Origin of the sequence: Pseudomonas sp. NFACC08-1 (assembly GCF_900106735.1) — a bacterium.
In the GTDB taxonomy this organism is placed as follows: Bacteria; Pseudomonadota; Gammaproteobacteria; order Pseudomonadales; family Pseudomonadaceae; genus Aquipseudomonas; species Aquipseudomonas fluorescens_Q.
Map to the genome: position 1 here is coordinate 56,033 of NZ_FNNL01000009.1, position 55,462 is coordinate 111,494.

Genomic DNA, 55,462 nt, shown 5'->3' on the forward strand with positions numbered 1-55,462 from the left:
CGAGGACGAGAAGATCAACATCGCCGTGAAATACCTTTCGCCCAAGCAGATCCAGGCCAACGGCCTGAAAAAAGGCGAGCTGGAATTCGACGAGGAAGCGATTCGCGACATCATCCGCTACTACACCCGCGAAGCCGGTGTGCGTGGCCTGGAACGGCAGATTGCCAAGGTTTGCCGCAAGGCGGTCAAGGAACATGCGCTGGAAAAACGCTTCGCGGTCAAGGTCACTGCGGACCTGCTGGAGCACTTCCTGGGCGTACGCAAGTTCCGCTATGGCCTTGCCGAGCAACAGGACCAGATCGGCCAGGTGACTGGCTTGGCCTGGACCCAGGTCGGTGGTGAGTTGCTGACCATCGAAGCCGCCGTGGTGCCGGGCAAGGGGCAACTGATCAAGACCGGTTCCCTGGGCGACGTGATGGTCGAATCGATCACCGCTGCGCTGACGGTGGTTCGCAGTCGCGCCCGGAGCCTGGGTATTCCCCTGGACTTCCATGAGAAGCGCGATACGCATATCCACATGCCTGAAGGGGCTACGCCCAAGGACGGCCCAAGCGCTGGTGTAGGCATGTGCACGGCCCTGGTTTCGGCATTGACCGGTATTCCGGTGCGCGCCGACGTCGCCATGACGGGTGAAATCACGTTGCGTGGCCAGGTCCTGGCGATTGGCGGCCTGAAGGAAAAACTGCTGGCGGCACACCGTGGCGGGATCAAGATCGTGATCATTCCCGAAGAGAATGTCCGCGACCTGAAGGAAATTCCTGACAACATCAAGCAAGATCTTCAGATCAAACCCGTTAAATGGATTGACGAGGTCCTGCAAATTGCGCTGCAATACGCGCCGGAGCCCTTGCCGGATGTGGCTCCGGAGATTGTCGCGAAGGAAGAAAAGCGAGAGTCTGACTCTAAGGAAAGAATTAGCACGCATTAATACGCATTTGCCTGGGGGGCTTCCTTGACAGTTTTTTAGAGCCCTTGTTATAAAGCGGCTCTTAAGTGTCTGCAGGCCATTCAGCACTCGTTTTTGCTTTCACCAAAAAAACTTAGAATCATCTCAAATAGATATAAGGGGACTTAGAGTGAACAAGTCGGAACTGATTGATGCTATCGCTGCATCCGCTGATATCCCGAAAGCTGCTGCTGGCCGTGCGCTGGACGCTGTAATCGAATCCGTCACTGGCGCTCTGAAGGCTGGCGACTCCGTTGTTCTGGTTGGTTTCGGTACCTTCTCCGTGACCGATCGTCCTGCTCGTATCGGTCGCAACCCGCAGACCGGTAAGACGCTGGAAATCGCTGCTGCCAAAAAGCCAGGCTTCAAAGCTGGTAAAGCACTGAAAGAAGCCGTTAACTAAGGTTTCGTTGAGTTTATCCGGGTCGGGGTCATGCCTGGCTTGGCAGCGGAGCGGTAATACGGCCGGTTGCAACCGGTCTGGCACACCAGGGCTTGCAGGTTAGAGCCCGGTCCGCTCCGCCAGTTACGAGAAGGCGCATCCTCGGATGCGCCTTTCTTCTATCCGGATTCTACCCACGCTCCACGGTTGCCTAAATTTGAAGTTCAACCGTTTCTGGGGGACGCATGCTGCAGAATATCAGGGACAATTCACAAGGCTGGATTGCCAAGACCATCATCGGGGTCATCGTCGCATTGATGGCGTTGACCGGTTTCGATGCCATTTTTCAAGCCACCACCAACAGCAATGACGCGGCCAAGGTCAACGGCGAAAAAATCAGCCAGAACGAGCTGAGCCAGGCGGTCGACATGCAACGCCGTCAGCTCATGCAACAGCTGGGCAAGGATTTCGACGCCTCCCTGCTGGACGAAAAAATGCTGCGCGATTCGGCGCTCAAGGGCCTGATCGACCGCAAGTTGCTGCTGCAAGGTGCACACGATGCGAAATTCGCTTTCTCGGAAGCTGCGCTTGATCAAGTCATCCTGCAGACGCCTGAGTTCCAGGTGGATGGTAAATTCAGCGCCGAGCGTTTCGATCAGGTGATCCGCCAGCTGGGTTATAGCCGTATGCAGTTCCGCCAGATGCTGGCTCAGGAAATGCTGATCGGTCAGTTGCGCGCCGGCCTGGCGGGCAGCGGTTTCGTCACAGATGCCCAAGTGCTGGCATTTGCACGCCTGGAAAAACAGACGCGTGATTTCGCCACCTTGAACATCAAGGCCGATCCTGCGTCGGTAAAGCTGACCGACGATGAGGTCAAGGCTTACTACGACCAACACGCCAAGGAATTCATGACGCCTGACCAGGTGGTCATCGATTATCTCGAGCTGAAGAAAGCCTCTTTCTTCGATCAGGTCAGCGTCAAGGACGAAGACCTGCAAGCGGCCTATCAGAAAGAAATCGCCAACCTGTCCGAACAGCGTCGCGCTGCGCACATCCTGATCGAAGTGAACGACAAGGTGACCGAAGCCCAGGCCAAGGCGAAGATCGAAGAGATCCAGGCTCGCTTGGCCAAAGGTGAGTCGTTTGAAGCGTTGGCGAAGGAGTTTTCCCAGGACCCGGGTTCGGCGAACAACGGCGGCGATCTCGGCTATGCCGGCCCAGGTGTCTACGATCCGGAGTTCGAAAAGGCCTTGTACGCCTTGAACAAGGACCAGGTCTCGGCACCGGTCCGTACCGATTTCGGTCTGCACCTGATCAAGCTGCTGGGGGTCGAAGCGCCTGAAGTGCCGACCTTCGCCAGCCTCAAGGACAAACTGACCCGCGAGCTGAAGACTCAGCAGGTGGAGCAGCGTTTCGTGGAGGCGACCAAGCAACTGGAAGATGCCTCGTTCGAAGCGTCCGACCTGGCGCAGCCGGCCCAGGACCTGAAGCTGACCATTCATACATCGGCCCCGTTCGGTCGTGAAGGCGGTGAAGGGATTGCGGCCAATCGCGCCGTGGTCACTGCGGCGTTCAGCCCGGAAGTGCTGGATGAAGGTGCCAACAGCACCGCCATCGAACTGGACCCGGAAACCGTCGTAGTGCTGCGTGCCAAGGAGCACCGCAAGCCTGAGCAACTGCCGCTGGAAAGCGTGGCAGGGCCGATTCGTGCTCAATTGACCAAGGAACATGCCAGCGCAGCGGCCAAGACCCGCGCCGACGAGCTGATCGCCAGCCTGCGCGACGGCAAGACGGCACTGGATAAACCGGTTGACGGCCAAGGCTGGAAAGCCATCGAGGCGGCCACCCGCAACCAGGAAGGCATCGACCCGGCGGTGCTGCAAGCACTGTTCCGCATGCCTAAGCCTGAGTCCAAGGACAAACCGACGTTCACCAGTGTGACCTTGCCTGATGGCAGCCTGATGGTCGTGCGTTTGAATGGCGTGAACGAAGCAGCGGCACCGACTGACGAAGAGAAGGCGGAATATCGCCGCTACCTCGCGTCCCGTGTTGGTCAGCAGGACTTTGCGGCGTATCGCAAGCAGTTGGAGAGCCAGGCGGATATCAAGCGTTTCTAATTGCTTGAGGTTTGGCCAAGCCTGATTGTAATGCTGTTCGCTTTAGAGAAAACGGCGCTTCTCCAGAAATGGGAAGCGCCGTTTTTTTTGGCTTGGGTTTTGGATTTTGGGTGTATGTCCAAATAAACCACGTCTCTGGAAACGGAATAAAAAACTTCATTGACCGCTGAAGTGAACAGCATTAGCCCGAACCGTCAGATTTTTGTATCTGCTTGTTGCCTGGAAAGCGGGTGTTCGTCGATCTATCCGGTTGGCGTCTTTTTCCTGCAAACAACCCCCAGTAAACTTGTAACCCCCTTGAAACAAGATTAGCCACGCTGCCGAGTCGCGTTCTGTTGCACAATACGCCCCGGACCGTTTTTCTCAGGATGTTCAATGTTCAAATCATTTCCCATGCGCACCGTCGGGCTTGCACTGTTGCTGGCCGCCGCAGCCGGTTGCTCGTCGAAGAAAGCAGCCATTTACGAGCACGAGAATTTCGACGACTCCGGCACGTTCTCGCGCACTTATCCAGTGAACGACGCGGCGACCTGCGAGGCCGGGCGTCGGGCGTTGCTCAGCCAGGGCTACATCATCACCAGCAGCGATCCGAAGCTGGTCAGCGGTCACAAGAGCTTCCAGCAGACCGGCGACACCCACATGGAAATCAGCTTCAACCTGGTCTGTGCCGAAGACGGCGGTACTGGCCACCGTGCGACGATGTTCGCCAACGCCTTGCAGGACCGTTATGCCCTCAAGAAGATCAACAACTCCGCCAGCCTGGGCGTGGGCGTGTTGGGTTCGGTATCGATGCCGATCGGCTCCTCGGATGATTCGATGGTCAAGGTCGCCAGCGAAACCGTGTCGGCGTCCAAGTTCTATGAGCGCTTCTTTGCCCTGGTGGAGCTGTTCCTGCCTCCCGAGGCGAAGAAAGCGGCTGATAACGCCGAGAAACCGAAAACTGAACTGGGCATTCCGGAAACCAAGGTCGAACCGGCTGCCCTGGTGCCTGCTCCAGCGCCTGCTCCAGCGCCTGCGCCGGAGCCGGAGCCGATTGCCCCGGCGCCAGCCACCCCGGTGGAAGAGGCCGCGCCGGCCCCCGTCGAAACCACTCCCACGGTCTCGGAGCCCGTCGCACCGCCGAGCGAGCCAGCGCCGATTGCACCCGAGTCGATTGCACCCGAGTCGTTCGAGTCTGCGCCGACGACGCAAACCGTTACACCACCGCCACCACCGTCCAGCTCGTTACCGGCACCGACCGAGCCGATCCAGCCGCTTCCGTCATCCTGAGGTTCAGTGGCAGGGAGTAATGCCCAGTCACTCTTTACACAGTAATTTCCCGACCCTGTGCTACGTTTAATTCATGAAGCCTTTGCTTCATGTTTTATTCATAAAGCAGCTTTATGCTGATGCCAGCGCCATAAGGCATCGGTTTCAATGACAGGGGAAGGACACGTAATGGATGATTATCAGGAAGAGCTGCTGGAATACCAGGCGTATGAACTGGACCCGTTGGAACCCGCCGAAGATGCGACGGAGTTGTAAGGATCGCGACAAGCTACAAATGGTAAGCACCAGCCAGGTTCTTGAAGCTCAAACCCCTCGGTGACTACGACGAAACTCTCCGGGTGTCTGGTTGTTCCAGCGCTTGAAGGCTCGTTGAAATGCCTCGGCTGAGGCGAATCCCAATAGATAAGCGATTTCGCCAAACGCCAGTTCGGTATCGCGTATGTAGGTCATGGCCAGGTCGCGGCGGGTGTCGTTGAGGATGGCGCGAAACTGCGTGCCTTCCTCGGCCAGCTTGCGACGCAGGGTCCAGGTTGGCAGCTTCAGGCGAGCCGCCACTTCTTCCAGGTCGGGTTCCCGGCCGCCGTTGAGCAACGGTCCCAGCAGTTGGATGATGCGCTCGCGCAGGCTGCGGGTGCGGGTCAGTTGTTCCAGTTCCCGTTCACACAATTGAAGCAGATGGTGCCAGGTGCTGGGGCAATGCTGTGGGTTGCGCTGGGCGAGGCTGTCCAGGCCCAGTCGCAGTTGATTCTGTTCGGCGCCAAATTGGATCGGGCAGTCACCGAGCGTGCGGTAGGCCTCCACGTATGCCGGCTCCTCGAATTCGATTTCGATGCGTTCTGGCCGCAGCGCGATGCCGCTGACGCTGGACAGTTGCGCAAGCCAGCCGGCAATGATCGAGTCCACGACAAAGCGGTTGTAGGCGTTATACGGGCTGATGGAATAGAACCGTAGCCAAGCGCCTCGGGCATCTTCATGGAAACTCGATTGGCCGCGATAGTTGGAGCCGTACAGCGGCTCGAAGCGGATCATGCAGCGGGCGGCCTCGCGCACGGTGGGCGCCTGGGCCGCGGTAACGCCCGCCAGCCCGGCCTGGCTCAAGCGGCCGAGTTGGCCCATGCGCAGGCCCAAGGCTGGGTCCTGAGTTTGTTGAATCGCGGCGTGGCCCAGACGCATGTAGCGCGGGATCGACAATCGTGCCCCGGGCTCGGCCAGGCGCGCGGCATCGAGACCGTACTGTTCAAGCAGAGGTTGAGGGTCTTGCCCATGGCTGGCGACGGCGTCAGCCAAGCTATGGACAAAGCCCACAGACAGGTCGCCCAGGCGCATCGGCTGCGGTTTCATGTTCACAACCACAGGTTCAGCAGGCGGGCGCCGCGGGCGTTGCCATCGGGGAAGTGTTGGCCGTTGTGGCTGATGAAACTCTGGCCGGCGCTGCCGTTGTCCCAGAACTGGCCCCGCAGGAACACGCTGACGCCGCCCTGGGCCTGGCTGATGGGCAATTGGCCGGTCAGTGTCAGGCGATGCCAGGCTTGGCCCTCGCTCACTTCACCTGGCTTGAGGCTCACCTCGCTCGGCGTGGACAGGCCTTTATAACCGCTCCAGGGTTTGTCCCATGTGTCGCGACCGAGGATGAAGGCGGGCACCGCAATCAGTTGCGCGCCCTGGTCGTTGAGTTGCCGGTAGTGGAGCGGGTACCAACTGTCGCTGCCGATCAGCACGCCCAGGCGCCCGGCGGGGGTGTCGATGACTTGGACAGCGGTCGGGCGGTCGGCCCCAAGCACGTCGCGCTGTTCAAACACCGGATGTCGTTGGCGTTGTGGCTGGCCGATCGGCCGGCCATCGCTGCCGAACACCAGGCTGCTGTTGTACAGCGCACCGCGACCGATCTTCAGTTCACCGTCACTGACACTGGGCTCGGGAAGCACGATGGAGCCGGCCACCAGGGTGATACCGAACTCCTTGGCCAGCCCACCGAACAGCGCTTGATAGTCATGGGCCATGCGCTCGGCTTTCATGCGCAGGTGGGCATCGTCCAGTCGGCTATCGCCTTGAGCGCTGATCAATGCCTGGATAAACGCCAGCGGATTACTGATCGCCAGCCAGTTCATGGCTTCCTTCAGGCTGCTGGCCTGGTACAACTCGTCTTTTTCGCCGCCGACCATCAACCAGGTGCCGATGTGCTCGGGCAGGACCACCACGGTCTTGGCATTGAGAAAGCCCTGGTCGCGAGCCGTCTGCAGATAGGCTGCCAGTTTGCGATGCAGGCGCTCGGGGCTCTGGTAGTCGGTGGGGAACAGTTCGGGTTGGATGCCCAGCAGGTTACCGCGGTCGGCGGGTGTGCCCTGATCGACCGCCAGGCTGATGCGCAGGTCCGACAGGTAATGACCCGTCGGACGATCCGTCGTCCACAGGGCGTAGGTGATCAGGGCGGCAATCAAGGCCAGGGAAAACAGCAGGTACAGAAATTTGCGCATGGGAGAACAGTCAGCGGCCGTGTGCAGGTTCGTGATTTTTCATCAGGAGCTACGGGGCAGGGTACGGTAAAACAAGGGATTAGCGAAGGGCGGGCGCTGATTTGTACTTGCGCCAGGCCTGCGCCAAGGCGTCCATGGAATCCTTGGACACCCTCCGCGCGAGCAAGGCGCACTAATGACTTTTGGCCTTCCTGATGCGGATCAGAATCAGCAGCATGATCAACAGCACTGGTGGCGTCATGCCCAGCAGTGCCTCGCGGGCCGAGAGGCTTGCGCCCAAGGTGTGCAGCCCGCTATAGACCAGTTTGAACAGATTGATCAGGTAGTAGGTGATGGCAATGATCGACAGGCCTTCCACCGCGCGCTGGATCTTTATCTGTGCATCGGCGCGTGCATTGAGGCTGCGCAGGATCTCGGCGTTCTGATCCTCCATTTCGACCTGTACGCGTGCTTGCAACAAGTCACCCAGGTTGGCGACGCTCATGGCCAGTTGCTCGAGGCGCTGTTCGGTGGCTGCGCAATAACGCACCGTGGGTTTGAAACGCCGTTCGATGAACACGCCCAGCCGCTGGCAATCCCCCAGGTGACTTTCACGCAACTCCCCCAGGCGCTCGAACACCAGTTGGGCATAGGCGCGGGTGGCGCTGAAACGGTGGCGATTCTTGACCGTGCTGCTGACAACCTGGCGAGACAGCAGGGCGATGTCCTCCAGCAGGGCCTTGGCATGCACGCCGCTGGCATTGGCGTTGCGTTCGGACAGGCTCACCAGGGTGCGATCGAATTCGTTCAGTTGCGGGTCCAGTGCCTTGGCGGTATTGAGCGACAAGGACGCCATCATGCGATAGGTCTCGATTTCCAGCAGGCGCCGGATCATGCGGCCCTGACGATAAGCGTTGAGCCGTCGGTTGATGAACAGCAGGCGGTTGGTGCCGTCCTCGGTCAGGCGAAAATCGCTCCAGACCACCGCATCGCCACCGCCCACGCAAGAACCGCAGGGGTCCTTGAAACCGTAGCTGGGCAGGTCGAGACCGGCTTCGGCGCGCACCACCACCTGAACGGCATTGATGAGGTGCTGGGAATGGCCTTCGATACCCTGGGCAAGGCATTCGGGCAGCGTTGTCCAGTGCGGTTCGTTGGTGCTGGCGGGAACGACCAGGGTCAGGGTGAAGAACTCGGCGTGGCGCTCCCACTTGAGTGGATGGCCTTCAAGGCGGGTGATGCCTTGTGCGGCCTCTGCTGCGACGGTTTCCGGGCACAGTCGCTCGAGCAGCGCGTTGCACTGGGCATTGTCGCCAAGAAACGCCAGGTGGAAGACGTGGGCCGGCTCGTCGAAGTACAGCGACGGGCGGGCGTGCAACTCGTTGTGCAGCATTTTTCGTTGGGGATGCATGCGAGGGCGACCGTGTTATTAAGGTTATTTTAGGGTTGAGCACCTGGAACAGCGTTGATAGGACTGGTGCATTCCAGCGAGAGTCACGCGCCGCTGATCGGTGCGCTGCACATTTGGATCATTAACTTGTCAGTTACGGTCATTGAGCGCCCGCATCCGGACTCTTACGCTGTGGGTCATGACAGACGCAAGCCGCAGAGCTTGCGCTTTTCCCCGTGATCGCCCGTTGTGGAGTTACCGATGACCGCCTCTCATTACCCGCACCTGCTGGCCCCGCTGGACCTGGGTTTCACCACGTTGCGCAACCGTACCCTGATGGGCTCGATGCACACCGGCCTGGAAGAGAAACCCGGCGGTTTCGAACGCATGGCGGCGTATTTTGCTGAGCGCGCCCGGGGCGGCGTGGGCCTGATGGTCACCGGTGGGATCGGGCCGAATGACGAGGGCGGCGTGTACTCCGGGGCGGCCAAGCTGACCACCGAGGAAGAAGCGCTCAAGCACCAGATCGTGACCCGGGCCGTACACGAGGCCGGTGGCAAGATCTGCATGCAGATTCTCCATGCCGGGCGCTACGCCTACAGCCCCAAGCAGGTCGCACCGAGCGCGATCCAGGCACCGATCAACCCGTTCAAGCCCAAGGAACTGGACGAGGAGGGTATTGAGAAACAGATCAGCGATTTCGTCACCTGTTCGGTCCTGGCCCAGAAGGCCGAATACGACGGCGTCGAGATCATGGGCTCGGAAGGTTATTTCATTAACCAGTTCCTGGCGGCCCACACCAACCACCGTACCGACCGTTGGGGCGGCAGCTATGAAAACCGCATGCGCCTGCCGGTGGAAATCGTGCGTCGGGTGCGTGAGGCAGTAGGCCCGAACTTCATCATCATCTTTCGCCTGTCGATGCTCGATCTGGTGGAAGGTGGCAGTTCGTGGGACGAAATCGTCCAGTTGGCCAAGGCCATCGAGCAGGCCGGCGCAACGATCATCAACACCGGTATCGGTTGGCACGAAGCGCGGATTCCCACCATTGCCACCAAGGTTCCACGGGCGGCGTTCAGCAAGGTCACGGCCAAGCTGCGTGGTTCGGTAAGCATCCCGCTGATCACGACCAATCGCATCAACACCCCGGAAGTGGCCGAGCAGATCCTCGCTGAGGGCGATGCCGATATGGTCTCCATGGCCCGGCCGTTCCTGGCCGATCCGGAGTTCGTCAACAAGGCCGCTGCCGGTCGCAGTGATGAAATCAACACCTGCATCGGCTGCAACCAGGCGTGCCTGGACCACACCTTTGGCGGCAAGCTCACCAGTTGCCTGGTCAACCCACGGGCTTGCCATGAAACCGAGCTGAACTACCTGCCGGTGACCCAGGTGAAGAAAATCGCCGTGGTCGGTGCCGGCCCGGCCGGGCTGTCCGCAGCCACGGTGGCGGCCGAGCGTGGGCACCAGGTGACGCTGTTCGATTCGGCCAGCGAAATTGGCGGGCAGTTCAACGTCGCCAAGCGCGTGCCAGGCAAGGAGGAGTTCTTCGAAACCCTGCGCTACTTCAAGCGCAAATTGCAGACCAGCCATGTCGAGCTGTGCCTCGATACCCGGGTGGATGTGGCGCAATTGGTGGCCGGCGGCTACGACGAGATCATCCTCGCCACCGGCATCGCGCCGCGCGTGCCGGCGATTCCCGGGGTGGAGCATGCCAAGGTGTTGAGCTACCTGGACGTGATCCTCGAGCGCAAGCCGGTGGGCCGTAGCGTCGCGGTGATCGGTGCCGGCGGTATTGGCTTCGACGTGTCGGAGTTCCTGGTGCATCAGGGCGTCGCCACCAGCCAGGACCGTGAGGCGTTCTGGAGGGAGTGGGGCATCGACACCCACCTCGAGGCTCGCGGCGGTGTGGCCGGGATCAAGGCTGAACCCCATGCACCGGCGCGCCAGGTGTTCCTGCTGCAACGCAAGGCGTCCAAGGTCGGTGACGGCCTGGGCAAGACCACCGGCTGGATTCACCGCACAGGCCTGAAGAACAAGCAGGTGCAGATGCTCAACAGCGTCGAATACCTGAAGATCGACGATGACGGACTGCACATTCGCATCGGCGAAACCGGCGAGCCGCAAGTGCTGGCCGTGGATAACATCGTGATCTGCGCCGGCCAGGATCCGCTGCGCGAGTTGCAGGAAGGCCTGGAAGCGGCGGGGCAGACCGTCCACCTCATTGGCGGCGCCGACGTGGCAGCGGAACTGGATGCCAAGCGGGCGATCAACCAGGGGTCGCGGTTGGCGGCGCAGTTGTAACTCACACGCTCTGTAGAACCCGGATCCCCTGTGGGAGCGAGCTCGCTCCCACAGGAGGCGGTGAACTCCGATCCTGAAGTCTCTCAACACCGAGCTGTTAAGATGCCGGTATCTTCCCCTCCGGCCCGCCGCAATGCTGCTTCCCGCCCTCGACTGGCATCCCCAACCCCGACTCGAACCCCTTCACCTGGACTGGCTCGCCCGTGCCGGTGTCGAAGTGGCGGTGTTGCGCCTGGACCGGATCGATCCGCTGATCAGCGGCAACAAGTGGTTCAAGCTGGTCCCTCATCTGCGCACCGCCCATGAGGCCGGAGCCGAAGGGGTCATGAGCCTGGGCGGTGCCTATTCCAACCATTTGCATGCGCTGGCGGCGGCCGGCAGGCGCTTCGGCTTTTCCACGGCCGGGCTATTGCGCGGTCATCCCCAGGACACGCCGACGGTGCGCGACCTGAAAGCGTTTGGCATGGACCTGCACTGGTTGGGTTATGGCGGATACCGAGAGCGGCACGCAGCGGATTTCTGGGAACCGTGGCAGATTCGCTATCCACATTTGCATCCGGTGCCCGAGGGCGGTTCGGGATTGCCTGGGGCGCAAGGCTGCATGACGTGGGTGGCCAGTGTCCGTGAACAATTGGCGGCGCTGGGATGGGCGGATTATCACGGCTGGTGGTTGGCTTGCGGTACTGGAACATCGCTGGCCGGACTGGTGCTGGCCGAAGCGGGCGAGCGCCCGGTCTACGGCGTGCTGGCCGTGCCTCCGGACCATGGCGTGGCCCGGCAGGTCGAGCGCATCGTGGGAGAAGCCGGGCTTTCCAGCCCGCGTCATGAGTTCTTCGACGGCAGCCGTGGCGGGTTCGCCCGGGTCGATGCCGAACTCACCGAGTTCATCGAAACCACGACGGCCATCGAACTGGAGCCGTTGTACACCGGCAAAGCCTTAATGTTGCTCAAGACGCAAGTCGAGGCCGGACGATTTGCCCCGGATACCCGTCTGGTCTTCGTCCACACCGGCGGTTTGCAAGGCCGCCGGGGGTTCGAGTAACGACGGTCAGCCGCGTTTGGGCATCATCCGCAGCAGCGTGTTGTCCCGTACCACATAGTGGTGGTACAGCCCCGCCAAGGCATGCAGGCCAATCAGCCAATAGCCGATGGTGCCGCCCAGCACGTGCCAGCCTTCCAGTTGCTTGGCGAAATCCTTGTCTTGATTGATGAGCAACGGCAGATCGAAACCGTAGAACATCACCTGGTGCCCTTCGGCGCTGGTGATCAGCCAGCCCAGCAGCGGCATGGCGATCATGAACAGGTACAGCGCCCAATGCATCAGGCGAGCGAGAACGGTTTGCCATGCAGGCGACGCCGGGAAAATCGCCGGAGCCTTACCCATGCTGCGGGCGAACAGGCGTAGCCAGACCAGCAGGAACACCGTCAGGCCGAGCATGAAGTGCGCTTCCTTGATCAGGGTGCGACCGCCACTGCCTTTGGGGAAAATCCCGCGGAACTCGATGCAGGCGTAAACCACGGCCAGCAGAACCAGCATCAGCCAATGCAAGGTGACCGTGACGGTACTGTAGCGGCTTTCTGAGTTTTTCCAGGGCATTGCAGGCCTCTCCAACGATCAGGGTAGAGCGCCGTCTAGAGCGGCGTTATCCGTTTACTGTAAGCCCGTTTCGCTGGGTTTGCTTGAGCCAGATCACTTTTGCCGGCATGAAGCCACAGGGTTGAGTCAGGGAGTCAAATCCGGCGGATTCAGCAGCCAGTCCAACAGCAGCCCCGCATCATGGTCCCCACGGGGCGATTTCGGGGACGTGGCGGTATGGCCTGCGCCGGTATCGACAGCCCCTGGGCACAGCACCGGTCGATCAGGGTCGCCATCGAGAAAACTCACCAGCACTTCGCTGCCGGCCATCAGCCTGGGGCTGCCATCCAGCGTCAGCCGCGACACGGGCAGCGTGATGCCGTCCTGGTCCGGCGCCCATAGGCTGACACTCACCTGGCCACGTTCATCGGCGCTGGCCGGCTGGCCGGTGCTGCCGAGTACATGGGCCAGGTGGTACCCGGGGACGGGGGGCTTGGGGTGCTTGAGGGCTGGCCTGAACGTGGTGGACCAGGGAATGGCGGTGAACCGGTTGCGGTAGTCACGGGCCGACGGTGCGGCGGGCAGGTCTGGCTCCAGGATCGAGAACTGCCGTCCGCGATGCTGGACCTCGGTGATCAACCATTGATCGTTGAAGGTGGAAACCGGGTGTTCGCAGACCTGTACGATGTCGCCGCCGTGCAGGGCCGGTTGGGTACTGTGGCCATGGATCTCCCGTTGCCGGCAGCGCAGCCGTTCAAGGTGGCGGCGACCGGCCTGGTAACGGTGAGCCAAGGCCGGGTTGCCGTGCATGGCTTCGTGATCGAGCCGCTCAAGGGGTTGATTCGCCGCCGAGGCCTCGGCTTCGGGCGGGGCCCGGTCACTGAACCCGACGGGCAGCCCAGGCATCATCGGATGGTGACGCAAATACAAGCGTCTGATGGCCGGCTGCAGGCTGTCGTTCGGGCGCAGGGGCAGCTCGATGGGGCGCGCGGGAAAGCTCTTCGGGTCTTCGGCAAACACCAGGACATGGCCCTGGGGAGCATGTTCGAAGTGGTAATGAATGCCTTCTTCCTCACACAGTCGTTGCAGGAGGGTCAGGTCGCTTTCGTCGTACTGGATGCAAAACGGGCGACACGGATACAGCCCATGGGGCAGTTCGAAACGGTAGCTGTCGACGGGTAGCGCGTGTTCTTCCAGCAGGCGTTGCAGCAGCTGCACCACGCTGAGCCGATGGAAAACCCGGCGCTGTGGGCCTTGCTCCAGTTGCTGGAGGTAGGGAACCAACGTCACACGATAGCCGATACGCCGCGGCGCCAGGGCACTGAGGCTAACGCTGTGGACAATCCCATGGACGCCCGATTCGCCTTCCAGGCGCAGGAAGGCCGGATGCCCCAAGAGCAGTTGGAGATCTATCGGCGGGGCCAGGCCGATCAGTTCGAGGTCAAAGCGGTATGGCTGGTTGAGGGCTTCGCGGCCACTGAACCGCAAGACTTGCAGTTGCAAGCCGCTTTGCGTGAGCGTCAGGCTGAAGGGACTTTCCGTGTCGTTGCGCATCGCAGCTCCTACTGGCAGGGAGAGAGGCGCAGAGGGTACGAAACCGCAGGGGAAAACGGTGCTTGTGAGTCGCTATTTCAGAAACGCCCTACAACACGCTGTGAAAATGTCGATCCGGCAGGGTGAATTTTTTGGTCGATCAGCCGGTTTAGGCCGTATAAACTTGCGCCACAGCGCCGGCCGGCAGATGTCTCGGCGCGTCAGACAAGAGAGTGAGTAATGGGCGCACAGTGGAAGGTTAAACACAAAGAAGCGGCTGCCAACGCCAAGGGCAAGATCTTCGGCAAGCTGGTGAAGGAAATCACCATTGCCGCGCGCAACGGCGCTGATACCGCGACCAACGCGCACTTGCGACTGGTGGTCGAACAGGCGAAGAAGGCCTCGATGCCCCGCGAGACCCTGGAACGTGCGATCAAGAAAGGTTCTGGCCAGCTCGGTGAAACCGTGCAATACCACCGCGTCACCTACGAAGGGTTTGCGCCGCACCAGGTGCCCCTGATCGTTGAGTGCGTGACCGATAACATCAACCGTACTGTTGCCGAAATTCGCGTCGCGTTCCGCAAGGGCCAACTCGGCGCCTCGGGTTCGGTGGCGTGGGACTTCAACCATGTCGGCATGATCGAAGCCGCGCCGGACAGCCCGGACGCCGATCCGGAAATGGCCGCCATCGAGGCCGGTGCCCAGGATTTCGAACCGGGCGAAGAAGGCGCGACGTTGTTTCTCACCGATCCTGCCGACCTCGATGCCGTACAGAAGGCCTTGCCGGAGCAGGGTTTCACCGTATTGTCGGCCAAGCTGGGCTATCAGCCGAAAAACCCGGTCAGTGGCCTGACCGACGAGCAGATGGCTGAAGTAGAAGCCTTCCTCGAAGGCCTCGACAACCACGATGACGTGCAGGACATGTTTGTCGGGTTGGCGGGTTAACCCCACCCTGCTTGGACCAGGGACAGGATGGACATGTGGCGAGGGGATTTATCCCCGCTGGGCCGCGAAGCGGCCCTGAAACCAGACAACTTGGGTATGTCTGGCTGACTCGGCAGAGTTTTGGGGGCTGCTGCGCAGCCCAGCGGGGATAAATCCCCTCGCCACAAAGGTTCGGGCGATCAACCGATGACGTCGATTGAATCAGTGGATTAGAAGCTGGACAACAGCTGCCTGATCTCATCGAACCCCGGCCGCGCCAACACCTCTGGCTGACAGCAACGCACCTGCAGATCCTGTAACGCTGCCAGTTCCTCAGCACTGAGCGTCGGTTCGATCCGCGCCAGCAATTCCCCCAGCAAAATCCCGAAGGCCCGTACCTCGATGCGTTGCAGCGCACGGGTTTGCAGGTTGTCTGTGGTGGCGTGGAACGACGCCGCGCCAAAGTCCCCCAGCAGGCAATCGCCCTGTTCATCGCACAGAATATTGTGCCCGTAGAGATCCCCATGGGTGATGCCATGGCGGTGCAGGTGCGCCGCCACCGAGGCAATGCCGTGGGCGATGCGCAAGGCCACCGGGGCGCTCAGGCGCAGTTCATCGGCATACACGTCGCGGCTGCATGACGCCAGGCTCGGCAGCCCGGCGAGGTTACGGTAGCTGGGCTCGATCAGCGCCATCACCAGCCCGGCCTGTTGCTCGGGGTGCCCGGCAACCTGACCCAGCACCTCAATCAGGTTCGAGTGGCGACCGGCCGTGATGCAGGCATGCATCTCATGCAGGGGCGAGCCGTCGCTGGTCATCTGGCCCTTGTACAACTTCACTGCGACCTTTCGTGCCGCCTGGCCGGGCGTCTGCCAGAGCGCCTGATGAATCACCCCCGACGCGCCTTCGCCCAGTTGTCGTTGCAGTTCCAGATGCGACCATTCGATAGGCGTCGTGGTTTTCAGGGCCGTCGCTTGCGCCTGGGTTTCCAGTGGGTTGCCGGCGTAGGCCAGCCAACTGAGGCTTGGCAACGTGAGCAGCCATTGCGGCAGTTCGGTCAGTTGGTTGGCGGCGATGCGTAACAGTTCGAGGCGATGACACTGGCCCAGGCTGGCTGGCAACTGCTGCAAACGGTTGCCGGCCAGCATCAGTTTTTGCAGATAGGGGCGTTGGCCCAGTTCATCCGGCAAGCGGCTGACGCAGTTGTCGGTCAGGATCAGCCAGCGCAGCAGTGGCGGCAGTGCGGCGCCCGTGACGCGGTTGATGCGGTTGGCCTTGAAACCGACCATGGTCAGCGCGCTGCAACGGCCCAGGCATTCGGGCAGTTCAGTGAAGCGGTTGTCGGAACAGAACAGTACGCGCAGGCGAGTCAGCCGATGCAGGTCGTCGGGCAGCGTGTCCAACTGATTGCCGCTGAGGTTGAGGATCTCGAGGGAATCGGCCAGGTCGAAGATTTCCCGGGGAAACTCCGTCAAGCCGCAGGCCAGGTCCAGCCGGGTAATGCCGCAGAGCTGGCCGGCGCGTAGTTGGGCGAGGGTGTGCATGGATGGGGTCGCTGTTGATCAAGGAGTGGGCACAAGAACCTGTGGCGAGGGAGCTTGCTCCCGCTGGGCTGCATGGCAGCCCCAAAAAGCGGCTATGCAATCAGTCTGACACACCTTGGTGTCAGGTTTGAGGGCTGCTTCGCAGCCCAGCGGGAGCAAGCTCCCTCGCCACAGGTTATCTTCAGGCACTAAGCCCGAGAGGGCCGCATGATAACTGCAAAATTCGCGCTAGCGCTCGATGCTGCGGTTCCAGCGGGCGTTCCAGGCCGGGCATTGCTCGTTGACCTGGTCCCAATCCACGGCAATCGCCGTTTCCAGGTATTGCCGATCCTCGACCGTGACGGCCGAGCCGTGGCCGCCTTGAGCGTGGCAACGGTGAGCGACCGCCTGGGGCCCGATCGCCTGCCGATGGTGGTGGACATGCTCAAGCGCGAGGCGGCCCTGATCGGACCGCGGATCAACCCGTTCGACCCGTTGCTGCGCAGGCCTTCGCAGGTGTTTGGGCAGGGTTGAACACTGCCTCAAACCCACCGCTGATCAGAAGTCCAATGTCTGCTTGAGTCTTTGCACCGTCGGCGCATCACTGGGGATGACCATCGCATAGTTGTAGCCCGGCCCGGACCAGTACTCGGCTTGCAACTCGCCCTCGCGACGACTGCCCCGCGGCAGGAGGAAGTTTTTCGGGCCGGGTGGGCGCACGTAGAAGCTGATTTTCTGACCGCTCGGGTCCTGATAGACCACCATCGCCGCCGCGCCTTGTTCGGTGCTGAGCAAGCGTCCGCTGACCGGCTTGAAGCCCGCCCCCGACAGGTCTGGCAGCCGGTCAGCCTGGGTGAAGTAACGGTCGAGCCAGCCTTGCATGCTCTGCTCGTCGCCGGTCTGGTAATCGGCCGGAAGGATGCCCTGCTGGGCAATCAACCGGTACGCCTGGAGGGCGTCAGCCATGGGGGCTGCGGCGCTGAGTAGGGTCATTTGTCGCGCCTGCCAGCCGCTGACCCCGCCTACGCTGACGGCCAGCAGCAACACCGCGACGCTGGCCAGGTGGCGGCGGGAGCGATGTTTCAGGTGCTGGCGAATCATGGCCGGGTCGAGATCCGGATTGGGCGGCTGTTGCAAGGCGCCGCTCAGGGCCGTGCGCAGGTGCTGCGCGTCTTGTTGCCAGGCGCGGACCCGGGCGGCGACTTCCGGCTGGTTGGCCAGGTAGGCCTGCACCAGGCGCTGGTCGGCCTCGCTCAGTTGGCGATCGACGTAGGCGTGCAGGTCGTTGTCGCTGGGGGGCATGCTGATCATTTGAGTATCCGCAGGGTAGGGCGGGTGACTTCGCCGTCGCTGAGTTGGCGCAGGGCCTGGCGAGCGCGGGACAGGCGGGACATTACCGTGCCGGTCGGCACGCCGAGGATGTCGGCGATTTGCTGGTAACTCAAGCCTTCCACCGACACCCAGAGCAACAACGCGCGCTGTTCCGTCGTGAGCTGATCGAAGGCCTGCAACGACGATTGCGCGATCACGCTGCGCTCGGCCGAAGGGTGGGCATCGTCGCGGCCGGTGAAAAACTCCAGCATGCGCGCATACCGTCGTGAGCGGCGATGGCTGTCGAGAAACTGCCGATACAGAATCGAAAACAGCCAGGCCCGCAGATCGCCGTCCGGACGCTTGTCGTTCCATTTGGACAATGCCCGTTCCAGGCACATCTGCACCAGGTCGTCGGCGTTGCTCGGGTTGCGCGTCAGCGACACGGCAAAACGCCGTAGCCTGGGGATGAGCTCGCGCAACTGTTCGTCGAATGCGTTCATAGGGGTGTGGCTTCTGTGGGCAGTCATTGCGCCGGGACTGGAAAGACGACCCGCGAACGAGATTATTCCAGTGCAGGAAAAATAAATACGAGGCGTGGGAATAAACCTGCCGGGCCTTCGTCTGACGGGTCCTTTCCAACAAATGGCCTCGAGGCCTGGAGATTTCTCATGGTTGATCCTTCATCCTCGTCGAGCCGGCCACCCTTGAGTGCCGCTGGCCTGACATTACGCCTGAGCGGCATCGCCGTGATTGTTGCTGCGTTGGCCGGGGCGTTTGCCTACGTCAATGGCAGCCTCGACCCACAACGCCTGACACCACAGGCATTGGTCAATGTGCTGGAAAAAAACAACGGCGTTCACCCGGGCTTTCGACGCAACCACTCGAAAGGGGTCTGCGTCGCGGGTTACTTCCAAAGCTCGGGCGAGGCCAGCGCCTATTCCAGCGCCCAGGTGTTCTCGCTGCCGCAAACGCCTGTGGTTGGGCGTTTCGCCTTGCCCAGCGGCAATCCCTATGCACCGGACGGCAGCGTGCCGATTCGCAGCCTGGCACTGCGCTTTACCCAGGCCAACGGCCAGCAATGGCGCACCGGCATGAACAGCATGCCGGTGTTTCCGGTGGGTACGCCGCAAGCTTTCTACCAACTCCAGCAAGCCCAGTCGCCGGACCCTGCCACAGGAAAACCGAACCCTGCGGCCGTACCGGCGTTCTTTGCCGCACACCCCGAAGCGGCGCCGTTCCTGCAATGGATCAAGACCGCCAAGCCGTCGGCCAGCTATGCCACTGAAACCTACAACGGCATCAACGCGTTCTATCTGATCAACCCCGCCGGGCAGCGTCAGGCGGTGCGCTGGGGCATGGTGCCGATGAGCCAGGATGTTGCGGATGCGACGCCACCCCAGGGGGGCGACTTCCTCGAGCAAGACCTGGTGAAGCGCCTCGCCGCCGGGCCGTTGCGCTGGCAGTTGAACATCACCCTGGCCAACCCGGGTGACCCGGTGAACGATGCCAGCAAGGCCTGGCCCGCTGACCGCAAGGTACTCAATGCCGGCACGTTGGTGCTGGAGCGCACCCAGGCGCAGGACAACGGCGAATGCCGCGACATCAACTATGACCCGCTGATCCTGCCCCAAGGGATCGAAGGTTCCGAAGACCCGCTATTGGTCGCGCGCTCCGCCGCCTATGCCAGTTCCTACTTGCGACGTACCAGCGAAGTGAGCCAGTTGCCCGCCAAACAGGAGTCCCGTCCATGAGCGCCCCTCGTCACTTTGCACCGCTGGCCCGGCTGCTGCACTGGCTGATGGCCGTGATGGTCATCGCCATGCTGTTCATCGGCGCGGGCATGGTCGCCTCGGTGTCCGAACGCCATGAATGGCTGTTGCAGTTGCACAAACCATTGGGTATCGCGATTTTGCTGTTGGTGATTGTGCGCCTGATGGTGCGTTTTACTACCCGCCAACCGCCGCTGCCGGCGGATCTGCCGGCCTGGCAAGTGCTGGCGGCAAACGCCTCGCATGTGCTGTTGTACGCCCTGATGCTGCTCTTGCCGTTGTTGGGCTGGGGCATGATTTCGGCGGCGGGGGACCCGGTGATGCTCGGCGACTCGTTGCAACTGCCTTCGATTCTGCCAGCCCACGCGCAGACGTTCGCACTGCTGCGCAAGGCCCACGGGTACCTGGCTTACCTGTTGTTCGTGACGGTGCTGGTGCATCTGGCGGCGGCGTTGTTTCACGCTTGGGTGCGCCGGGATGAGGTGTTGGACAGTATGTTGCGCGGCAAGGGTTGATGGATTGTGGCCAGGGAGCAAGCTCCCTGGCCACAGGGGATTGATCAGGTCTTCGGATCAGCGCAATTCGTCGACCATGGCCTCGATGGTGCTCAACACATCCTTGCCCAGCTGCATCGAGCGTTTGCCGGACCAGCCGGTGATCGGGTTCGGGTGATCGTTGTGGTCCTTGAACGGCATCTCCAGGGTCAGGGACAGGCAGTCATATTTCTGGCCGACCGCGTTACAGGCCAGGGTCATGTTGGCCTGGCCCGGTTCGTCGCGGGTGTAGCCGTGAGTGGTCTGGAAGTCTTTGGTCTGATGCTTGAGATGGCTGCGAAAGCGCTCTTCAAGTTCGGCAATGCGTGGCGTGTAGCCCGGGTTGCCTTCGCAACCGGCGGTGAAGACGTGGGGAATTTCCTCATCGCCGTGAGCATCGAGGAACAGATCGACGCCGTACTTTTCCATTTGTTGCTGGACGAAAAAGACCTCGGGGCTGATTTCCGAACTGGCGTTCTGCCAGGCGCGGTTGAGGTCCTGGCCCATGGCGTTGGTCCGCAGATGCCCATGGAATGCGCCGTCCGGGTTCATGTTCGGCACCAGGTACAGATCGGCCTTGGCGAGCAACTGGTTCAGTTGCGCATCGTCATGCTGCTGAAGGCGTTCGATCACGCCCTCCATGAACCACTCGGCCATGTGCTCGCCGGGATGTTGCTGGGCGATGATCCAGACTTTGCGCCGGCCTTCGGCACCGCTGCCTTTGCGCAGCAGCTGAATGTCCCGGCCTTCCACGCTTTTACCGACGGCCAAGAGTTCGGTGCCAGCCTTGTGCTGTGCTTGCTCGATCAGCCAATCATGTCGGCCGCGACTGTAGGGTTCGAAGTAGGCGAACCAGACGTTGGTCTGTTCGGTCTCCAGATAAAAGCGCAGGGCGTCGCCTTCAAATTGGGTCGGAATGCGGAACCAATTGACGTGATCGTAGGAGGCAACGGCCTGGTAGCCCGTCCAGGCCTTGTTGTAAGACGATTGACTGGCGTTGAGCAGCCGAAAGGAATATTCCTGGCCGACGTGCAGGCCGCTGGCCTTGAAGTGGAACCATTGGAAATGGGCGCTGCGGGTGTCGGGCCTGATCTTGAGCAACGACTGCAACGGGTTGCTGATGTCGACGACCTCGATGTTGCCGCTGTCGAAATTGGCGCTGATATCAAAGGAAGATTTAGCCACGGTCACGATTCCTGGAGAGGATTTTCATGGCCATTACTGTACACGCAAGACGGGGGGAACCGAGACGCTTTACGTCACGTAAACGAGGGGGCGTCCTCCCTGGACGCCGAGCCAGCTTAGAGAGTCTGCAATTGATTCTCAAGCGCTGGTTGTCGATAGTTTCCGCCTGCGTGGCGGGGCTGCTCTTGCAAACGGGTATTCATTTGCTATCATCGCCGCCATCGAATTGGCAGCACCCAAAAAGACTTCATTAGCCTGAAGCCATAAGCCGAAAAATCGGCAAAAAAAGACCCGGCAAAAAGCCGGGTCAAAAACCGTGATTAGCCTGATGAGGAGATATTCCAGAAGTCCGACCTAAGGTCTTCTGGTCTATCGACTGATCTCGCGACCAGCTGATGCAATAATAATCATTATCATTTGCAAGTCAAATGATTTTATCGCGTCGATGGAAAATTTTTCTCGTCGTCCGCGTTCGCGGCGACATTCCCGAGTGTTACCCCTAGCGAATCGGGTAGCCATCCAGGGATCGGTCAAGCATCACCTTGACCAGGTCAATCATGTGCACCACCGAAAACGCCAGGTCACGGTTCGAACCGTTCAACTGGTTGGCGGACTCGTGGGCGGTTGCCGCTGCACAGCGCAGCAGGTCGCATGCGTGAACAAGGGCTTCTTCTGCGCTGACGCTGTGATTGACGTCGAAGAAGCGATGTTCTGCCTGTGCCTGCGAAACACCTGGTTTCAAGTAGTAATCGAGGGCGCGCTTGGCCGCCGGGCAATCCTGCAAGGAAGGGAACGTGCTGTCGAAAGGGCTGCCGGGTTGGTTTTTGTTGGGTGTATCCATGGTGATGAAAATCTCCGTGTGGGGGGCTGAACTCCTGAATCCAGAATAGTACTTATCGTAATTGTGACGATAATTTAAATACTACAATTTGTGTTTTGAATGGCCGGAGTCATCCACGTATCGTGCCGCACATGGATAAATGGATAGAGTTGGTCAAGGCCAAGATGAAGGAGCTGCGCATCACGCAAGTGGTGCTTGCAGAACGGTTGGGAATGTCCCAGGGCGGCGTCGGCCATTGGCTGACCAGGCGCCGGCAACCCAGTGTCGAAGACATGAACCGGGTCCTGCGGGAGCTGGGGCTGGAGTTTCTGGAAGTGGCGATGGTGATTCGCGAGCCGGACACTTCCACGGACGAAGGCATGGCCCTGGCGCAGAAGTACAATCCGTACTTCCGCTACCCGGTCAGTGAATGGCACGAGGTTGGCGAGGTTCGCGAAGGCGATCCTGGTGCCTACAGCCAGGCGCGCTACGAGCTGACGGACTACCACGCCCTGGGGGCCGCGTTCTGGCTGGTGGTGGTGGGCGACGCGATGACCGCACCCAGCGGCTTGAGCATTCCCGAGGGCATGTCGATCCTGGTGGATCCGGCCATCGAGGCGGTGCCAGGCAAACTGGTGGTTGCCTGCTTGCCCGGCAGCAGTGACGCGACCTTTCGCAAATTGATCGAAGAGAGCGGGCAGCGTTACCTGGTTCCGCTCAATCCGACTTACCCGAAAAACCTGTACACCGAGCAATGTCGGCTCATCGGTGTGGTGGTGCAGGCCACCATCAGGTTCTGACTGGATCGGCCCTGGGAGCGGGCCGATGCCTATTCTTCGAACGCCACCAGGGCACTGCCTTCGCTGACCATTTCACCTTCCTGGCAATACAGCGCCTTGATCACCCCGGCCTTGGGCGCACGAATGCTGTGCTCCATTTTCATGGCCTCCAGGACCACCAGTTGAGCTCCGGCTTCCACCGGCTGACCGACACTCACCAAGACCCGCACGATACTGCCGTTCATGGGCGCGGCCAGGCCGCCCTGATGGCTGTGGCTGGCCTCTGCCGCGGCCAACGGGTCGTACAGATCGATCCGATGCAGGTCTCCCGCCCAGTGCAGATACAGGCTGTCGCCCTGGCGAATGGCCCGATGGCTGCGGCGCACACCATGGTGCTCGATCGTCAGTCGCTCACCCTTGAGTTCCGCGCAATGGGCTGTGACGTCCAGCGTCAGCGCACGATCCTGGCCTTCACAGCTCAGGTGCAAGGTGGTTTCCCTCGGCAACCCCAGGCGCATCCCGGTGGTGCTGGCCCACGGTGAGCCGGCGTCATCGCCGCGTACGTGCGGTGCCAGGCTCAAGGCGAAGCCTTGAGCGGCTGCAAGCCAGAATGCGTCATCCAATTCGCCCGGCTCTGGCAGCAATTGCGCTTGGTAACGTGGGATAAATCCGGTGTCCAGCTCTGCCGCCGCGAAGGCGGGATGGGCGACGATTCGGCGCAGGAACCCGATGTTGGTTTTCAGCCCGCCAATGGCAAATTCGTCGAGCATGCTCAACAGCCGCAAGCGCGCCTGTTCGCGATCCTCACCCCAGGCAATCAGCTTGCCAAGCATCGGGTCGTAGAACGGCGAGATTTCATCCCCTTCTTCAACCCCGCTGTCGACCCGCCGACCCGGCCCCTTGACCGATTCGCGATACAACGCCAGGCGGCCGGTGGCTGGCAGAAAATCGTTGACCGGGTCTTCGGCATACAGCCGCACTTCGATGGCGTGACCGAGCAGCGGCACTTGCGCTTGAGTGATCGGCAAGGGTTCGCCTTGGGCAACGCGGATCTGCCAGGCCACCAGGTCCAGTCCGGTGATCGCTTCGGTGACCGGATGCTCGACCTGCAAGCGGGTATTCATTTCCATGAAGAAAAACTCGCCCCGCGCATCCAGCAGGAACTCCACCGTGCCGGCCCCGACGTAACCAATCGCCTGGGCTGCGCGCACGGCGGCTTCACCCATGGCCTGGCGCAATTGCGCGGTCAGGCCGGGGGCGGGGGCTTCTTCCACGACTTTCTGGTGGCGGCGCTGGATCGAGCAATCGCGTTCGTTGAGGTACAGGCAGTTGCCGTGTTGGTCGGCAAATACCTGGATTTCCACGTGGCGTGGCTTGAGCAGGTATTTTTCCACCAGCATCCGTGAGTCGCCGAACGAGGACTGCGCTTCACGCTGGGCCGAGGCCAGGGCTTCGGCCAGTTGGCTGACATCCTCGACGACTTTCATGCCCTTTCCGCCACCGCCGGCCGTGGCCTTGAGCAATACCGGGTAGCCGATGCGCTCGGCGGCGTCGCGAAAGGTCTCCAGGTCCTGGGCTTCGCCGTGATAACCGGGCACCAGGGGCACGCCGGCGGTTTCCATCAAAGCCTTGGCCGCCGATTTGCTGCCCATGGCATCGATGGCCGAGGCCGGTGGGCCGAGGAAGATCAGCCCGGCGTTTTCAATCGCCCGGGCGAACCCGGCGTTCTCGGACAGAAAGCCATAGCCGGGGTGGATGGCCTGGGCGCCGCTGGCTTTCGCTGCGGCGATCAGCTTGTCGATTTGCAAGTAGCTGTCGGCGGCCTTGCTTCCGCCCAGGTCGACGCGGATATCGGCTTCACGGCTGTGGCGGGCGTCGCGGTCGGTGGCGCTGTGGACGGCAACGGTGGTCAGGCCCATGGCTTTGGCGGTGCGCATCACGCGGCAGGCGATTTCACCGCGGTTGGCCACCAGCAACGTGGTGAGGGCAGGGGCGCTCATCGACGCGGCTCCTTGTTATTCGATTCGGCTTGCCAGTTCGGCGCACGCTTTTGCAGGAACGCCCGCAGGCCTTCCTGACCCTCCGGGCTGACGCGGATGCGGGCGATGGCATTTTCGGTGTAGCGCCGCAGCGCCGGGGTAAGGGCGCCGTTGCCGACTTCACGCAGCAGTTCCTTGCTGGCGCGCATGGCCGCCGGGCTGTTGAGCAACAGGTTGTCGATCCACTGTTCGACCTGCTGGTCCAGGACCTCGGCCGGGTAACTTTCCGACAGCAAACCGATTTCTTTCGCACGTTGCCCGTCGAAGCGTTCCGCCGTCAGGGCATAACGACGCGCCGCCCGCTCGCCGATGGCTTGCACCACGAACGGGCTGATCACCGCTGGCGCCAGGCCAATGCGCACTTCCGACAGGCAGAACTGTGCTTCATCGGCGCCAATGGCCATGTCACAAGCGCTGATAAGCCCCAGTGCGCCACCGAACGCGGCGCCCTGGACGACGGCTAGGGTAGGAATTTTCAGCTTGGCGAGGTTGTACATCAGCTCCGCCAGTTCCCGGGCGTCATCAAGGTTTGTGTGGTAGTCGAGTTCGGCCGATTGTTGCATCCAGGCCAGGTCGGCGCCGGCGCTGAAATGCTTGCCGCGGCCGCGGATCAGCAGGAAGCGCAAGTTTGGATCGCTGCTGACGTGGTCCAGGGCCAGGATCAGTTCGCGGATCATTTCGGCGTTGAACGCGTTGTTTTTCGACTCGCGGCTGAGCCACAGGGTAGCAACGCCCCGTGGGTCGCTGTGCAGTTCGAGGGTGTTGAAGTTATCCATGGGCATTCCCCGTTTACATCCGGAACACGCCGAAGCGGCTCGGTTCGATAGGCGCGCTCAGTGACGCGGACAAGGCCAGGCCCAGCACGTCGCGGGTCTGGGCCGGGTCGATGACGCCGTCGTCCCACAGCCTGGCACTGGAATAATAGGGGTGACCCTGTTCTTCGTACTGATCGAGGATCGGTTGCTTGATCTCGGCTTCCTGCTCGGCGCTGAAAGGGTGGCCACTGCGTTCGGCTTGTTCACGCTTGACCTGCACGAGCACGCCGGCCGCCTGTTCGGCGCCCATCACGCCTATCCGCGCGTTCGGCCACATCCACAGAAAACGTGGGTCGTAGGCGCGACCGCACATGCCGTAGTTACCCGCGCCGAAACTGCCGCCAATGATCACGGTGAATTTCGGCACCTTGGCGCACGCCACGGCGGTCACCAGTTTCGCGCCGTGCTTGGCGATACCGCCGGCCTCGTACTTTTGGCCGACCATGAACCCGGTGATGTTCTGTAGGAACAGCAACGGTATGCCGCGCTGACAGGCCAGCTCGATGAAGTGCGCGCCTTTCTGCGCGGCTTCGGCGAAGAGAATGCCGTTGTTGGCCAGGATCGCGATCGGGTAGCCATGCAAGTGGGCGAAGCCGCACACCAGCGTCGTTCCGAACAGCGCCTTGAATTCGTCGAACACCGAGCCGTCCACCAGGCGCGCGATCACTTCCCGCACATCGAACGGCTGCTTGGCGTCGGCCGAAACCACGCCGTACAGCTCCTCGCCGGAGTAAAGCGGGGCAATCGGCAGACGATGCTGCAACTCGCCCTGTTTGCGCCAATTGAGGTTGGCCACGCTGCGGCGAGCCAGGGCCAGGGCATGTTCGTCGCTGTCGGCGTAATGGTCGGCCACGCCGGAGATCTTGCAGTGCACATCGGCGCCGCCCAGGTCTTCGGCACTGACCACCTCACCGGTGGCCGCTTTCACCAACGGTGGGCCGGCGAGGAAAATCGTCGCCTGCTGGCGGACCATGATCGCCTCGTCCGCCATGGCCGGCACATAGGCGCCACCGGCGGTGCAGGAACCCATGACCACGGCGATCTGCGGGATGCCCTGGGCACTCATGTTGGCCTGGTTGAAGAAGATCCGGCCAAAGTGCTCGCGGTCCGGGAACACCTCGTCCTGGCGCGGCAGATTGGCGCCGCCGGAGTCCACCAGGTAAATGCAGGGCAGGCGATTCTGCTGGGCGATGGTCTGGGCGCGCAGGTGTTTTTTCACCGTTAGCGGGTAGTAGGAACCACCTTTGACCGTCGCATCGTTGGCGACAATCATGCATTCGACGCCTTCCACGCGTCCGATGCCGGCAATCACACCGGCTGCCGGCACGTCTTCGCCATAGACTGCGTGGGCTGCCAATGGGCTGATTTCCAAAAACGGCGAGCCCGGGTCCAGCAGTCGGTTGATGCGTTCACGGGGCAGTAACTTGCCCCGCGACGTGTGCCTTTCCTGGGCCTTGGGACCGCCGCCTTGGCGAATTTGCGCGAGCAAGGTGCGCAAGGCTTCGACGTGTCCGAGCATCGCATCGCGGTTGGCGATGAACTCCGGCGAGCGCGGGTTGAGCTGAGTGTGCAGAATCATGGGCTACTCCGTAGCAGCTTTGAGCTTCAAGCCACAAGCTGCAAGCAAGAGCGCAGTTCGCTTGCCGCTTGAAGCTTGTCGCTCGTAGCTGACGAAATTCATTTCGTTTCGTTGAACAGTTCGCGGCCGATCAACATCCGACGAATCTCACTGGTGCCAGCACCGATTTCGTACAGCTTGGCGTCACGCAGCAGGCGGCCGGCCGGGAATTCGTTGATGTAGCCATTGCCGCCGAGGATCTGGATGGCGTCGAGGGCCATTTGCGTGGCGCGTTCGGCGCTGTAGAGGATCACCCCGGCGGCGTCCTTGCGGGTGGTTTCGCCGCGCTCGCAGGCCTGCGCCACGGCATACAGATAGGCGCGGCTGGCGTTGAGCTGGGTGTACATGTCGGCGACCTTGCCCTGGATCAGCTGGAATTCGCCAATGCTCTGGCCGAACTGCTTGCGGTCATGGATGTAGGGCACGATCAGGTCCATGCAGGCCTGCATGATCCCGGTCGGGCCGCCAGAGAGCACGACGCGCTCGTAGTCGAGGCCGCTCATCAGCACTTTCACACCGCCATTGAGCGCGCCGAGGATGTTGTCTTCCGGCACTTCGACGTCATCGAAGAACAACTCGCAGGTGTTGGAGCCACGCATGCCGAGCTTGTCGAATTTATTGCTGCGGCTGAAGCCTTTCCAGTCGCGCTCGACGATGAAGGCGGTGATGCCATGGGGACCTTTTTCCAGGTCGGTCTTGGCGTAGATCACGTAGGTGTTGGCATCGGGGCCGTTGGTGATCCAGGTCTTGCTGCCATTGAGCACGTACTTGTCGCCACGCTTGTCGGCCCGCAGTTTCATCGAGACCACGTCGGAGCCGGCGTTCGGCTCGCTCATTGCCAGGGCGCCGATGTGTTCGCCGCTGATCAGCTTGGGCAGGTATTTGGTTTTCTGTTCGTGATTGCCGTTGCGGTTGATCTGGTTCACGCAGAGGTTGGAGTGGGCACCGTAGGAGAGGGCGACCGAGGCCGAACCACGGCTGATTTCTTCCATCGCCACCACGTGGGCCAGGTAGCCCAGGCCAGCGCCGCCGTATTCTTCCGGTACGGTGATACCCAGCAGGCCCATGTCGCCGAACTTGCGCCACATGTCGGCGGGAAACAGGTTGTCGATATCGATTTGCGCTGCTCGCGGCGCCAGTTCAGCCTTGACGAAGGCCTGCACCTGGTCGCGCAACATGTCGATGGTTTCGCCGAGGGCAAAGTTCAGGGATGGGTAGCTCATGGGACACCTTTGGCTTTTTTATCGGGTGCGGAGAGCGGGGGGGAATGGCTCTCACCTTTACGTTAACGTAAGCCTGCGACGAGAGGCTGTCAATCGCCCTTTACGTTAACGTCAACTTGAGCCAGAGTAAGTGCCCGCAAAGGCATGTTGTTGCATCAGGTTACCGCTACACCCACTAATAAAGACAAGAGGGGGCGTCATGGATCAACCCGGTTTGCATTCGCAGCTCAGCTACACCCGTGGTTCCGCGGCCAAGGCCTTGTTGGCTCAAACCATCGGCGAGGTTTTCGACCAGACGGTGGCCCGTTATCCGGAGGGCGAGGCGTTGGTGGTTCGCCATCAATCGCTGCGCTATACTTGGCGACAACTGGCCGAGGCTGTCGATCTGCACGCCCGAGCCTTATTGGCGCTAGGCTTGAAAACCGGTGATCGCCTTGGCGTGTGGGCACCCAATTGCGCCCAGTGGTGCATCAGCCAGTTCGCCAGTGCGAAGCTCGGCGTGATTCTGGTCAACATCAATCCGGCCTATCGCGTCTCTGAGCTCGAATACGTGCTCAAACAATCCGGATGCCAATGGCTGGTGTGTGCCGGGGCGTTCAAGACCTCGGACTATCACGCCATGCTGCAAACGCTGGCACCGGAACTGGCAGAGCAACCGATCGGCCAGATGCAGAGCGAGCGCCTGCCGGAGTTGCGCGGCGTGATCAGCCTCGATTCCCAGCCACCGTCAGGCTTCCTGCCTTGGTCGCAACTGGCCGCCCTGGGCGCGGCGGTGACGCCTGGACAACTGGCCGAGCGCCAATCCAGCCTGCACTTCGATCAACCGGTGAATATCCAGTACACCTCCGGCACCACTGGCTTCCCCAAGGGCGCTACCCTCAGTCATCACAACATTCTCAATAACGGTTACATGGTCGGCGAAAGCCTGGGCCTGACGGCTGACGATCGGTTGGTGATCCCGGTGCCGCTCTACCATTGCTTCGGTATGGTCATGGGTAACCTGGGCTGCATGACCCATGGCAGCACCATGATTTACCCCAACGATGCCTTCGACCCGCTGCTGACGCTCAAGGCCGTGGCCGAAGAAAAGGCCACTGCGTTGTATGGTGTGCCCACCATGTTCATCGCCCTGCTGGACCAGCCGCAGCGGGGCGACTTCGACCTGTCCAGCCTGCGCACGGGCATCATGGCCGGGGCCACATGCCCCATCGAAGTGATGCGACGGGTCATCAATGAAATGCACATGGCCGAAGTGCAGATTGCCTACGGCATGACGGAAACCAGCCCGGTGTCATTGCAGACCGGTCCTACCGACGAACTGGAACTGCGCGTAACCACCGTTGGCCGTACCCAGCCGCAACTGGAAAGTAAAATTATCGATGCGGCCGGCAATCTCGTCCCGCGTGGTGCTGTCGGCGAATTATGTACCCGTGGCTACAGCGTGATGCTCGGCTATTGGAACAACCCCAAGGGCACCGCCGATGCCATCGACCCGGATGGCTGGATGCACACCGGCGACTTGGCGACCATGGACGAGCAGGGCTACGTGCGCATTGTCGGGCGCAACAAGGACATGATCATCCGCGGCGGGGAGAATATTTACCCGCGTGAGCTGGAGGAGTTTTTCTTCACTCACCCGGCGGTGGCGGACGTGCAAGTGATCGGCATTCCGTGTTCGCGTTATGGCGAGGAAATCGTTGCGTGGATCAAGTTTCATCCCGGCCACAGTGCCTGCGAACAGGAACTGCAAGCCTGGTGCAAGGAGCGCATCGCCCACTTCAAGACGCCGCGTCATTTCAAATTCGTCGAAGAATTTCCCATGACGGTCACCGGTAAGATCCAGAAATTCCGCATGCGCGAAATCAGCATCGAAGAGCTGCGCGATAAGCAAAGCTAGCCGCAACACTTGCGGGAGCGAGTCTGCTCGCGATGGCGGTGGGATAGTCGACAGATAGGTTGGCTGTGCCGCCGTCATCGCGAGCATGCTCGCATCCACGGGGGAAATGTGAAATCCGGAAAAGCACAAAGGGGAGCCGAAGCTCCCCTTTAATTTTGTCGTCGCGTGCTCTTTTTTTATTATTGAGGGGCGGCCTGTTGTTGTTTTTGGCAGCCGTTGCCCTTTACCGCTGTTTTTGGCGATCCCCATCCGGGATCAAGAGCAAACGTATTTTTTTGAGCGCTGATCTGCTTTTTCGCCTTGCGATCCAACCGATTCGGGAGCTACCTGAAGGTAGTTTTATTGTTCTCAGCCCGGTTGCGGGTTGCTCCTGAAAGCACCCTGAAAAGCACATCCTCTCCAAAAAAATCTGTTAGCTGCGTCTCTGCCGTGTTGTTTTTGTTATGCCAGAGTCGTTTCGTCTTGTTTTTATTGGGTTTGCTGCGTTTTTTTATTCTTGTTATGCGAGAGATATAGCAGGTGGCGTGCCAACTTTTAAAACTCTATATAAATCAATGGCTTGAATTTTTTAGCTGAAAAACCTGGCGCGTCAAACCTGACAAATTGTTTCCGTGTTACTCGTTTCGCCGCCGTTACAAAGCCAGCGGTAACACCTCACTGTGCGCTGCGGGCCTTGGCGACACGCGAACCGCTAGGGCGGCCGAGCACGTCGCAGATCTGCCGACCCGCGGCGATCAGGGCGTCCAGGTCGACACCGGTCTCGATACCCAAGCCATTGAGCAGGTACAGCACGTCCTCGGTGGCAACGTTACCGCTGGCGCCCTTGGCATAAGGGCAGCCGCCCAGGCCCGCGATGGAGCTGTCGAACACCGCGATGCCTTCCAGCAGGCTGGCGTATACGTTGGCCATGGCTTGGCCGTAGGTATCGTGGAAGTGTCCGGCGAGCTTGTCTCGAGGCACCTCGGCGCCCACCACCTCGAACATCCTGCGGGTGGCACCGGCGGTGCCCGTGCCGATGGTGTCGCCCAGGGAGACTTCGTAGCAGCCCATGGCATACAGCTCCCGAGCGACCCAAGCCACCTGCTCAGGCTTGACCGCACCTTCATACGGGCAGCCCAACACGCAGGACACGTAACCGCGCACACTGACGCCGTGTTGTCTGGCGGCCTCCATGATCGGCTCGAAACGCTCCAGGCTGTCCTTGATGGAGCAGTTGATATTGCGCTGGGAGAATGCTTCGGACGCGGCGGCGAACACCGCCACTTCTTTCACTCCCGCCGCCAGCGCATCTTCAAAACCCCGCAGGTTCGGCGCCAGGGCGCCATAGGTTACACCGGGCTTGCGCTGGATCTGCGCGAACACCTCGGCGGAGCCGGCCATTTGCGGCACCCACTTGGGCGAGACGAAACTGCCGACTTCGATGTAGCCCAGGCCGGCGGCGCTCAAGGCATCCACCAGACGCACCTTGTCGGCGACGCTGATGGGCTGTGCTTCATTCTGCAGCCCGTCACGGGGGCCGACTTCGATCAGGCGTACAAAGGAGGGGAGGGACATGGGGATTGACCTGTAGTGAGTTGCCAATATGTCGAGCGCAATGATGAACCCATTGTGGGAGCGAGCTTGCTCGCTCCCACAGGGAGAAAGTGTTACTGGACGATTTCCTCGCCCTTGAGTGTCTGCTCCAGCGCCTGGATGCAGCGTTCTTCGGCGGTGTCGAGTTCCAGCTTCATCTGTTCGATGTCCAGCAATTGCTGTTCGAGCTGTTCCCGGCGTTCGGCGATTTTCGCCAGCATGCTGTGCAGCTGTTTCTGATTGCCGCTGGAGGGGTCGTAGAGTTCGATCAGTTCGCGGCACTCGGCCAGGGAAAAGCCGATGCGCTTGCCGCGCAGGATCAGCTTCAGGCTGACCTTGTCCCGCGGCGAGTAAATGCGCTCCTGGCCCCGTCGTTCCGGGCTCAACAGGCCTTGTTCTTCATAGAAACGGATGGCCCGGGTGGTGATATCCAGCTCGCGGGCGAGGTCGGAGATGCTGTAGGTCTGGCTGCTCATGGACGCGCTCGAAACGAAAGGGGCTGGCGCTAAGCTAAAGGCAGGTTGACGTTCGCGTCAAGCATGGGGCCGGCACTGCATGGCAGGCATGAACCTGTGGGAGCGAGCTTGCTCGCGATAGCGGTAGACCGGCCAATATCAATGGCGACTGATCCGACGCCATCGTGAGCAAGCTCGCTCCCACAATTTTGATCGCCTAAACCTTGTCGAGCTTCTTCTCATGGGCCGTCACCTGCTGGCACAGCTCGATCATCTGCTCGCGCATCCAGCGGTTGGCCGGGTCCTGGTCGGTGCTTTCGTGCCAGTAGAGGTGGGTTTCCACCGGCGGCACGTCGTTGACTGGTAACAGGAAGGCGTGCAGATCGTGACGACGGGCAAAGCGCTCGGGGACGGTCATGACCATGTCCGTTTGTTGCAGGACCTGGGAGGCCATCAGGTAATGCTGGGAGCGCAGGGCGATCTTGCGCTGGATACCCATCTTGCCGAGGGCCAGGTCGACATAACCCAGCCCGTTGCGGCGGCTGGAAATATGCACGTGGGTCTGGGCCAGGTAATCGTCGAGGCTGATCTTTTCCTTGCCCGCCAGCGGATGGCCCTTGCGCATGGCGCACACGTAGCGATCTTCCATCAACTTGACGTGGCGTACCTGCGGGTCGGTGTTGAGCGGTGCGTCCACGGCGAAGTCGAGGCGGCCGGCGGCCAGCTCCTTGGTGGTTTCACGGCGCTTGGAGAGGAAGCTTTCGATCGCCACGGTAGGTGCCAGGCGACGCAGGCGCTGGAACAGCGGCGGTAGGATCACGCCTTCGGTGAGGTCGGTCATGCTGATGCGGTAGGTCTTGACGGCCTGCAACGGGTTGAAGATCCGGCTTTCCTGCACCGACACCCGCAGCAGCGACAGGGCGTTGCGCACCGGGCCGATGATGTTCTGGGCCATGGGCGTCGGCACCATGCCTTGGGCGGTGCGCACGAAGAGCGGGTCGTTGAAGGTCTCCCGCAGGCGCGCCAGGGCATTGGACACGGCCGGCTGCGTGATGCCGACGATCTGCCCGGCGCGGGTCAGGTTGGCTTCGGTGTAGATCGCATCGAAGACAATGAAAAGGTTGAGATCGACCTTGCTCAGATTCATGGCGCTGCACTCTTATTCTTGGACGTGTTGTGAGGTGCCGGATGGCGATGCGAATCAGTGAAACATATATCGGTGATGAATGTTAATACACGCCGAGAATAGGTTAGGTAAATTTTCGTAGCTGAACTAGCATCGATTTCATGACCTAAAACAACCTCTGCCAAGAAGGTGCTGCTCATGGATTTTGCTTATTCCCCCAAGGTTCAGGCACTGCGTGAACGCGTCACGGCGTTCATGGATGCCTACGTTTACCCGGCTGAAGCCGTGTTCGAGCAGCAAGTGGCCGAAGGCGACCGCTGGCAGCCCACGGCCATCATGGAAGAGCTCAAGGCCAAGGCCAAGGCCGAGGGTTTGTGGAATCTGTTTCTGCCTGAGTCCGAGCTGGGTGCCGGCCTGACCAACCTGGAATACGCGCCGTTGGCAGAGATCATGGGCCGTTCGCTGCTGGGTCCTGAACCGTTCAATTGCTCGGCGCCGGACACCGGCAACATGGAAGTGCTGGTGCGCTACGCCAATGAAGAACAAAAGCAACGCTGGCTCGAGCCACTGCTGCGCGGCGAGATCCGCTCGGCGTTTGCCATGACCGAGCCGGACGTTGCCTCCTCGGACGCCACCAACATGGCCGCTCGTGCCGAGCGCGACGGCGACCAGTGGGTCATCAATGGCAAGAAGTGGTGGACCTCAGGGGCCTGCGACCCGCGCTGCAAGATCCTGATCTTCATGGGCCTGAGCAACCCTGATGCGCCGCGCCATGCCCAGCACTCGATGATCCTGGTGCCGGTGGACACCCCCGGGGTCAAGATCGTCCGGCCGCTGCCGGTGTTCGGCTACGATGATGCGCCTCACGGGCATGCCGAAGTGCTGTTCGAGAACGTGCGCGTGCCATACGAAAATGTCCTGTTGGGTGAAGGACGCGGCTTTGAAATTGCCCAGGGTCGCCTTGGCCCGGGCCGGATTCATCACTGCATGCGCTCCATCGGCATGGCCGAGCGCGCACTGGAATTGATGTGCAAGCGTGCCGTCAGCCGCACGGCCTTCGGCCAACCGTTGGCACGCCTGGGCGGTAACATCGACAAGATTGCCGACTCACGGATGGAAATCGACATGGCGCGCCTGCTGACGTTGAAGGCGGCGTACATGATGGACACGGTCGGTAATAAAGTGGCGAAGAGCGAAATCGCCCAGATCAAGGTCGTCGCGCCGAACGTGGCCCTGAAGGTCATCGACCGGGCGATCCAGATCCACGGCGGGGCCGGGGTTTCCAACGACTTCCCGCTGGCCTACATGTACGCCATGCAACGCACCCTGCGCCTGGCCGACGGTCCGGATGAAGTCCACCGCGCCGCCATCGGCAAGTTCGAGATTGGCAAGTACGTGCCCAGGGAAATGTTGCGCAGCGGGCGCTGAAGACCTGTTTTACCTTGGCAACGCCATTGCGCTCACCACAAATCCCCCTGTGGGAGCCTGCTCGCGATGGCGTTGGCACATCCAACACTCATGCAAGCTGACCCACCGCTATCGCGAGCTTGCTCGCGATGGCGGCTTCCCGGACAGTGAGTCTTCTTACTCCTTGACGCTCATGTATTCCTCGGCCCAACGGATGTAGTCCTCGGGCTGGGTGTAGGTGTGGGTCAGTTCGGTGGCGCTCAGGTCCGACGCCTGGGTGAAGATCTGCCGCTGTTCCCGCAGGCTGTCGTAGGTGGCCTTGATCGCGGCGAAATAGGCGCCGTGGCCGTCGATGGTCACGCGTACGCCCAATTCGGCCAGGCGCTTGTCGTCGCGTAGCAACGGGTTGCCATAAGTGACAAGCATCAGCGGCACCGTCAGGTTTTCGCTGATTTTTTCCAGGTGCTCGAAGTCTTGCACCCCCACCATGCAAATCCCGTCGGCACCGGCACGCTCATATTGCTGGGTCCGGCTGATGATTTCCTGGACCGGCAAAATCCCCGCGTTGGTCCGGGCGATGATCGCCATTTCCGGATCGACTCGCGCTTCCAGCGCCGCACGAATCTTGCCGACGCCTTCGGCTACGCCGATCAGGTCGGTGGATTTACGCCCGAACTGGGCCGGCAGCAAGGTGTCCTCGATGGTCAGCGCGGCGATGCCGGCCCGTTCCAGTTCGACGATGGTGCGCATCACGTTCAGGGCATTGCCATAGCCATGGTCGGCGTCGGCAATCACCGGCAGTTGGGCCACGCGGCCGATGCGGGTGGCCTGTTCGGCAAATTCGCTGAGGGTGATCAGGGCGAAGTCCGGCGCGCCCAATACTTGCAACGACGCCACCGAACCTCCGAGGATGCCTACTTCGAAACCCAGATCAGCAGCAATGCGCGCCGACATCGGGTCGAACACCGAGGCGGTGTGGTAGCAGGTGTTGGAAGCCAGCAATTGGCGGAAGTTACGACGCAAATCTTGATGGGAAAGCCTGGACATGTGAGTTCCACCAATGGAATGGAAAGGCTTGAGCAAAAGTGTCAACGCCGAAAGATCCAAAGGCTATCACGTGGCAAGCGCAAAGATGATGACGAATGTGTATGGGTGATGCCGTTATGGCATCGAAAAAAGGCTGCAGGCCCGGAAAGGTCGGCAGCCAGGCAAAAAAGCCCATTTCAAACTATTAAGTCTTCGCTCGGTAGGCTCCAGAATTGCTTGATCTCATGGATGTTTCCGACGTTGAAGCGCGTCGGGAAGCCGGGGAGTGTGCAGTGGATTTCGTTCGTCAGTTGCATCGCGGTATCGACCATATTGGTACCGGCCCGCAGTAATGGGGTTTCATCCCAGTCTTTCATCAGGTTATTCAAGGCTCCTCCTTTCTTCAGTTGCTGAACAGCGAATGACTACCGGCATGGAGCAGTGATAGTGTCTCTGTAAACAGCGTGATCTCTTGCGCAGCTACGCCGGGGTAAAGGGGTATGTAATCTTTGTCGAAGCACCATGCTTCGTCGATCTTGTCCAGGCGTTCGGGATGGACAAGCAGGCTGAGTGAGGCAGACATTGAGTTCGGGGCTAGTTGTTTATGGATTTTCCGCAAGGCTGGCATGTACAAGACTTCTCCTGGCGCAAGTTTAAGCCTGCGCTCCTTGCCCAGTCGGGGTCTTTTACCTTTTTGCAACGGTAGATCATCAAGTAGCTCGCGTACAAAGGTGGTGTAGCCATCTCCGCTGTAGCCGACCGCATAAAGTTCAAAGTCGTGACTGTGGTTCAGGTTATAAATGAATGTTTCGCTTTCATCATGAGTCTCTACCGGCGACCAGAACCCCAGGCGAAGGGTGAATGAATCATTCTTGTGCAGTAAAAAGCCATAGGCGTTATAGAGGCTGTTGCGTGTACTAAAACCGTCTTGCCGGAGGGTGGTATACAGATGATCGCTCAATAGACAACGGTTTTTGGCCAATTGGCGCAAGTCTGCAATGATCCCGGCTTTGTCTCGCTGCATGTCATAAGTGTTCAGGCGCTCGACAAACGTTTTCAGGTTCATGCCGCCAGCTCCAGTGGACGGAGCAAATTGTCCAGGCGTGCGTCCTTGCGTTTTTTCAGCAACGGGACGTAACTCAACGCGTTTTGCGGGTCAGCCCGATAAAGCATCTGGAAGGCTTTCCACGCCACGGCAGGGTGATAATGGTAGATCAGCTCCCCGGCAACCCTGACCACTCCCGGGTCCTCGATCGTTTCGAGTAATTCGAGGCTCACCAGGTACCGGGCGGCACTGTTGTCGTGAGGCAGCCAGGCTGTTTTGCGCAATGAGACAGGGTCAAATACGCTGATGTCCGCACTGCGGTCGGGGAAGTTGATCCTGCCAATCAATGTCGGCTGTTTTTCGCCCCTTGGAGAATAGTCGAATAAGGTTCGATTGCCATCAATGATCAGCGGATTGCACGGGTCGACGATCGAGGTGTCGGTTTTTTCAAGTTGATGCGTGTTGAGGGTGTATTGCTGGATTTCGAAAGGCTGATCGAGTGCGAATAGAATACTTTGGCCGGGCACCGAGTACAGTTGCGAAGACGCAGTGTTAGATGCAAGTGCCTTGATGCTGATATTACCAATGCTCGTACAATGCAGCGTGATGGTGCCAGTGTGCGGGTTGGTCATGTTCATGATGGCCGCGCGTCGAGACTGTGCCGTAGCAACTTTGTGTTGAATATCCAGATCGGCGATCAGTTGTTTGATTTGCGCGTTCATGTCTAATGTCTTGATTTTCTCCGCTATGTGTTCGAGCGGTAATCGTGTGGCAATCAGATTCTTGATCATGAACATTGTCGTTACAGTGGGGCGGTGCGCGAAAGTATGGGTCTCGAGTAGGTGGGTGGCAATTATGCAATTGTGGAGAAGTATTACTGATTAACGACATTCTTATGTATTGAATATCCAAGGTTGGGCGGTAACGAGGCTACGCCGCCACCGCCTGTTGCCCCAGCCTGGGCAATGCCACGGCCCGCACCGTATCACCCGGTTGCACTTGCAGGCGTTTGGCGGTGAGGCGATCGACAAGCAGCTTGTGGCCATGCTGGTGTGCGCGAGCGCTGGTGACGCGGCAGTTTTCCAGGCGCCGATTGTGAATCAGCCAGACCGGTGCCTGTGGGTCCGGGGTGCCAATGACCAGGGTCAGCATCTGGCTGTCGCGGACGGTGCGGATCTTCGACACCGGCGCCTCGATCACCGGGCCGCCGTCAAAGATGTCGATGTAACCCTTGTGGCTGAAACCTTCGGCACTGAGGATCTTCAGGGCCGGCTCGGTGTTCGGGTGAGCCTTGCCGATCACCGCCTGGGCCTGCTCGGTGAGCAGGCAGGTGTACAGCGGCTGACGTGGCATGAGTTCGGCGATGAACGACTTGTTGCCCATGCCGGACAACTGATCGGCGTAACTGAAATCCTTCTTGAAAAAATGCCGTCCCAGGCTGTCCCAGAACGGCGAACTGCCTCGTTCGTCGGCATGGCCTCGCAGTTCGGCGATCATTTTTTCGCCGAACAGCTGGGAGAACTCGGCCACGAACAGCAGGCGCGCCAGGGACAGCAGGCGTCCGTTGTGACCGCGACGTTGCTCGGGGTGAAGGAACAACGAGCAGATCTCCGATTGCCCGGACATCTCGTTGTTGAGGAACAGGGTCGGGATCTGCCGCTGGATCCCCAGCTCCGGCGCCGAGCTGACCGTCAGCCCGACCCGATAGTTGTACCAGGGCTCGCGCAGCCCGACCGCGCCGGTCAGGGCGCTGATGCCCACCACCTGCCGATCATCGTCTTCGAGCACGAACAGGTAATCGGCGTCGGCACGTTCGACTTGTCCGGCAAAGGTCCGTTGGGCCCAGCGAATACGATGGGCCAGGCGCTCTTCGTTGGCCGGCAGGCTGGTGAAACCGGGGCCTGCGCAACGAGCCAGGTCCAGCAATGCGGGCAGATCGGTAATGGCGACCGGACGGACAATCATGCTGCAGCTCCTTCATTACGTCGGTCCAAGCGCTGATGCGTGCCACGGGATCGAGTGAGGTTCATAGGGCGACCACCCGGATCCGCTCGCCATCCATGACGCCCAGGGCGGCCAGCATGTCGGGCGACAGGGCCACGGGGCCCTCGTCGTTGACGTCCAGCTCGGCGACGATGGCCCGGTAGTTTCCAAGACGGTCGTTACTCACCAGGTAACGGCCTGTGGCATCGATCTGCAGGCTTTGCCGGGCCGTGGCGCTCCGACTTTGCGTGATGGTACGGACGTTGGCGATACGGGCATGCAAGGTCGGCCCACCGTCGAAGATATCGACGTAGTTGTTGGTCTCGAAACCCTCGCGCGCCAGGATGTCGAAGGCTTCCTGGCCGTCGGGATGCACTCGACCGATGCAGGCCTGGGCCGCTGGCGGCAGCATGGGTACGTAGATCGGGTATTGCGGCATCAGCTCGGCGAGAAAGGTCCGGCTCTGCAAGCCACACAGCCGTTCGGCTTCGACGTAGGGCAGGTCGAAGAAGTGCTGGCCGATGGCGTCCCAGAATGGCGACTGACCGTCCTCGCTGCTGAAACCGACGATTTCGGTGATGACCGATTCGGCGAAGCGCTGGGGATGGGCGGCGATGAACATCAGCCGGGCCCGGGACAGCAGCTCCGATTCCGGCGTGCGCACCCGCTCGGCGTCGATGTGGAAGCCACGCAGCAGCGTCTGCCCGTTGAGGTCCTGGCACAGTGACAGCGCGGGCACGCCATGCTGGATGTTCAGCTCGCGGGACTCGCTGGAAAACGGCCGGTTGCGCAGACTGTAGAACGGTTCGTTGTAACCGGTGCTGGAGAGAATTTCCGAACAACCGACCAGGCGCCTGGATTCCAGGTCCTCCAGGACAAAAAAATAATTCTCCGCGCCAGGGCCCTGCACATCGGCCTCGAACGAGGCGCACGAGTCGAGGATCTTTTCCTCTAGGCGCGCGGTATCGTCCGGTAGCGACGTGACCCCCACCAGGCTGTCACGGGCCAATTGTTGCAGTTGCGGCAGATCGGTTAATTGAACTGGACGTAAGGCCAGCATGGATTGCACTCCTGTTCCAGAGAGCCCGGTAACCAGCACCGGGCTTGACGATCACTGTCGATGTCCACGCGTTGTAACCACGGTTGGCCGAGTCCTTCGACCACCGGCCCTCACTGACCGGCCGGATCGGGCACGGCGGCAGGGTTGCCGAATTTGTTGAGAACGCACAGATAAATCACGCCCGCGGCGATCCAGATCAGGCCGAGCTTCTGCGCAGCCACGCCCATGTTGTACATGATGGCCGCGACGATCACGAAGCCGACCAGTGGGCAAATCAAGTGGCGAATCAGTTGGCCGGACTGCTGGCGGCGCCAGTAGTGGTTGATGACCGTGATGTGCAGCAACATGAAGCCGCTCAGGGCGCCGAAATTGACCAGGGAGGTGAGGGTGTCCACGGCGTCGATGAACAGGTAGCAGATCAACAGCGACAGCACTGCCACCAGGTAAATGCTCAGGTATGGGGTGTTGTGGGTTGGATGGACTTTGGCCAGCACCTTGGGCAACTGGCCGTCCCGGGCCATGCCGAACAACAGGCGCGACACCGCCGCCTGGGAAGTGATCGCCACGGCCACGCCCCAGGCCAGGGCCGTGGCAACCGCGGTCAAGGTGGCCAGCCAACTGCCGGCTGCCAGTTCGGCGATTTCATAGAATGCGGTGTCGGCGGATTTGAAACCCATGCCGGCGGCCAGGTCCGTGGCGATCCAGGTCTGCACCACGAAGATCGCCCCCATCACCAGCAAGGTCACCAGGGCTGCCTTGCCGACGCTGCGGCCCGGGTCGCCCTTGATCTCTTCCGCCAGGGTGGAAATGGCGTCGAAGCCCAGGAACGACAATACCGCGATGGACACGGCTTGCATCAGCAGGGCGAAGTTGAAGTGTTCCGGGCTGTACAGCGGCGCCAGGGTCAGCTGGCCGTTACCGGCCCCGCCGTGCAGGGCGTTCCAGGCGTAGAACAGGAAAATCCCCAGCACCACCAGCTGCGCCAGCAGGAAAATGATGTTCATCCGCGCGGTGAAGGTGATGCCCCGCAGGTTGACGAAGGTCGCGCTCACCAGGAACGCCAGGATGAAACCGACCTTGGGGATGTCCGGGTACAAATGGTTCAGCGCCATGGCGGCGTAGACATAGAGCAGCGGTGGGATCAGCAGGTAGTCCAGCAGCATCAGCCAGCCGGCGATGAAGCCGACGTGTGGGTTAAGGCCCCGTTGTGCGTAGGAGTAGACGGAACCGGCCACTGGAAAAGCCCGGGCCATGCTGCCGTAGCTCAACGCGGTGAACAACATTGCCACCATGCCGATGATGTACGCCAGCGGCACCATCCCCGGTGCCTCGGCGTTGACATAGCCATACACGCCGAACGGGGCGATGGGGATCATGAAAATCATCCCGTACACCACCAGGTCTGTCAGCGACAGGCCGCGTTTCAATTCCTGTTTGTAGCCAAATGCCTCAATGCTCATGAGCCGTTCTCCTTCTCAGCTGTGGGTGGATGTCCTTGCGGGTTGCCGCTGTTTTTCTACAGCAATGGGGCCAAGTAAGCGCTCCAGGTCCGTACCGCCTCGGGGCTGCGCAGTTGGTCGTTGCGCACTTCGATCAACACCGAATCCAGGCCGCGGGCATCGCCGTGCACCGGGACGGTCATGTCGGTCAAGGGGTTGATCTTGTAGGGCTGGTTGCCCGCTGCGCGTAGCGAATGCCGGCTCAGCCCGTCGACGATGCGTTGGGCATAATCCTTGGCTTCGCCGAACAGCACGCCAGCTTCCAGCGCGCGCGGTTGACCATAGAACACCGGGGTGAAGCTGTGGATGCCCACCACGCGCACCGACCGGTTGGCGGCCAGGCGCTGGTCGATCAACGCGCGTAGTCGGTCATGAAAAGGGTGGAACAGGCACTGGCGGCGATATTCGCGCGTAGGCTCGTCCAGAGCCTGGTTGCCCGGCACCTGATAGATCTCGCTCTGGGGCGGAATGCTGTCCGGTACGTGCAGCGGACGGTTGAGGTCGATCAACAGCCGTGAATAATTGGCCGTCAGCAAGGTCGCGCCAAGGGTTTCGGACAGGCGTTCGGCCAGGGCCAGGGCACCGATGTCCCAGGCGATGTGCTCCTGGGAGGCCGTTTCATCCAGGCCCAGATCGTTCAGCGCCGCGGGAATGAAGCGGCTGGCGTGTTCGCACACCAGCAGCACCGGGTGTTCGGATTCCTCCCGGACCAGTCGGTAGGGCGGCCTGGTGTAGAGGCCCGTTTCAGCACACTCAATAGATTCGTGCATAGTGCTCACAACGCTCGGCAGGTGACAGCGCCTCGGTCAAGGCCAGCTCCTGGGCCTTCAAGGCGAAATAGGTGTCGACCAACGGGCCGGGCAGGGTCTCGAGCAGCGCCCCGCTGTGGCGCAGGCAGTCCAGTGCCTGGGCCAGGGTTGTCGGCAGGGCGATAATGCCACGGGCACGACGTTGTGCTTCATCCAGCTCATCGGGTATTTGATCGGTGACAGCGTTCAATGCCAGCCGTTGCTGGATGCCAAGTCGCCCGGCAATCAACAGCGCCGCCATCGCCAGGTGCGGCGAGGCGGTGGCGTCCATGGCGCGGAACTCCAGGTTGTACTGGTTCGCCAGCGGTTTGCCGCTCAGGCTCACGGTCGGGCAGATGCGCAGCGCCGCTTCGCGGTTGCGCTGTCCCAGGCACGCATAGGATGCGCTCCAGTGATGAGGTTGCAGGCGCTCGTAGGACACCGGCGTCGGCGCGGTCAGCGCACACAGTGCCGGCAGATAGTGCAGCACACCCGCGGCCCAATGCTGGCCGAGGCTGGACAAACCGTTGCTGCTGGCGGCGTCATGCAGCACCGGGTCCGCGCCCAGGTCTTGCAGGCTCAGGTGCAAATGCACGCCGTTGCACACGGCATGTTCCGAAACCTTGGGGGCGAAGCTCACGTCCAGGCCCATTTGCCGGGCGATCTCGCGGGTGATTTCCCGTACGTTCACGGCCCGGTCGGCGGCGGCTACGCCCAACGTCGGGCGGCAGGTGATTTCGTATTGATGCTGGCCGTATTCCGGCAGGAACATTTCCGGCTCGACACCGCCGGCCCGCAGGGCACTGAGCAACCAGCCAGCGAATTCGGCTTGCTGGCGCTGGGCCTGGAGGCTGAAGGCCAGGCGATCAGGCTGCGCAGGCGTGGCAACCAGGTTGAATTCATGCTCGAACGCGGCGAAAACCTGTAAGCCCAGTTCGACGCGATAACGCTCCACTTCGTCCTGTAACAGCGTGCGCGGGCAGGCGCTCCAGGGCCGGCCGTCGGTCTCGCGCACATCGCAATGGATAAAGTCGAGGACGGGCGCCTGGGCGTCGGGACCGTTGTTGACGGTCACCCGGCTAGACAGGTCCGGCACCAGCCGCAGGTCGCCATAAGCACCCCAGGGGTTGGTCGAAGCGATGATGTCCTGGGGCGTCAGTGCACTGTTGGCCGGCACCCAGCCACAGCCAGCGGTGACGTAGTGGGGCAACTCATCACTGGGAAACGAGCGCCCACGGGTCACGCCGATCAGGTCGGTGGTCACCAGGGTCGTCACGGGCAACGGCGCGAGGACGGCGGCAGGATCGAGGCGGCTCATGGCTGCATCTCCTGCAAACGCGCGAGCACGGTGTCGGTATCGGTGATCCAGCAATAGCCCTTGATCGCGTTCAGGCACGCCAGGTGCCGTTGTTCGGTGTAGGTGGCGCAGGCATCTTCCACCAGCGTGACCAGGTAGCCGCGATCGGCGGCGTCGCGCACGGCCATGTCGACGCACTGGTCGGTGACGATGCCGGCGACGATCAAGTGGCGGGTCTGCAGGTTGCGCAGCACGTAGTCGATGTTGGTGGAATTGAAAACCCCGGAGGAGGTCTTGGGCAGCACGATTTCGTTTTCCAGCGGCGCCAGTTCGGCAATGATCTGCGCCTCGGGGCTGCCCTTGGGCAGGTGCATGTCCGACAGCTTGTGATCCAGGGAACGGTCGCGGCCATCGGCGGTGAGGCTTTCGATGTGGGTGTGCAACACGTTGTGCTGTGCTTCGCGCATCGCGTTGAGCAAGCGCTGCTGGTTGGGGATGACCTGCTGGCGGGCCCGCTGGATGAAATACTCGGCCTCGCGGGTGTGCAGGTGGGCATCGAATTGCGGTTCCAGCCAGGCGCGTTGCATGTCCACCAGCAGCAAAGCGGTGTGCTGGCAGGTGAACGGCAGATCCCGGGGCGAGCGGTGGGGGAGCGAGAACATCCTTATTTTTCCTCCAGCAGGTGCGTGTTGAATTCCGTGCGCAAGGCATCGATGCCTTCCAGGCGTTCGGCCAGCTCGGGGCATTGCAGGGTCAGGCAGGCAATCAGCGCCTCGACCTGGGCCAGTGCCGGCACCAGGCTGTCGAAGGCCGAGATCGACTCCACCGGGGCGCTGATGATCAGGTCGGCCAGCTCGCGCAATGGCGAAGCGTAGACGTCGCTGAACAGCACGACCCGGGCGTGGCGCTCCTTGGCCGCGCTGGCCACGCGCAGGGCCTGGGCCTGGTAGCGGCGGTAATCGAAGATCAGCACCACATCCTGGCGCTGCACGTCGAATAGCCGGTCAGGCAGTTGGGCGTTGTCTTCCAGGGCAAAACAGCCGGCGCGCAACAGACGCAAATGATTGAGCAGGTAGTGGGCCAGGAAGCTGCTGAAACGCCCGCCGAAGCAATGTACCTGATGGCGGCTGTCGAGCAACCACTGCACGAGAATGCGCACGTCTTCGGGTTGGGTCAGGGCCTGGGTGTCGATGAGGTGGCGTTGACTGGCGGCCAGGTACTGGCTCCAGGTATCGCCTTGCTGCAATTTGGCCCGCGGTTTCAACAGGGTGCGAGGGGAGCGCAGGCGATGGTCCATGTCACTGAGCAGTGCATCCTGGAATTCGGCGTAACCGCCAAACCCGAGTTTTTTCACCAGTCGCACGATAGTCGGGTCGCTGACGCCGGCATGGTCTGCCAGGCGTGACATCGGGCCGAGGCCGTTGCGTGGGTAGTGATCGAGCAGGGCACGTACGACCTTGCGTTCCGACGGCGTCAAAACCAGGCCGGGATCGGTGATCAGGTCTCTGAGAGGTGGCATCCGTGCTCCTTGCCAGGATGGGTGTTGAATTTCTTTCATAACTCCTGAAAACAGTATTTATGTAGCTGGTGCTACATGTCCAGTGGTTTTTACGTTCCGTTTAAAATGCTCCAGTATTGTGCGAAACCCTTGTAGGAGTTGGTCTCGGCTGGGTAGACCGGGTATGTCAGTTGATGCTTCTGGCGATGTCGGACATAACGCCTTTTTGTCTCACTTATTTGATTTCGTATAAGGTGCTGTACAACTAAGTGCGTGAATATCCCGTCCATGCGACTCTCCCGATTGTCTGAGAATCCAGTGTGCAAGCCACTCGTCTGACCTTGATCTGCCACGCCCGCACCGCCGCCCAGAAGCAGGCGCGCTTTGGCCTGGACGAACCGCTGGATGCCGACTGGCTGGCACGCCGCGCGCAGGTCGGGCACCGCTACCGAAATGTCCGGCAACTGCTGTGCGGGCCGGAACTGCGCACGCGCCAGACCGCTGCCTTGTTCGGCGACGAGCCCGAGCAGGACCTGGCCCTGGCCGATTGCGATCTGGGACGCTGGCGCGGGTTGTCCATCGATGACTTGCTCCAGGCTGAACCGCAAGCCCTGCAGAGTTGGCTCGACGATGCCGAGGCGGCTCCCCATGGTGGTGAATCTGTCGCCCAGTTGTGCCGCCGTGTCGGGAATTGGCTGGCCAGTCTGGAAACCCGGCCAGGACATCTGCTGGCCGTCACCCACCCCTTCGTGATCCGCGCCGCCCTGGTGAATGTCTTGGGCTGCCCGGCCGCTACATTCAACCGGATCGACATTGAACCCTTGTCCACCCTCGAATTGCGTTTCAACGGCGTATGGCGTTTACGCACCCAGGGACCTGACCAGGAGTCGCCGCGATGAAGACGTTGTCAGTCATTGGCGTTGGGGCCGGCGATCCGGATCAGCTGACGATGCAGGCAGTGAAAGCCTTGAGCCGCTTGGACGTGGTCTTCCTCATGGACAAGGGGCCGGCCAAGGACAAACTGTTGGATCTGCGGCGCGAAGTCTGTCGGCGCTACATCGTTGATCGCACCTACCGTTTCGTCGAAGCCTACAGCCCGGAACGCCAACGCGGCGGCCTGGACTACACGGACAGCGTCGAAGCATTGAACCGGGCTAAACAGGCCACCTTCGAACGCTTGATCAATGAAGAACTGTCCGACGGTCAACGGGGTGGTTTTCTGGTGTGGGGCGATCCGGCGTTGTACGACAGTACCGTGCGCATCCTGCAGGCGATCCTCAAGGCGGGCCGCTGCGCCTTCGAGTTCGAGGTGATCCCCGGCATCTCCAGCGTCCAGGCCCTGGCCGCCCGGCATAAAGTGCCGTTGAACAGCATTGGCGGTTCGCTGGAAATCACCACCGGACGCCGGTTGGCGGCGGGGCAGGTAGGCGACGCGACGAGTGTGGTGGTGATGCTCGATGCCGAGGACGCTTATCGCCAGGTGAGCGATCCCGATACGCACATCTATTGGGGAGCCTATGTGGGGACGCCGGATGAAATCCTTATCGCTGGTCGCCTGGGGGATGTGGCCGATGACATCGAGCGCACCCGCAAGGCTGCGCGAGCAGCCAACGGGTGGATCATGGATACGTATCTGTTGCGCAAGCCTTGATCTGACGACTCAAACCGAACCGTGGCGAGGGAGCTTGCTCCCGCTGGGTCGCGCAGCAACCCCCAATGCACAAGCTGTGTCATGACTTCAATCTTGCGCCTGCTTCGCAGTCGAGCGGGAGCAAGCTCCCTCGCCACGGGGATTGCAGATGCACTCCGGCATCTTCACCCCCGCCCAAACCGCTCCCGATACACCGACGGCGCCAACCCCACGACGTTGCGAAACGCCACACGAAAGCTTTCCACCGAGCGGTAGCCACACAGCTGCGCGATGTTGTCGGTGTTGTCCCCGCTGCTTTCCAGCAACTCGCGGGCCCTGGCCAGGCGTTCATGTTGCAGCCAGGTCTTGGGCGACACGCCGCAGGCCTGGGTGAAATGGCGCAGGAAGGTGCGTTCGCTCATGGCCGCCTGGCTGGCCAGTTCGCGCACCCCGAGGGGTTCGTGCAGGCGTTCGCGGGCCCATTGCATGACACTCGACAGGTCACTGCGTGGCGTGCGGCTGACCGGTGAGGGAATGAACTGCGCCTGGCCGCCCGTACGTTGCGGCGACATCACCAACCGGCGTGCCACGGCGTTGGCGACCTGGACGCCATAGTCCCGTGCCACCAGGTGCAGGCAGGCATCGATACCGGCGGCGCTGCCCGCCGAGGTGATGACCTGTCCTGAATCCACGTACAGCACATCCGGGTCTACTCGCACGGCCGGAAAGCTTGCGGCCAGTTCGTCGGTGTAGCGCCAATGAGTCGTGGCGCCCAGGCCATCGAGCAGCCCGGCGGCAGCGAGTACGAAGGCTCCGGAGCAGATCGACAGCAGGCGCGCACCACGGGCGTGGGCCCTGTGCAGTGCCTCGAGCAACGCCTGGGACGGTGGCTCGCTGCGGTTACGCCAGCCTGGCACGACAATGGTCCGGGCGGTTTCGAGCAGTTCCATGCCGCCATCGGCCAATACCTGAAAGCCGCCCATGGCACGCATCGGGCCGTCATCGACCGCGACGATCCGATGCGTGTACCAGGGGAAATCGAATTCCGGTCGCTCCAATCCGAAGATCTCGACGGCGACACCGAATTCGAACGTGCACAGGCCGTCGTAGGCGAGGATTGCGACCAGACCAGGGGGAGACTGCATTTGGCGGAAAATTCCCACAGAGTGTCTTGTGCGCCACTGTAGCGGTATGCGCCGAGGGGATAAAGTCTCTTCACGCCTTATCTATCCTGGAGTACACGCCCATGACCAGCCTGGTTCGCGAAGTGCCTGCTGCCCCCTCCGATATTGCCCTGCAGCATTTCAGCCGTCGCCTGACATTCGAAACCGATTGTTCCGACGTTTACGCCAGCCAACAGGCCGGCGATGTCGATTTTGTGCTGGTGGATGTACGCGGACCACTGGCCTACGAACGCGGGCACGTGCCCGGGGCGATCAACCTGCCAACCCGCACGCTCACTGCCGAGGCTTTGGCTGCCTACCCTAAGACCACTCTGTTTGTGGTGTATTGCGCTGGTCCGCATTGCAATGGCGCGAACAAGGCGGCGGTGCGTCTGGCGACCTTGGGGTATCCGGTGAAGGAGATGATTGGCGGGGTTATGGGGTGGCTCGATGAGGGCTTTCGTCTGAATGGTTTGGTGGAGCGTGTGGCGGACCAGGCTATCCGTTGTGATTGCTGATTTGGTTTTTATAGTTTGTGTGTATATCCGTTGCTGCGGTAACGGCCACTTAGGGTTCCGCCCTTACGGCGTCTCACTTTTGAGAAGCGCAAAAGTAAGCAAAACGCTTTAGCCCCACCACTCGGTGCCTCGCCTAGGCTCGGCATGCCCGAACGCAGGCATTGCTCCGTGGGCCCGCCGCGAAGGACCATCCATGGTCCAGCGCGGCTACCTCGGCATCCATGCCGAGGTGCCCACTGCGCAATACCTACGTTCGGCCATCGTGGTTAACGGGGCGCCGAGATCAACGTCCGACGCGAGGCGGCCTGATAGCCGGCCTGGTTTGGGGTGAACGCATTCCTCCTGTGGGAGCGGGCTTGTTCCTACCAGAGGCGCTTTACTGTCCTTCAAGCCCGCGCTGTTCAATTACCCCAAAAACATCCGCCACATCCTGGACCATGATCCGGGCGATGTTGGTGATCGTATTGATGTCGGTGTCGGCTGAATCGCGCAGTGTGGTGCAGGCCATGAGTGTCAGGTAGTCGAGGGTGGCGTGCAGGCGTTCGCTGACGCAGGCGTGGAGTTCGGGCAATGGGGCGGTGCGGTCGATGAACAGGATAGGGTGGGTGGTGGCGATTGGGGTTAGCGGGGTAAAGCGGTTAGATGATTGATTTGTCGTCATAAGGTTGGGCTCTATCAAGGAAAATGAATTGCCACCTTGTTTGCTGCGAATCAAACGGGTGGCAGTTGCGCGCGGGTTCGCAGACCGAGGAAGAGACCAAACCCGGCAGACCCGAAGATCTCCCACGCGCAACCGCCATAAAACGAACGCGGGCAAGTTTGCCTGAGTTTTCATTCGACGGTGCAAAGTCTCATCCGTTGTTAGGGCTGCGAAACCCTCCCCACTGACCAAAGCCAGCAGGTGAACCGAACTATAGAAGGGGATTTTTGAGGCAACAATCGACCTGTAGGACGCCCACCAACCCCGTGGCGAGGGAGCTTGCTCCCGCTCGGTGGCGCAGCCGCCGTAAAGTCGGGACATGCGGTGGGCCTGACAGAAAGAGAGGAATGCTTCGCAGTCCAGCGGGAGCAAGCTCCCTCGCCACGGAGAGCAGATTCCTACGAGATTTTCAGAAGGCCAGGGGGAGCAATTGATTTCAGAAACGGAACGCGGCGGCATGATGGCTTTCCGGCGAAATTGGCTCGCTGGAAAGTGTCAACCGTGTCCCCGCACACCCGTCAACCATGTGTCCGGTCCGTACACGCTTTTTCGAAAGTGACCCGCCGTCAGGGCGGAACCCTAAGTGGCCGTTACCGAAGAAACGGATATACACCCGAACTACAACCTGTCAGGTTTTTCCCAAACCTAATGCTCCCCAGCCAACCCTGATTATTTTCATAACTATTTGTCGCCTCAACACAATTCCCCTCCAGAGCACCCCTCTAGACTCCCGCCCACTTCGGTGCCTCGCTGACCGAACGCTGCCTACGAATCTGCCAATAATTGCCAATAAAAACCCCTGCACACTCAGGAGCGAAAATGAAGAAACTAGCCATGTTCGGTGCCCTGGCACTGTCCGTATTGTCCCTGTCGGCCGTGGCCGAAGACGCCAAGCCGATCCGTCTCGGGATCGAAGCCGGTTATCCGCCTTTTTCGATGAAAACCCCCGACGGCAAGCTGACCGGCTTCGATGTCGATATCGGCGACGCCCTCTGCGAGCAGATGAAGGTCAAGTGCACCTGGGTCGAGCAGGAGTTCGATGGCCTGATCCCCGCGCTGAAAGTGAAGAAGATCGATGCGATCCTGTCGTCCATGACCATCACCGACGATCGCAAGAAAAACGTCGATTTCACCATCAAGTACTACCACACCCCGGCGCGGTTCGTAATGAAGGAAGGCTCCGAGGTCAAGGACCCGCTGACCGAGCTCAAGGGCAAGAAAGTCGGTGTGCTGCGTGCCAGCACCCACGACCGTTTCGCCACCGAAGTGCTGGTGCCTGCCGGGATCAACCTGGTGCGCTACGGCTCCCAGCAGGAAGCCAACCTGGACATGGTCGCCGGTCGCCTCGACGCCATGCTGGCCGACTCGGTCAACCTCGACGACGGTTTCCTGAAGACCGATGCCGGCAAAGGCTTTGCCTTCGTGGGCCCGACCTATGAAGACGCGAAATATTTCGGCGGTGGCGCCGGCATTGCGGTGCGCAAGGGCGATAAGGCCCTGGCCGATAAATTCAACGCCGCCATCAGCGAAATCCGCGCCAATGGTACGTACAAGAAGGTGCAGGACAAATACTTCGCCTTTGATGTCTACGGGCATTAATCGGTAGGCGCTGCCGAAGGCTGCGATCTTTTTGAGGCTCAAGGGGCTGAGCAAAGATCGCAGCCTCGTTGCACTCGACAGCTCCACACCTAGTCATTCGGAGATTTCATGCAACGCATCGACCATACCCTGCCATGGAGCCACCTGGGCACTGAGCGCCGGCTCAGTGTGTTTCGTTACGGCCATGGCCCGCGCAAGGTTTATATCCAGGCCAGTCTGCACGCCGACGAACTGCCGGGCATGCGTACTGCCTGGGAGCTGAAGCAGCGGCTCAACGACCTCGAGGCGCAAGGCCTGCTCAAAGGGGTGATCGAGCTGGTGCCGGCGGCCAATCCCATCGGCCTGGATCAACATCTGCAAAGCGCTCACATGGGGCGTTTCGAGTTGGGCAGTGGCAAGAATTTCAACCGCTCTTTCGTGGAGCTCAGTGCACCGGTGGCGCAACGCATCGGTGATCGCCTGGGTGACGACCCGGCCGCCAATATCACCTTGATCCGCCAGACCATGGCCCAGGTTCTCGACGACCTGCCGGCGCCGCCTTCGCAACTTGAAGCGCTGCATCGCCTGCTGCTGCGCCATGCCTGCGACGCCGACATCACCCTGGACCTGCATTGCGATTTCGAGGCTGCGATCCACTTGTATGCCTTGCCGCAACAGTGGCCGCAATGGCGCTCCCTGGCCGCACGCCTGAAGGCCGGGGTGGCGTTGCTGAGTGAAGATTCCGGTGGCAGTTCGTTCGATGAGTCCTGCTCCTCACCCTGGTTGCGCCTGGCCAAAGCCTTTCCTGCGGCGGCGATCCCGGCGGCGAACCTGGCGACGACGCTGGAGCTGGGCAGCATGGGTGACACCCGCGTGGAACAGGCCCAGGCCAATTGTGAAGCCATTCTCGGGTTCCTGGCTGAGCAAGGTTTCATTGGCGGGGATTGGCCGCCCGCGCCGGCGCAATGTTGTGAAGGCTTTCCGTTCGAAGGCACTCAATACCTGTTCGCGCCGCACCATGGCGTGGTGAGCTTTCTGCGTGAAGCCGGTGAGTGGGTGGAGCGCGGCGATCCGCTATTCGAAGTGGTCGATCCATTGAATGATCGGGTCACCATCGTGCGGGCCGGCACCAGTGGCGTGCTGTTTGCCCTGGACCGCGGGCGCTACACCCAGCCGGGTATCTGGCAGGCAAAAGTCGCCGGGCGTGAGCCGATTCGAACGGGGAAATTGATCAACGACTGATAAGTGCTGTCTACCTCACCGCACGCTTCTTGTCGTGCGGCTATCGAACGATGGAGGAAGATCGATGTTCAAAGCGCTCGCCCTGTTTCTATTGCTGGTCTCGTCCGGGTTGCAGGCCCAACCCTCGCTGCACACGGACTTGCCGCTCAACTACCTGGCCCAAGTCGATGAGCAGGTTCGGAACCGACCGCTGGTGATCTTCCTGCACGGTTCCGGCAGCAACGAACAGGACCTGTTCGCACTCAAGGACGAGTTGCCGCGCGATTACAACTACCTCTCGGTGCGGGCGCCGAAGAGTATGGAACAGGACCGTTATCAGTGGTTCGCGAAACAGGGCGACGGTGCCTACGACGGTGACACCTCGGACTTGAAGGCCAGCGGCCAGGTGCTGCTGGACTTCATCGACAAGGCTCGGGCCAAGTACTCGACCGATCCGAGCAAGGTCTACCTGGTCGGGTTCAGCCAGGGCGCGATGATGAGCTACGAAGTGGCCCTGCGACATCCCGAAGCCGTTGGCGGTATTGCCGCAATGGGCGGGCGGGTCCTGTCGGTGCTGCGGGCGGAACTGACCCCCGATGAACCGCGCCGGACACTGGCGGTATTCATCGGCCATGGCACGGCAGACCCGATCATTCCCTACCACGATGGCACCGAGGCCAACAGCTTCCTGAAGACCCTGGCGCTGGAACCGGAATTCCATGCCTACCCGGGTGTGGGCCACAGCATCAGCGCCCTGGAAGTGCAGGACCTGCGGGCCTGGCTGGAGCGGCTCAATCCCTGACCAAAATAGAACCCTGTGGGAAATAGATCCCTGTGGGAGCTGAGCTTGCTCGCGATAGCGGTGGGTCAGCTTGCATCAAAGTTGGGTGTACCGACGCCATCGCGAGCAAGCTCGGCTCCCACATGTTCTGGGGGCGCTTATTGACCGCTGGCGATCTGCTTCACCAACGCCTCATGACCGGCCTTGTCACTGGCCCGGGAGATGATTTGCACCACCGCCATGCGCGTGCCGGAGGCAGCCAGCAACGTGGTGTCGAGGGTTGGCCCGCCGCCCTGGGTGGCGCTGGTGTCGATCTGGCGCAGGCCCAGGCCGGTGCCTTTCTGGGTCAGGCTTTTTGCGCTCAGGATCTTGGCGTCCGGCAGCGCTGTGGTTCGCTGTGCCGCGAAGTCTCCCATGGTGGTGTCGAGGAACGCGCCATCGTCGTCCTTTACGTTCGCGCCGTTAATGATGGTGTTCTCCGCCGCGATCACCACGGTCCGGCTGGTGGCATTGCTGTACATCGTCCCCGTCGCGCCAGCGGTACCTTGGGCGGCCTCTCCGGCGGGCAATGGGGTTGCGATGAACCCCTTGGGCAAGGTGAAGACGAACTTGCCGCCCAGCATCGAAACCTTCTGCGCCGCTGCATTGCCGGCGGCTTTGGACGGGGCCGCCTGGGCAGGCGCCAGGACCAGAGCGGCGATGGCCGCCAGCAGCAGGGCGGCGGCATGTTTACTCAGCAATGACATTGAAACTCTCCACGGTGGTCGCGCTTGGAGGCCGATCATCCCATGGGCGCCATGCCTGACTCCAGCGTCCGTGGCGAATGGGCCGGTCATTGCGGTGCCGGGGCGGAGCGCGCTTGATTGGCACCCTCATCCGGGCGCTCAAACCGCTCCGGCACTGAAGCGCCGGGCCAACGACTCGCGCTCGAAGTGCTCGGTGATGAAATCGATAAAGGCGCGGGTCTTGGCCGGCATCAGCGTGCGGCTGGGGTAGTAGAGCGAAATCACCCCCAGGTCCACATACCAATCCGGTAACAGCCGCACCAGTTCGTCGCGCTCCAGCCAGGGCAGGGCGTCGGGCACCACCAGCAGGGCCACGCCCAGGCCGAGCAAGGCGGCCTCACGCATGGCAACGGGGTCATTGAAGATCATGGACTCGTTCAGTTGCACGGCGGATTCGCGCCCGGCGGCGTTGCGCAACACAGTCTGGCGTACCCGGCCAGTACGGCTGGCCCGCAGCACGATGTTGTCCAGGCCGGCCAGGTCTTCGGGTTGCCGGGGCAGGGCGCGCTCGCCCAGATAGGCTGGGCTGGCGACGGCAATCAGGTGAGCGGGCGCCAGGGTGCGCGATACTACCCCGGGCGTCAGTGTGAAGCCGCCTCCGATGGCCGCGTCGAAACCTTCGGCGATCAGGTCGACCGGGCGGTTTTCGAAATGCCAGTCCGGCCGGATCAGCGGGTAGCGAGCCAGCCATTGCGGCATCAACGGCAGTACCTGGCCGATACCGAAACTTGGCGAAAGGCTGACGCGCAAGACGCCGGCCGGTTCGCCGCGCTCCGTGGTCACCGCACCAATGGCCGCCTGCAGGGCGTGCAAGTTGCCACCGATGCTGGCCAGGAAATGTTCTCCCGTTTCGGTCAGAGACAGCTTGCGGGTCGAGCGCTGGAACAACCGCACCCCCAGATTGCGCTCCAGCATCGCCACGTTGCGGCTCACGGCAGCGGGCGTCAGGGCAAGCAACCGCGCGGCCGCCGAAAAACTGCCGGTTTCGGCGCTGCGGACAAAGCATTCGAGGTTGGCGAGGCTTTCCATGGCATGGACCTGATAGTAATGCTTGAAAATGATTCGCCATATTACCGGCTAATCAGAATGTAATGGCAGGGGCACCATGCACCTCAACGGCGGACATTACCGCCAGGCTTATCCAACCTTGAGGACACAAAACATGAGCAGCATCGATACCATCGGCATCATTGGCGCCGGCGCCATCGGCAGTGCTTTCGCCCGCGCCCTGGCCCGCCAGAACATCAACGTAGTGATTGCCAACAGCCGTGGCCCGCAAAGCCTGGCCGAGCTTGTGGCTGATCTCGGTCCTAGCGTACGCGCCGGCACCGTGGAGGAAGCCGCCGCCCAGCCGATGGTGCTGGTGGCGGTTAACTGGTCGAAGTTGCCCCAGGCGCTGGGCGGTTTGCCGGATTTTGCCGGGCGAATCGTGATCGACGCCAACAACGCGATCGAAGTGCCGGGGTTCAAGGCCGTGGATCTCCAGGGCCGGGCCTCGACCGAGGTGTTCAGCGAGTGGGTGCCGGGCGCACGGGTGGTCAAGGCCTTCAATCATCTGCTGGCGCGCCTGCTGGAGGCAGACCCGACGTCCGAAGGCGGCAAGCGGGTGCTGTTCCTGACCGGTGACGACGCGCAGGCACGGGGTGAAGTCGCGCAGTTGATCGAGCGCCTGGGCTTTTTCGGTGTGGACCTGGGGCCCCTGAGTGTCGGCGCACGCTTGACCCAGTTCCCAGGCGGTCCGCTGCCGGTGCTGAACCTGGTCAAGTTCGACTGAGCACTTCGCGACATACGTAAGGACCCGCTCGATCACCGTGGGAACCCGGCCTGAAGCACTCAGTCGGGTTCCACGTCCAATTGCAGGCTGTCGTCGGCCAGGCGCTTCGTACTTCGCACGATGCCGCTCAGGTGCCGGCCCTCGGCGTAG

At 61.2% G+C, this 55,462-nt stretch carries 52 protein-coding genes and 1 pseudogene (2 of these 53 cut by a window edge); 20 read left to right on the forward strand and 33 right to left on the reverse strand.

Annotation, left to right across the window (positions count from 1 at the left end; genetic code table 11):
- The 4 genes from lon to BLU76_RS19135 all read left to right on the forward strand — a co-directional run.
- Window positions 1-928, forward strand: the 3' end of a protein-coding gene (lon, locus tag BLU76_RS19115) for an endopeptidase La (protein WP_057448844.1). The gene continues 1,469 nt to the left of window position 1, outside the view; the window shows 928 of its 2,397 coding nt (coding positions 1,470-2,397); the start codon falls outside the window, past its left edge; its stop codon occupies window positions 926-928.
- Window positions 929-1,076: 148 nt separating this feature from the next.
- On the forward strand, window positions 1,077-1,349 hold the full coding sequence (locus BLU76_RS19120; RefSeq protein WP_002552737.1) for an HU family DNA-binding protein: 273 nt from the start codon (window positions 1,077-1,079) through the stop codon (window positions 1,347-1,349).
- Between the two features lie 224 nt (window positions 1,350-1,573).
- Window positions 1,574-3,445, forward strand: coding sequence for a SurA N-terminal domain-containing protein (locus tag BLU76_RS19130; RefSeq protein WP_092145413.1), 1,872 nt, complete (start codon window positions 1,574-1,576; stop codon window positions 3,443-3,445).
- 375 nt (window positions 3,446-3,820) lie between these two features.
- Window positions 3,821-4,714, forward strand: a complete 894-nt coding sequence (locus tag BLU76_RS19135) for a DUF2242 domain-containing protein (RefSeq protein WP_092223873.1) — start codon at window positions 3,821-3,823, stop codon at window positions 4,712-4,714.
- A gap of 303 nt (window positions 4,715-5,017) precedes the next feature.
- On the opposite strand, the gene BLU76_RS19140 is transcribed toward BLU76_RS19135, so the two are convergent.
- From BLU76_RS19140 to BLU76_RS19150, 3 genes are all read right to left on the reverse strand, one after another.
- Window positions 5,018-6,055, reverse strand: coding sequence for an AraC family transcriptional regulator (locus BLU76_RS19140; protein ID WP_092145417.1), 1,038 nt, complete (start codon window positions 6,053-6,055; stop codon window positions 5,018-5,020).
- 2 nt (window positions 6,056-6,057) lie between these two features.
- Window positions 6,058-7,188 (reverse strand): carbon-nitrogen hydrolase family protein, encoded by a 1,131-nt coding sequence (locus tag BLU76_RS19145; protein ID WP_092145419.1) that lies wholly within the window; start codon window positions 7,186-7,188, stop codon window positions 6,058-6,060.
- 172 nt (window positions 7,189-7,360) lie between these two features.
- Window positions 7,361-8,578: a DUF3422 domain-containing protein gene (locus BLU76_RS19150; RefSeq protein ID WP_092223875.1), complete on the reverse strand. Its 1,218-nt coding sequence runs from the start codon at window positions 8,576-8,578 to the stop codon at window positions 7,361-7,363.
- Window positions 8,579-8,818: 240 nt separating this feature from the next.
- Here BLU76_RS19150 and BLU76_RS19155 point away from each other — a divergent pair, with 240 nt between their 5' ends.
- Complete coding sequence (locus BLU76_RS19155) at window positions 8,819-10,858, forward strand: oxidoreductase (RefSeq protein ID WP_092223877.1); 2,040 nt, start codon at window positions 8,819-8,821, stop codon at window positions 10,856-10,858.
- Between the two features lie 133 nt (window positions 10,859-10,991).
- Window positions 10,992-11,900, forward strand: coding sequence for a 1-aminocyclopropane-1-carboxylate deaminase/D-cysteine desulfhydrase (locus BLU76_RS19160; RefSeq protein ID WP_092145425.1), 909 nt, complete (start codon window positions 10,992-10,994; stop codon window positions 11,898-11,900).
- Between the two features lie 6 nt (window positions 11,901-11,906).
- On the opposite strand, the gene BLU76_RS19165 is transcribed toward BLU76_RS19160, so the two are convergent.
- Window positions 11,907-12,455, reverse strand: coding sequence for a cytochrome b (locus BLU76_RS19165; protein WP_063322121.1), 549 nt, complete (start codon window positions 12,453-12,455; stop codon window positions 11,907-11,909).
- Window positions 12,456-12,581: 126 nt separating this feature from the next.
- A complete protein-coding gene (locus tag BLU76_RS19170; RefSeq protein ID WP_092223879.1) occupies window positions 12,582-13,988 on the reverse strand; it encodes a type VI secretion system Vgr family protein in 1,407 nt (468 codons plus the stop codon).
- Window positions 13,989-14,207: 219 nt separating this feature from the next.
- Here BLU76_RS19170 and BLU76_RS19175 point away from each other — a divergent pair, with 219 nt between their 5' ends.
- Complete coding sequence (locus BLU76_RS19175; protein WP_003199952.1) at window positions 14,208-14,912, forward strand: YebC/PmpR family DNA-binding transcriptional regulator; 705 nt, start codon at window positions 14,208-14,210, stop codon at window positions 14,910-14,912.
- A gap of 209 nt (window positions 14,913-15,121) precedes the next feature.
- Here the strand turns inward: BLU76_RS19175 and BLU76_RS19180 are convergent, their stop codons facing one another.
- Window positions 15,122-16,435: a leucine-rich repeat-containing protein kinase family protein gene (locus BLU76_RS19180; protein WP_092223881.1), complete on the reverse strand. Its 1,314-nt coding sequence runs from the start codon at window positions 16,433-16,435 to the stop codon at window positions 15,122-15,124.
- A gap of 321 nt (window positions 16,436-16,756) precedes the next feature.
- Here BLU76_RS19180 and BLU76_RS19185 point away from each other — a divergent pair.
- Window positions 16,757-16,948: pseudogene (locus BLU76_RS19185) on the forward strand (IclR family transcriptional regulator); the annotation flags it as partial.
- 24 nt (window positions 16,949-16,972) lie between these two features.
- On the opposite strand, the gene BLU76_RS19190 reads toward BLU76_RS19185, so the two are convergent.
- Together BLU76_RS19190 and BLU76_RS19195 are read right to left on the reverse strand one after the other, a co-directional pair.
- A complete protein-coding gene (locus BLU76_RS19190; protein WP_063322117.1) occupies window positions 16,973-17,725 on the reverse strand; it encodes an anti-sigma factor family protein in 753 nt (250 codons plus the stop codon).
- Complete coding sequence (locus BLU76_RS19195) at window positions 17,722-18,228, reverse strand: sigma-70 family RNA polymerase sigma factor (RefSeq protein ID WP_063322116.1); 507 nt, start codon at window positions 18,226-18,228, stop codon at window positions 17,722-17,724. The genes BLU76_RS19190 and BLU76_RS19195 overlap by 4 nt, the downstream gene beginning before the upstream one ends.
- 168 nt (window positions 18,229-18,396) lie before the next feature.
- Here BLU76_RS19195 and BLU76_RS19200 point away from each other — a divergent pair, with 168 nt between their 5' ends.
- Window positions 18,397-19,479: a catalase family peroxidase gene (locus tag BLU76_RS19200; protein ID WP_092223883.1), complete on the forward strand. Its 1,083-nt coding sequence runs from the start codon at window positions 18,397-18,399 to the stop codon at window positions 19,477-19,479.
- Window positions 19,476-20,012: a cytochrome b gene (locus BLU76_RS19205; protein ID WP_092223885.1), complete on the forward strand. Its 537-nt coding sequence runs from the start codon at window positions 19,476-19,478 to the stop codon at window positions 20,010-20,012. Before BLU76_RS19200 ends, BLU76_RS19205 begins: the two co-directional genes overlap by 4 nt.
- Before the next feature lie 57 nt (window positions 20,013-20,069).
- Here BLU76_RS19205 and BLU76_RS19210 read toward each other — a convergent pair whose 3' ends face one another.
- On the reverse strand, window positions 20,070-21,221 hold the full coding sequence (locus BLU76_RS19210) for a M14 family metallopeptidase (protein WP_092223886.1): 1,152 nt from the start codon (window positions 21,219-21,221) through the stop codon (window positions 20,070-20,072).
- A 493-nt stretch (window positions 21,222-21,714) separates the two neighbouring features.
- Window positions 21,715-22,056: a DUF6124 family protein gene (locus BLU76_RS19215; RefSeq protein WP_092223889.1), complete on the reverse strand. Its 342-nt coding sequence runs from the start codon at window positions 22,054-22,056 to the stop codon at window positions 21,715-21,717.
- A gap of 131 nt (window positions 22,057-22,187) precedes the next feature.
- Between BLU76_RS19215 and BLU76_RS19220 the strand changes: the two genes are divergently transcribed.
- Window positions 22,188-22,835: a LexA family protein gene (locus BLU76_RS19220; protein ID WP_046064773.1), complete on the forward strand. Its 648-nt coding sequence runs from the start codon at window positions 22,188-22,190 to the stop codon at window positions 22,833-22,835.
- Between the two features lie 29 nt (window positions 22,836-22,864).
- Here the strand turns inward: BLU76_RS19220 and BLU76_RS19225 are convergent, their stop codons facing one another.
- From BLU76_RS19225 to BLU76_RS19240, 4 genes are all read right to left on the reverse strand, one after another.
- A complete protein-coding gene (locus tag BLU76_RS19225; protein WP_092223891.1) occupies window positions 22,865-24,814 on the reverse strand; it encodes an acetyl/propionyl/methylcrotonyl-CoA carboxylase subunit alpha in 1,950 nt (649 codons plus the stop codon).
- A complete protein-coding gene (locus BLU76_RS19230; protein WP_063322110.1) occupies window positions 24,811-25,629 on the reverse strand; it encodes a gamma-carboxygeranoyl-CoA hydratase in 819 nt (272 codons plus the stop codon). The genes BLU76_RS19225 and BLU76_RS19230 overlap by 4 nt, the downstream gene beginning before the upstream one ends.
- A gap of 13 nt (window positions 25,630-25,642) precedes the next feature.
- Window positions 25,643-27,247, reverse strand: coding sequence for a carboxyl transferase domain-containing protein (locus BLU76_RS19235; RefSeq protein ID WP_092223893.1), 1,605 nt, complete (start codon window positions 27,245-27,247; stop codon window positions 25,643-25,645).
- Between the two features lie 98 nt (window positions 27,248-27,345).
- The gene (locus BLU76_RS19240; RefSeq protein ID WP_092145444.1) at window positions 27,346-28,509 is read right to left on the reverse strand and encodes an isovaleryl-CoA dehydrogenase; all 1,164 of its coding nucleotides are present in this window, start codon (window positions 28,507-28,509) and stop codon (window positions 27,346-27,348) included.
- Between the two features lie 199 nt (window positions 28,510-28,708).
- Here BLU76_RS19240 and BLU76_RS19245 point away from each other — a divergent pair, with 199 nt between their 5' ends.
- Complete coding sequence (locus tag BLU76_RS19245; protein ID WP_092223896.1) at window positions 28,709-30,406, forward strand: AMP-binding protein; 1,698 nt, start codon at window positions 28,709-28,711, stop codon at window positions 30,404-30,406.
- Window positions 30,407-31,060: 654 nt separating this feature from the next.
- Here the strand turns inward: BLU76_RS19245 and BLU76_RS19250 are convergent.
- From BLU76_RS19250 to BLU76_RS19260, 3 genes are all read right to left on the reverse strand, one after another.
- Window positions 31,061-31,960 carry a hydroxymethylglutaryl-CoA lyase gene (locus BLU76_RS19250; RefSeq protein WP_063322106.1) on the reverse strand — a complete coding sequence of 300 codons (900 nt, stop codon included), beginning with the start codon at window positions 31,958-31,960 and terminating at the stop codon, window positions 31,061-31,063.
- Window positions 31,961-32,052: 92 nt separating this feature from the next.
- Window positions 32,053-32,454, reverse strand: a complete 402-nt coding sequence (locus BLU76_RS19255; protein WP_072346631.1) for a MerR family transcriptional regulator — start codon at window positions 32,452-32,454, stop codon at window positions 32,053-32,055.
- Window positions 32,455-32,650: 196 nt separating this feature from the next.
- The gene (locus tag BLU76_RS19260; RefSeq protein WP_063322104.1) at window positions 32,651-33,580 is read right to left on the reverse strand and encodes a LysR family transcriptional regulator; all 930 of its coding nucleotides are present in this window, start codon (window positions 33,578-33,580) and stop codon (window positions 32,651-32,653) included.
- A 177-nt stretch (window positions 33,581-33,757) separates the two neighbouring features.
- Between BLU76_RS19260 and BLU76_RS19265 the strand changes: the two genes are divergently transcribed.
- Entirely contained in the window at window positions 33,758-34,987 is a 1,230-nt protein-coding gene (locus tag BLU76_RS19265; RefSeq protein ID WP_072346633.1) for an acyl-CoA dehydrogenase, read from the forward strand.
- 156 nt (window positions 34,988-35,143) lie between these two features.
- On the opposite strand, the gene BLU76_RS19270 is transcribed toward BLU76_RS19265, so the two are convergent.
- The 11 genes from BLU76_RS19270 to BLU76_RS19320 all read right to left on the reverse strand — a co-directional run bounded on the left by BLU76_RS19270 (window position 35,144) and on the right by BLU76_RS19320 (window position 45,183).
- Window positions 35,144-36,013, reverse strand: a complete 870-nt coding sequence (locus BLU76_RS19270) for an isocitrate lyase/PEP mutase family protein (RefSeq protein WP_063322102.1) — start codon at window positions 36,011-36,013, stop codon at window positions 35,144-35,146.
- Between the two features lie 176 nt (window positions 36,014-36,189).
- Window positions 36,190-36,381 (reverse strand): hypothetical protein, encoded by a 192-nt coding sequence (locus BLU76_RS19275; RefSeq protein ID WP_092223898.1) that lies wholly within the window; start codon window positions 36,379-36,381, stop codon window positions 36,190-36,192.
- A 14-nt stretch (window positions 36,382-36,395) separates the two neighbouring features.
- Window positions 36,396-37,058, reverse strand: coding sequence for a transposase (locus BLU76_RS19280; protein ID WP_092223900.1), 663 nt, complete (start codon window positions 37,056-37,058; stop codon window positions 36,396-36,398).
- Window positions 37,055-37,828 (reverse strand): hypothetical protein, encoded by a 774-nt coding sequence (locus tag BLU76_RS19285; RefSeq protein WP_256572682.1) that lies wholly within the window; start codon window positions 37,826-37,828, stop codon window positions 37,055-37,057. Before BLU76_RS19285 ends, BLU76_RS19280 begins: the two co-directional genes overlap by 4 nt.
- A gap of 139 nt (window positions 37,829-37,967) precedes the next feature.
- Window positions 37,968-39,002, reverse strand: coding sequence for an arginine N-succinyltransferase (gene astA / locus BLU76_RS19290; protein WP_092223904.1), 1,035 nt, complete (start codon window positions 39,000-39,002; stop codon window positions 37,968-37,970).
- Between the two features lie 61 nt (window positions 39,003-39,063).
- Entirely contained in the window at window positions 39,064-40,080 is a 1,017-nt protein-coding gene (locus BLU76_RS19295; RefSeq protein ID WP_092145454.1) for an arginine N-succinyltransferase, read from the reverse strand.
- Window positions 40,081-40,190: 110 nt separating this feature from the next.
- Entirely contained in the window at window positions 40,191-41,540 is a 1,350-nt protein-coding gene (locus BLU76_RS19300) for an APC family permease (protein ID WP_092145456.1), read from the reverse strand.
- A gap of 56 nt (window positions 41,541-41,596) precedes the next feature.
- Window positions 41,597-42,349, reverse strand: coding sequence for an N-formylglutamate amidohydrolase (locus BLU76_RS19305; protein WP_092223906.1), 753 nt, complete (start codon window positions 42,347-42,349; stop codon window positions 41,597-41,599).
- A complete protein-coding gene (locus BLU76_RS19310) occupies window positions 42,333-43,685 on the reverse strand; it encodes a type I glutamate--ammonia ligase (protein WP_092223908.1) in 1,353 nt (450 codons plus the stop codon). Before BLU76_RS19310 ends, BLU76_RS19305 begins: the two co-directional genes overlap by 17 nt.
- Window positions 43,682-44,326 (reverse strand): cysteine hydrolase family protein, encoded by a 645-nt coding sequence (locus tag BLU76_RS19315; RefSeq protein WP_057447773.1) that lies wholly within the window; start codon window positions 44,324-44,326, stop codon window positions 43,682-43,684. The genes BLU76_RS19310 and BLU76_RS19315 overlap by 4 nt, the downstream gene beginning before the upstream one ends.
- Before the next feature lie 2 nt (window positions 44,327-44,328).
- Window positions 44,329-45,183 carry a MurR/RpiR family transcriptional regulator gene (locus tag BLU76_RS19320; RefSeq protein WP_057447774.1) on the reverse strand — a complete coding sequence of 285 codons (855 nt, stop codon included), beginning with the start codon at window positions 45,181-45,183 and terminating at the stop codon, window positions 44,329-44,331.
- Between the two features lie 299 nt (window positions 45,184-45,482).
- Here BLU76_RS19320 and BLU76_RS19325 point away from each other — a divergent pair, with 299 nt between their 5' ends.
- Together BLU76_RS19325 and cobF are read left to right on the forward strand one after the other, a co-directional pair.
- Window positions 45,483-46,061 (forward strand): histidine phosphatase family protein, encoded by a 579-nt coding sequence (locus tag BLU76_RS19325; protein WP_092223910.1) that lies wholly within the window; start codon window positions 45,483-45,485, stop codon window positions 46,059-46,061.
- Entirely contained in the window at window positions 46,058-46,813 is a 756-nt protein-coding gene (cobF, locus tag BLU76_RS19330) for a precorrin-6A synthase (deacetylating) (RefSeq protein ID WP_092223912.1), read from the forward strand. Before BLU76_RS19325 ends, cobF begins: the two co-directional genes overlap by 4 nt.
- Window positions 46,814-46,977: 164 nt before the next feature.
- On the opposite strand, the gene ftrA is transcribed toward cobF, so the two are convergent.
- Window positions 46,978-47,937, reverse strand: coding sequence for a transcriptional regulator FtrA (gene ftrA / locus BLU76_RS19335; protein ID WP_092145468.1), 960 nt, complete (start codon window positions 47,935-47,937; stop codon window positions 46,978-46,980).
- Window positions 47,938-48,038: 101 nt separating this feature from the next.
- On the opposite strand from ftrA, the gene BLU76_RS19340 reads away from it, so the two are divergent.
- Window positions 48,039-48,473, forward strand: coding sequence for a rhodanese-like domain-containing protein (locus BLU76_RS19340; RefSeq protein WP_092223914.1), 435 nt, complete (start codon window positions 48,039-48,041; stop codon window positions 48,471-48,473).
- Between the two features lie 376 nt (window positions 48,474-48,849).
- On the opposite strand, the gene BLU76_RS19345 is transcribed toward BLU76_RS19340, so the two are convergent.
- Window positions 48,850-49,134 carry a fructose-bisphosphate aldolase gene (locus tag BLU76_RS19345; protein ID WP_092223916.1) on the reverse strand — a complete coding sequence of 95 codons (285 nt, stop codon included), beginning with the start codon at window positions 49,132-49,134 and terminating at the stop codon, window positions 48,850-48,852.
- An 858-nt stretch (window positions 49,135-49,992) separates the two neighbouring features.
- On the opposite strand from BLU76_RS19345, the gene BLU76_RS19350 reads away from it, so the two are divergent.
- From BLU76_RS19350 to BLU76_RS19360, 3 genes are all read left to right on the forward strand, one after another.
- Entirely contained in the window at window positions 49,993-50,772 is a 780-nt protein-coding gene (locus BLU76_RS19350) for an ABC transporter substrate-binding protein (RefSeq protein WP_014339257.1), read from the forward strand.
- A gap of 108 nt (window positions 50,773-50,880) precedes the next feature.
- Window positions 50,881-51,993 (forward strand): succinylglutamate desuccinylase/aspartoacylase family protein, encoded by a 1,113-nt coding sequence (locus BLU76_RS19355; protein WP_092223918.1) that lies wholly within the window; start codon window positions 50,881-50,883, stop codon window positions 51,991-51,993.
- 64 nt (window positions 51,994-52,057) lie between these two features.
- A complete protein-coding gene (locus tag BLU76_RS19360) occupies window positions 52,058-52,774 on the forward strand; it encodes an alpha/beta hydrolase (protein WP_092145476.1) in 717 nt (238 codons plus the stop codon).
- A 137-nt stretch (window positions 52,775-52,911) separates the two neighbouring features.
- Here BLU76_RS19360 and BLU76_RS19365 read toward each other — a convergent pair whose 3' ends face one another.
- The gene (locus tag BLU76_RS19365; protein ID WP_092223920.1) at window positions 52,912-53,499 is read right to left on the reverse strand and encodes a DcrB/PsbP domain-containing protein; all 588 of its coding nucleotides are present in this window, start codon (window positions 53,497-53,499) and stop codon (window positions 52,912-52,914) included.
- 138 nt (window positions 53,500-53,637) lie between these two features.
- Window positions 53,638-54,567, reverse strand: a complete 930-nt coding sequence (locus BLU76_RS19370) for a LysR family transcriptional regulator (RefSeq protein WP_092223922.1) — start codon at window positions 54,565-54,567, stop codon at window positions 53,638-53,640.
- A 142-nt stretch (window positions 54,568-54,709) separates the two neighbouring features.
- Between BLU76_RS19370 and BLU76_RS19375 the strand changes: the two genes are divergently transcribed.
- Window positions 54,710-55,312 carry an NADPH-dependent F420 reductase gene (locus BLU76_RS19375; protein ID WP_092145707.1) on the forward strand — a complete coding sequence of 201 codons (603 nt, stop codon included), beginning with the start codon at window positions 54,710-54,712 and terminating at the stop codon, window positions 55,310-55,312.
- A 59-nt stretch (window positions 55,313-55,371) separates the two neighbouring features.
- On the opposite strand, the gene BLU76_RS19380 is transcribed toward BLU76_RS19375, so the two are convergent.
- Window positions 55,372-55,462 carry the 3' end of a hypothetical protein gene (locus BLU76_RS19380; RefSeq protein WP_063322077.1) on the reverse strand. It continues 194 nt past the right edge of the window, so 91 of the gene's 285 nt are visible here — the last part of the coding sequence; the start codon falls outside the window, past its right edge — the gene reads right to left on this strand; the stop codon is at window positions 55,372-55,374.

What these genes read in the sequence shown, in the direction of transcription:
- BLU76_RS19180 (WP_092223881.1), bottom strand. Translation starts at nt 16,435, where the DNA reads ATGCACACCCTCGCCCAACTACGCGCCGGCCAGCTCTGCGGCATTACC.
- BLU76_RS19350 (WP_014339257.1), top strand. Translation starts at nt 49,993, where the DNA reads ATGAAGAAACTAGCCATGTTCGGTGCCCTGGCACTGTCCGTATTGTCC.
- BLU76_RS19280 (WP_092223900.1), bottom strand. Translation starts at nt 37,058, where the DNA reads ATGAACCTGAAAACGTTTGTCGAGCGCCTGAACACTTATGACATGCAG.
- BLU76_RS19160 (WP_092145425.1), top strand. Translation starts at nt 10,992, where the DNA reads ATGCTGCTTCCCGCCCTCGACTGGCATCCCCAACCCCGACTCGAACCC.
- BLU76_RS19320 (WP_057447774.1), bottom strand. Translation starts at nt 45,183, where the DNA reads ATGCCACCTCTCAGAGACCTGATCACCGATCCCGGCCTGGTTTTGACG.
- BLU76_RS19240 (WP_092145444.1), bottom strand. Translation starts at nt 28,509, where the DNA reads ATGAGCTACCCATCCCTGAACTTTGCCCTCGGCGAAACCATCGACATG.
- BLU76_RS19355 (WP_092223918.1), top strand. Translation starts at nt 50,881, where the DNA reads ATGCAACGCATCGACCATACCCTGCCATGGAGCCACCTGGGCACTGAG.
- BLU76_RS19195 (WP_063322116.1), bottom strand. Translation starts at nt 18,228, where the DNA reads ATGAACGCATTCGACGAACAGTTGCGCGAGCTCATCCCCAGGCTACGG.
- BLU76_RS19260 (WP_063322104.1), bottom strand. Translation starts at nt 33,580, where the DNA reads ATGAATCTGAGCAAGGTCGATCTCAACCTTTTCATTGTCTTCGATGCG.
- BLU76_RS19370 (WP_092223922.1), bottom strand. Translation starts at nt 54,567, where the DNA reads ATGGAAAGCCTCGCCAACCTCGAATGCTTTGTCCGCAGCGCCGAAACC.
- BLU76_RS19130 (WP_092145413.1), top strand. Translation starts at nt 1,574, where the DNA reads ATGCTGCAGAATATCAGGGACAATTCACAAGGCTGGATTGCCAAGACC.
- BLU76_RS19255 (WP_072346631.1), bottom strand. Translation starts at nt 32,454, where the DNA reads ATGAGCAGCCAGACCTACAGCATCTCCGACCTCGCCCGCGAGCTGGAT.
- BLU76_RS19345 (WP_092223916.1), bottom strand. Translation starts at nt 49,134, where the DNA reads ATGACGACAAATCAATCATCTAACCGCTTTACCCCGCTAACCCCAATC.
- BLU76_RS19360 (WP_092145476.1), top strand. Translation starts at nt 52,058, where the DNA reads ATGTTCAAAGCGCTCGCCCTGTTTCTATTGCTGGTCTCGTCCGGGTTG.
- BLU76_RS19135 (WP_092223873.1), top strand. Translation starts at nt 3,821, where the DNA reads ATGTTCAAATCATTTCCCATGCGCACCGTCGGGCTTGCACTGTTGCTG.
- BLU76_RS19170 (WP_092223879.1), bottom strand. Translation starts at nt 13,988, where the DNA reads ATGCGCAACGACACGGAAAGTCCCTTCAGCCTGACGCTCACGCAAAGC.
- BLU76_RS19190 (WP_063322117.1), bottom strand. Translation starts at nt 17,725, where the DNA reads ATGATCAGCATGCCCCCCAGCGACAACGACCTGCACGCCTACGTCGAT.
- BLU76_RS19365 (WP_092223920.1), bottom strand. Translation starts at nt 53,499, where the DNA reads ATGTCATTGCTGAGTAAACATGCCGCCGCCCTGCTGCTGGCGGCCATC.
- BLU76_RS19215 (WP_092223889.1), bottom strand. Translation starts at nt 22,056, where the DNA reads ATGGATACACCCAACAAAAACCAACCCGGCAGCCCTTTCGACAGCACG.
- BLU76_RS19205 (WP_092223885.1), top strand. Translation starts at nt 19,476, where the DNA reads ATGAGCGCCCCTCGTCACTTTGCACCGCTGGCCCGGCTGCTGCACTGG.
- BLU76_RS19150 (WP_092223875.1), bottom strand. Translation starts at nt 8,578, where the DNA reads ATGCATCCCCAACGAAAAATGCTGCACAACGAGTTGCACGCCCGCCCG.
- BLU76_RS19200 (WP_092223883.1), top strand. Translation starts at nt 18,397, where the DNA reads ATGGTTGATCCTTCATCCTCGTCGAGCCGGCCACCCTTGAGTGCCGCT.
- cobF (WP_092223912.1), top strand. Translation starts at nt 46,058, where the DNA reads ATGAAGACGTTGTCAGTCATTGGCGTTGGGGCCGGCGATCCGGATCAG.
- BLU76_RS19300 (WP_092145456.1), bottom strand. Translation starts at nt 41,540, where the DNA reads ATGAGCATTGAGGCATTTGGCTACAAACAGGAATTGAAACGCGGCCTG.
- BLU76_RS19250 (WP_063322106.1), bottom strand. Translation starts at nt 31,960, where the DNA reads ATGTCCCTCCCCTCCTTTGTACGCCTGATCGAAGTCGGCCCCCGTGAC.
- BLU76_RS19145 (WP_092145419.1), bottom strand. Translation starts at nt 7,188, where the DNA reads ATGCGCAAATTTCTGTACCTGCTGTTTTCCCTGGCCTTGATTGCCGCC.
- BLU76_RS19270 (WP_063322102.1), bottom strand. Translation starts at nt 36,013, where the DNA reads ATGTCCAGGCTTTCCCATCAAGATTTGCGTCGTAACTTCCGCCAATTG.
- BLU76_RS19230 (WP_063322110.1), bottom strand. Translation starts at nt 25,629, where the DNA reads ATGGATAACTTCAACACCCTCGAACTGCACAGCGACCCACGGGGCGTT.
- BLU76_RS19220 (WP_046064773.1), top strand. Translation starts at nt 22,188, where the DNA reads ATGGATAAATGGATAGAGTTGGTCAAGGCCAAGATGAAGGAGCTGCGC.
- BLU76_RS19235 (WP_092223893.1), bottom strand. Translation starts at nt 27,247, where the DNA reads ATGATTCTGCACACTCAGCTCAACCCGCGCTCGCCGGAGTTCATCGCC.
- BLU76_RS19175 (WP_003199952.1), top strand. Translation starts at nt 14,208, where the DNA reads ATGGGCGCACAGTGGAAGGTTAAACACAAAGAAGCGGCTGCCAACGCC.
- BLU76_RS19285 (WP_256572682.1), bottom strand. Translation starts at nt 37,828, where the DNA reads ATGATCAAGAATCTGATTGCCACACGATTACCGCTCGAACACATAGCG.
- astA (WP_092223904.1), bottom strand. Translation starts at nt 39,002, where the DNA reads ATGATTGTCCGTCCGGTCGCCATTACCGATCTGCCCGCATTGCTGGAC.
- BLU76_RS19340 (WP_092223914.1), top strand. Translation starts at nt 48,039, where the DNA reads ATGACCAGCCTGGTTCGCGAAGTGCCTGCTGCCCCCTCCGATATTGCC.
- BLU76_RS19225 (WP_092223891.1), bottom strand. Translation starts at nt 24,814, where the DNA reads ATGAGCGCCCCTGCCCTCACCACGTTGCTGGTGGCCAACCGCGGTGAA.
- BLU76_RS19295 (WP_092145454.1), bottom strand. Translation starts at nt 40,080, where the DNA reads ATGCTGGCCTTACGTCCAGTTCAATTAACCGATCTGCCGCAACTGCAA.
- BLU76_RS19315 (WP_057447773.1), bottom strand. Translation starts at nt 44,326, where the DNA reads ATGTTCTCGCTCCCCCACCGCTCGCCCCGGGATCTGCCGTTCACCTGC.
- BLU76_RS19140 (WP_092145417.1), bottom strand. Translation starts at nt 6,055, where the DNA reads ATGAAACCGCAGCCGATGCGCCTGGGCGACCTGTCTGTGGGCTTTGTC.
- ftrA (WP_092145468.1), bottom strand. Translation starts at nt 47,937, where the DNA reads ATGCAGTCTCCCCCTGGTCTGGTCGCAATCCTCGCCTACGACGGCCTG.
- BLU76_RS19165 (WP_063322121.1), bottom strand. Translation starts at nt 12,455, where the DNA reads ATGCCCTGGAAAAACTCAGAAAGCCGCTACAGTACCGTCACGGTCACC.
- BLU76_RS19245 (WP_092223896.1), top strand. Translation starts at nt 28,709, where the DNA reads ATGGATCAACCCGGTTTGCATTCGCAGCTCAGCTACACCCGTGGTTCC.
- BLU76_RS19265 (WP_072346633.1), top strand. Translation starts at nt 33,758, where the DNA reads ATGGATTTTGCTTATTCCCCCAAGGTTCAGGCACTGCGTGAACGCGTC.
- BLU76_RS19310 (WP_092223908.1), bottom strand. Translation starts at nt 43,685, where the DNA reads ATGAGCCGCCTCGATCCTGCCGCCGTCCTCGCGCCGTTGCCCGTGACG.
- BLU76_RS19305 (WP_092223906.1), bottom strand. Translation starts at nt 42,349, where the DNA reads ATGCACGAATCTATTGAGTGTGCTGAAACGGGCCTCTACACCAGGCCG.
- BLU76_RS19155 (WP_092223877.1), top strand. Translation starts at nt 8,819, where the DNA reads ATGACCGCCTCTCATTACCCGCACCTGCTGGCCCCGCTGGACCTGGGT.